Raw genomic sequence first — 40,995 nt, forward strand, 5'->3', positions numbered from 1 at the left:
CAGGCCCGATTTTGCCTCTTGACAATGTCCTGCTCATATTAAAAGGAACGTCCCCAAGTGCCGCCCCAATGACTACCATGGCAACGCCGCAGGTAGAGGACGGACAGCGAGCGGGCACCAGAGCGAACAAATTGGCATGAAAAGAGGACGGCATAGACCTTCTGGTCATGCCGTCCTCTTTGAATGACAAGTTGTCGCTCTGGTGCCCGCGCAGCGTCGAGCAGTTGCGGCGTTTGGTAAAACGCCGCAACAAACTAGCTCAGCATTGCATCCATCATCTCGGAGTTGACGGAGTCATCGGCAGACCACTCGCCGTCGTCGTTGCAGGTGTACTTGAAGATAACCGTGGTCTTCCTGGGCTCGGTGGCCTTGGTCACATCGACCATAACCTGACCTGCCATCTTGTACAGCTCGTCATCGGAAGGAACCGTATCAAGCGCGGCGACCTTCTCCTGATACTGAGTGGAGAAGTCCTCGACGATCTTGTTCATGGACTTGCAGGTGATGGAGACCTCGGCGGTCGCGACACCCTTGTCCTCGTCGACCGTCACGTCGCCGATCTTGTAGTCAAAGCCTTCGAGATAGGTCTTGGCATACTCCTTGGGATCGATACCCAGCTGTTCGAACTCGTCGCCCGAAGCCTCCTCCAGACCAGAGAGGAAGTCGTCGCCACCGTTCTTGACCTCGTCAAACTGCGTCGTAAGATCCTCGGTGATGAGTTCCTCGACCGAAGGACCTCCACAGCCGGAAAGCACAACCACGCACGCGACCAGAACAGCCATCAGGGGCGCAAGCAGCAGCTTCTTCTTCATGACATTCCTCCCAACAAGCGGCACCGCGCTTCCCGACGCGGTGCGCGTCGTAACAATAAGGCCATACTAGCCGATAACGAACACCCCCGGCAAAGCAAAGGCGCAATCGGCTCGATTTAACGTCCGAACGGTTTACCGGTCCGCCCAACGCGCAATAAAACGTTCCGCCGCATTGTAATAAAAAAGGGCGGCCGGATAACCCGACCACCCCAAAACACCCTAATGTTGCCGCAGACTACTTGCGGACGACCTTGACGATGACATCGCCGGCGGCGACAGCAGAGTCAGCCTCGACGGCGAGCTCGACGTCGGCGAACTCGGCGGTGTTGGACACAGCCACGACGACGCAGTCCTTGTAGCCGGCAGCGGCGATCTTGGCGCGGTCGATCTTGAGCATGGGCTGGCCAGCCTTGACGACGTCGTCGGCCTTGACGAAGCCCTCGAAGCCGTCGCCGTTCATGTTGACGGTATCGACGCCAACGTGCACCAGGACCTCGATGCCGCTATCGGACTGCAGGCCCACGGCGTGACCCATGGTGACGGTCACCTTGCCGTCGCAGGGAGCGTAGACCAGATCGTCCTCGGGCCACACAGCGCAGCCCTTGCCCAGAACCTCGCCACCAAAGACGGGATCGGGCACGTCGGCCATCTTGATGACCTTGCCCTTGACGGGCGAGCACAGCACGTCGGCGCCGGCAGAAGCAGAGATGGAGGCCGGAGCAGCGGCAGCCGCGGGCTCAGCCTTCTTCTTGAACATGTCAAACAGACCCATACGTTTTCTCCTCTTGATTAAGCGCAACGTTGTGCGCATGCCTATGGTGATTATAGTGCCAAATGGTTCAAATGCTAAGGTGGGGACTCGAATCGCGAGCCCATCCCAACGCTTTTCCCCGGTGGCACTCATATTGTCGATTAATCCAGGCCCTCGGCACCGTTGGACTTGATGATCTTCTGGTAGGCGTAGAAGCTGTCCTTGCGGCGGCGCTCGTAGGTACCGGTGCCGTCGTCGTACTTATCGACGTGGATGAAGCCATAGCGCTTGCGCATCTCGCCGGTGCCGGCGGAAACCAAGTCGATGGGGCCCCACCAGGTGTAGGCGATCAGGTCGACGCCGTCGGCAATGGCCTCGCCCATGGCCTTGACGTGGCTCTGCAAGTAGGCGATACGATACGGGTCGTGGATGGAGCCGTCCTCCTCGACCTCGTCGTAAGCGCCCATGCCGTTCTCGACCACCATCAGCGGAATCTCGTAGCGGGCGTAAATCTCGTTGAGGGCGATGCGCAGGCCCAGCGGATCGATCTGCCAGCCCCAATCGGTGGACTCCAGGTAGGGGTTCTTGCCGCCAAAGGTCATGTTGCCCTCGGTCATCTCGTGATCCTTGTGGGTGCTCACGGTGCCGGACATGTAGTAGCTAAAGGTGTAGAAATCGACCTTGCCGTCGGCGATATCCTGCAGGTCGCCGTCCTCCATCACAAGCTCAACGTCGTTCTCGGCCCAGAAGCGCTTGGCATAGAACGGGTACTTGCCGCGCACCTGCACGTCGGAGCAATACCAGTTCATGGAATTCATCTCCCGCTGCGTGGCGAACACGTCGGCCGGATCGCACGTGGCGGCATAGGAGAGGATGAAGCAATCCATGTTGCCCATCTTAAACTGCGGGTAGTGCTCGTGGGCGTAGCGCACGACGCGGCCGCTGGCGACAAACTGGTGATGCAGGGCCTGATAGCGCTGCTGAGCGGTGGTCTTGATGGCGCTTGCCGGGCCCTCGAAACCCTGGATCAGACCGGTCTCCATCATGGCGCCCATGTCCTGAGTGCCGCAGTTGATCTCGTTGAAGGTGAGCCAGAGCTTGACCTTGTCCTGATAGCGGTCGAAGACGGTCTGGCAGTACTTCTCAAAGAAGCCGATGAGTTCGCGGCTCGCCCAGCCGTTGTATTTCTCGACCAGGTGATAGGGCATCTCGTAGTGCGACAGGGTCACGAGCGGCTCGATATTGTGAGCGCGCAGGCAGTCGAAGACGCGGTCGTAGAAGGCGAGGCCGGCCTCGTTGGGCTCGGCGTCGTCACCGTTGGGGAAGATGCGGCTCCAAGAGATGGACATGCGGAACATGGTAAAGCCCATCTCGGCGAACAGCGCGATGTCCTCCTCGTAGTGATGGTAAAAGTCGATACCGTCATGGTTGGGGTAGAAGCGGTTAGGGTCGATGTCGATCGTAATCTGGCGCGGCTCCTTGTAGCTGCCACCCAAGAAGTGGTCGTCGACCGACGGACCGCGGCCGTCAACGTTCCAAGCGCCCTCAAACTGATTGGCGGCCGTGGCGCCGCCCCAATAGAAACCCTCGGGGAACTTGATGTTTGCCATGAGCATCTCCTTTGCATTGCGGGTCGATAGGCCGAGTATCGCCCACGCACGCGACAGGCAGGGGCAGGGGTGCCAAACCCGACACTTCTTTTCGCAGACGCGCGCTGCAACAGCGCTGCAGCTGAAACTTTTTGACACCGAAGGAGCGAAGACGATCCGCCCCGCGCTTACCGGCGGTATGCCGCGGGGGTGCAGCCATACTTGTCGTGAAACTTACGGTAGAAGAAGCTCATGTTTTCATAGCCCACCGCATGCGCAGCCGCCCCGGCCGTGGCGCCGCCGCGCAGAAGCTCGGCCGCACGTACCAGGCGTCGCTCCTGCACAAGCTGCCTAAAGGTCTTGCCCACATGGCGCTTGAGAAGCGCCGTCGCATAATTAGGGCTCAAGCCAAACTCCGCCGCCATCCCCTCGAGGGAGCATGCAGCGAATTCACAATCGATATAGCCAAGCATTCCCGTCACCAGGGCAGTGGGCCCCGCCGTGCCGTCCGCCGCGCCGCGCACCAGCTCGCGCTCGTAGCAATCCATGAGCTCGGCCAAAAACAGCTGAAACAGACGCAAGACGATCTCGGGACCGTTGGGGCTCGGGTCGTACAGCTCGCAGAGCATCTCCTGCATGTAGCGCTGAATCCGACGGCTCTCGCCGCAGTAAAAACGGACATGGCCCCGATGGTCCGTCTCGCTGTTGAGCGCGTTGAACAAAAACCGCGAGACCGCGCTCTCGCGCGAGAGGCTCGACTCGAGACTCCGGCGCAAAAAAGAGCGTGAAACGGTCATGCTCAGCATGATGTCGTCCTCGCCGAGCGCCGCCACGGCATGAGGGCAAAGGGCGTCGAGCAAAAGCACCTCGTTGCGGCGCAACTCGAGCCTCTCCCCCGCCACCGTCTGCGGGCAGCGCCCGCGATACACATAGCTCATCTCCACGTAATCATGCACGTGCTCGGGAACTGCATTAAAGCGCGAGTTTTTCCTTATCGTCAGGCCACGCGGCATGCCGGGCTGGGCATAGGCAAACCCTGGCTGCCCAATCTTGCGCACTGGGCATCCGTCGATTTCGACATGCTCGGTCATAATCGACCAATCAAATGCCATGCCGTCTTTATAAGCGATCTCACTGGCGCTCAGTTCGCTGAGCCTACGCTCGAGCTCGTCGATCTCCATGGCTTGCCAATCGTTGATTTAGTCATAGTTCGTCGTGATTCAGATATTAGCAGAACGCGCCGACGCGTCCATAATCTGTACTATGCAGCAGATCGATCGACCCAAGGAGGATCCATGACCGCGTACTATCAGCAGGTGCTCGAGGGCACATACGACAACCACGTGCTTCCGTTTTTGTGGATGAAGGGCGAGAGCCATAAGACCATTGCCGAGTATCTGGAGAAGATCGCCGGCGCCGACATCCACGAGGTCTGTCTCGAAAGCCGCCCACACCCCGATTTTTGCGGCGAGGGCTGGTGGCGCGACTTGCGCTTTGTCATTGACGAGTGCAAGCAGCTGGGCCTTAAGCTCTGGATCTTGGACGACGCGCACTTCCCCACGGGCTTTGCCAACGGCGCCGTCAAGGAGGCCGTGCCCGAGCTCCGCAAGATCGTGCTCACGCACCGCACGTTCGACATCGTGGGCCCCACGTCCGCCGCGAGCATCGCGCTCGCCAACATGCTCGACAAAACGGAGCGCTTCTACGGCGTGACATTTATGCAGGACGGCAGCCCCGTCGACGTCGCTTACCGAGTAATCGACGATGCAGACGGCAACCCCAGCCGCCTGGTCTTCGATGCACCTGCGGGCCTCACGCAGGCATGCGTGATGTTCACGAGCGGCAAGACCTCCTACAACGAGGACTACATCAATATGGTCGACCGCACCTCGGTGGCGCAGCTCATCGATGCTGTCTACGAGCCGCATTTTGAGCATCTGGGCGATGAGTTTGGCAAGACGATCCTGGGCTTTTTCTCCGATGAGCCCGGATTTGCCAACGAGAAGGGCACCACGGGCCCCGATGGCATCTCGGACACGCTCATCGGCAAGGCCACCGCGCCCCTACCCTGGTCGGCCGAGCTTGAGCGTCGCCTACGCGCGGCACTGGGCGAGCGCTACCTGGCCGAGCTCCCGCACCTGTGGGACCGCGAGCCGGCCGGCGCGCACGTACGCCACGTCTATATGGACATCGCGAGCACCCTCTATAAGGAGTGCTTCTGCGACCAGCTCGGAGACTGGTGCCGCGCGCGCGGCGTGCAGTACATCGGCCACGTTATCGAGGACAAGGACTGCCACGCGCGCCTGGGCGTGGGCGCCGGGCACTACTTCCGCGCCGTGGGCGGTCAGGACATGGCGGGCGTCGACATCGTGATCAACCAGCTGGTACCCGGCATGGACCGCGGCCTTCACAGCTACGGACGCGGCGTGTGGGACCTCGAGTTTTATAACTACGTGCTGCCCAAGCTGGGCTCCTCGGCAGCACACCTCGATCCCAAAAAGCAGGGGCGCTGCATGGCCGAGGTCTTTGGCGCATTTGGATGGCACGAAGGCCTACGCGAGATGAAGTGGATCGCCGATCATTTTTTGGTGCGCGGCGTCAATTGGTTTGTGCCGCATGCCTTTAGCATGGCCGCCTTCCCCGACTGGGACTGCCCGCCGCATTTCTATGCGCATGGCCAAAACCCCCAGTTTGCACACTTTGGGCAGCTCATGAGCTACATGAACCGTACGGCGAGCCTGCTGAGCGGCGGGCGCGCAACGACCCCGGTGGCGCTTCTCTACCATGCGGACGCCGAGTGGACAGGCGAGGCGAACTTTATGCAGCATGCCGCCTCCGAGCTTATGCGCGCGCAGGTCGACTTTGACATCGTGCCGGCAGAGGCATTTGAGGACGCAGGGCGCTATGCCGTTGAAATTGCCGCAGACGGTAGCGGCTTTGGCGTGAACGGCCAGGCATACCGCTGCCTGGTGATGCCCGGAGCCGAGTTTGTCGGCGGAGCCGTGCTCGACTTTGCCGCGCGCGCCGCAGCCGCAGGTGTTGCCGTGTACGCGCTGGATGAGTTGCCGAGCAAGCGCTACGACGGTGATATTGCAGCCCGCGAGGGCTTTGCCTCCGTGGATGCAGCCGCGGTCGCCGGCATCAAGCTCCTGGCAACCGCCGAGCTCGCAGGCACGCTTGCCGACGCCGGTATGCAGACCGTGGTTTGTGCCGAGTCCCAGCCCTGGCTGCGCGCACTGCGCTACGAGCGGGCGGGCGAGACCTATCTGATGCTCGTCAACGAGCATCCCAAGCAGGGTATCTCCACTCAGATTGCGCTTGCCGACGGCATACCCGTTGCAGGCGCGCGCCTCGACCTGCTCAACGGCACCGATCCCGCCGCCTTTGACGGCACGCTCGAGCTGGCTCCCTACGAGAGCTGCATCGTGGTCCTTGGGGCTACAGGTTCCGCCGGCGCGGCAACTGCTGGAGACGAAGCCACATGCGTCGACGGGCCCTGGGCGGTTGCCTTCTCTGCCCCTGGTACCGATGCCTTTGGCGAGTCTGTTGAGCTTGCAGACCTGCACGACCTTTCCTCGGCCGAGTTCCCCGGCAAGGCCGGCACGTTCCGCTACCAGGCCTCCTTTGTCCTGGGCGAAGCGGCCAGCCGCGCTGTCATCGACCTTGGGGAGGTCTTTGAGACCGCAACCGTCACCCTCGACGGCAAATCCCTCGGCACCCGCATCTGTCCGCCTTACCGCTTTGAGGCCGGCGCGCTTTTGGCCGGCGAGCACGCGCTTGCGATCGATATCATCAACACCCTCGACCATGCCGTCCCCGACGTGTTCGGCATGACCGAGCCCTCCGAGCCCAGCGGTCTCTTGGGGCCCGTACGCGTGCTCGGGTAACGCCCCGGGCGCAAACGGCCCAACAAGGACAGCGCCCTATGTTGAGCCCACAACAGCGAGCGGGCCCCTGGTGCGGCAAATTGGGCCGAAAGAGGAGGGATGTGTGCTTCCGCACGCGCCCGACGATTGAAGCCCAAGGTGCCGTGCCAAGGGCCCGCGCAGCGTCGAGCGGTCCGTCGTTCATAGACCGGCGGACCAAAACTCCCAGCCAAGCCGAACGTTTTATTTATCGCTATGATTGGTTTATCGCGACGCAAACGCATAGGAGCCATATGGATATCAGGCGAAAGATCACGCAGGGCAAAAGCCTCACCCCCACCGAGCAACAACTTGGGCGAACGGCCCTCGCCATGGGCGAGGATGTGCGCGGGCTTTCCATTAAGGAATTTGCCGCGTGCGCCAACGTTTCGGTCGCGAGCGTGCACCGCTTTTGCAAAAAGCTCGGCCTCGAGGGATTCAAAGACCTCAAGGTCGAGCTCATCCGCCAGGCGACCGAGGCGGGCAACCGGCGCGACGTGGACATCAACTTTCCCTTCGATGCCACCTCCACCCCTGCGCAGGTGATGGAGCGCATGGAGGGGCTCTACCAGACCACCTTGGCCGAAACGCAGGAGCTGCTCGACCCTGCACAGCTCGACCACGCCGCCAAGCTCATCATGCGCGCCGGCACCGTGGACATCTACACGGGCTCGCATAACCTGTATCCAGCGGGAATGTTCCGCGATCGCCTGCTTTCCGCCGGCAAAAGCGCGACGTGCCACGACAGCGTCGAGGCGCAGGTGCGCACGGCACTCGCCTCGGGTCCCGACCATGTGGCAATCATCATCTCCTACAGCGGCCTTGCCCCCAACCTCAAGGAGATCTTGCCGATCCTTAGCAGTCGACATGTCCCGGTCATCGTCATCGGCACGCCGTACTGTGCCCGCATTCACCCCGGCTTTGCCGCCTATCTCACGGTAAGCGACCACGAGAGCATGACGCACCGCATCACGCAGTTCGCCAGCCATATCGCCGTGCAATACGTACTCGATTCGCTCTATAGCAGCTACTTTGCCAAAGATTACGCCCGCTGCTCCGAGTTCTTAGAGCGCTCGTTCCCCTACACCCGCCTGCCCGGACTCAAGTAGCGACGAGCGTGGATTTTTGGACACTCAGATAACGAGCGTGGATAATCTCCCACTTTGAGCCCGCACACAGGCCAAAACCGGGAGATTATCCACGCTCATTTTGGGTCCCCCGGGAACGCATGAGGAGGGCGGATAGACAGCCGTTATTTGCGAGGCGTCAGCGACGTAAAGAGTCCGTGTTGGTTGCAGTAAAGATATATCCTGCCGCGCCCGGTAATATGGAAGCGCGGCTGCACCGATTGCTCTGGATAGAGCTTCTTAAAGCAGATGCCGTCCATAGTCGCATATGCCACAAAGCTAATGTAGTGATCCTTGGTCATGGGATGATCGAGCGTGACGTACCAATCGTCCTCGATGCGCTCGATGGAAAAGGCGTGGTCCGCGTCCGGCTCTTCGGCCTCCTGGGGAAACATCGTGGAGCCACAGCAGCTAAAGCTGCCTTCTCCGAGCGCGTGCACAACGTTTCCGCAGATAGGGCAAACGTAAAAGACGCCTTTGAGCATATTGCCTGCACGGTTGGCGTTGGCCCGAATGTCACCAGCCAAAAGCTCAGCCACGCTTATGCCGAGTCTCTGGGCCAAAGGCTCAACGAGGGAAATGTCGGGAAGGCCGCGGCCGGATTCCCACTTGCTGACGGCTTTATCGGTCACGCCAAGGCTTTCCGCCAGGGCGCGCTGGGTGAGGCCGCGCTCTTCGCGCAGCTGCTTGATGGCATGCGCTGCCAAAAAAGTATGGGAGGCATTGGTTTGCCGTGTCTGGTTCATGGGCTGTCCAATCAAATTGAAGAAATGGAGTGAACCGGTTCGACAGTCAGTATCCATTTGAAGGCCAGGCTCGACAACCTACGCTGCGTAGACATGCGCCAATCGAACGAGCGCGGATTTTTGGACGCTCATCCTGAGTAGTCATTTAAGAACGCCCCAATGACTACTCATTTATGTCTGTCCCCAATGACTACCACGGCAACGCCGATGTTTTGGTAGCAACAGCGAAAACCCGCCAGAGCGAGCAAGGTGCCTTGAAACGAGGCGGCATTGATCTTTTGATCATGCCGCCGAAGTTGAAAGGCAGATTGCCGCTCTGGCGGGTTTGCAGCGTCGAGCAGTTACGGCGTTTGGTAAAACGCCGTAACTAACGAGCTCCGTACTGCTCGTAGTAGGCGTCGATAGCGGCCTTGAGCTCGTCGTCGATGACGACTTTGCCGTCAATCTCGTGGTTGTAGAGGGTCTCGACGACCTCGGCCATGGAGACGATGCTCGCGACGGGGAAACCGTACTTGGCCTCGATCTCCTTCTGCGCGGTGGTCACGCCACCCTTGCCGACCTCCATGCGGTTGAGGGACACGATGAGGCCCTTGATCTCGACATCGGCAGCAGCCTTGACCTTGGGATAGGTCTCGTCGATGGACTTACCGCTGGTGGTGACGTCCTCGACCATGACCACGCGGTCGCCGTCCTGGGGCTCGTAGCCCAGCAGGTTGCCCTTGTCGGCGCCGTGGTCCTTGGCCTCCTTGCGATCGCAGCAGTACTTGACCTCCTTGCCGTACAGCTCGTGGTAGGCAATTGCGGTCACGACGGCCAGCGGAATACCCTTGTAGGCCGGTCCAAACAGCACGTCAAAGTCGTCGCCAAAGTTATCGTGGATGGCCTGGGCGTAATACTCGCCCAGCTTCTTGAGCTGATAGCCCGTCACATAGGCGCCGGCGTTCATAAAGAACGGGGACTGACGGCCGCTCTTGAGCGTAAAGCTGCCGAATTTAAGAACGTCGGACTCAACCATGAACTTGATGAACTCTTGCTTGTAAGCCTCCATGCGGGCTCCTCTCGTAATCGCGTACGTGCCTTCCAGTTTAGCGCAGGCAGGGCGCGTTGCGGGCGCGCTTTGGGGCCTCGGCATTCTGTAAAGGCTTTGTCAGGGGCAATGGTTTTCCAAACATTGGGGTTGACACGGCAAACCCCCTCATCAAGAATACGGGCGGATTGTAACGGGTACGAGATACCCAAAGCGCGCCGCGCCCGGCCTTAAGGAGGTGTGCCATGGAAGGCAGTCATAGTCGAAAAACCTGCATGTCGCCCTCGGCACGCCGCGAGGATTCCACGCACGCATAAGCGCCAACAGCCGATCGTCAAAACCACCACAAAGGTGCCTGTCCCTTCGTGGTGGTTCGAAAGCATGACGTGAGCGACATCTAGGTTTTTTGAAGCACATACGACACGTACGCTAACTCCCTTCAACAAGGAGGACCCTATGCTGATGCTCAAAACCGCCACGGTACTCGAAGCCATCTCCAAGCGCCGCCGCACGGCGCGCCCCGCCGCTCATACCGGCATGTCCAAGAACACCATATTCGCCGCCACCCATAGCGCCGAGGATGCCCTCGTGCTGCTCGACGCCACAGCCGACGGCCTCACCGCCGAGCACGCCGCCGAGCGCCTGAGCGCCGTCGGCCCCAACACCATCGAAGCGCCGACCAAGACGCTCGCCCGCCGCATCGCCGACGCGTTCGTCGATCCCTTCGCTGGCATCCTCGCCGCCCTCGCACTGGTCTCGCTCTACATCGACGTGCTCGCCGTGCCCGAGCTGCAGCGTGACCCCTCCACGGTCATCGTCATCGGCATCATGCTGCTGGTATCGGGCGGCATGAAGTTTATCCAGGAAGCCCGCAGCGGCAATGCGGCCGAGGCCCTTAAGGACCTGGTCTCCAGCACCTGCTGTGCCCTGCGCGACGGCGAGCGCGTCGAGATCCCCTTCGACGAGCTCGTCCCCGGCGATGTAATCCGCCTCTCTGCCGGCGACATGGTGCCGGCAGATGCCCGCATCATCACCGCGCGCGACCTGTTTGTGATCGAGTCCGCACTCACCGGCGAGAGCGAGGCCGTCGAGAAGACCGCTGCCATCACCGTCGTCGAGGGTGCCGACGGCTCCGCGCTACCACTCTCTGCCTGCAAGAACATCGTCTTTACCGGCACCTCCGTGCAAAACGGCACCGCCATGGCGCTTGTCGTTGCCACCGGCTCGGACACCTACCTGGGCGGCATCGCCAAGATACTCAACGGGCGCGGCGAGAAGAGCGCGTTTGACCGCGGCGTCTCGAGCGTCTCCATGTTGCTCGTACGCCTCATGCTCGTTATGGCGCCGGCCGTCTTTGCCATCAACGCCGCCACCAAGGGCAACGTCATCGACGCGCTGCTGTTCGCCACGAGCGTGGCCGTGGGCATCACGCCGCAGATGCTTCCCGTCATCGTGACCACGAGCCTGTCGCAGGGCGCCAAGGACCTCGCCCGCCGCCAGGTTATCGTCAAGGAACTGCCGGCGATCCAAAACCTCGGCGCGATGGACGTCCTGTGCTGCGACAAGACCGGCACCCTCACCGAAGACCGCATCGTGCTCGAGCGCTACCTCAACACCGACGGCAACGAGGATGCGCGCGTGCTGCGCCATGCGTTTTTGAACAGCTTCTTCCAGACCGGCCTCAAAAACCTTATCGACCTGGCCGTCATCGACCGTGCCGATGTGACGCCCTCGACCGTCGTGCCCGATTCTATGCTGGGCCAGAGCCTGCGCGACCGCTATACCAAGGTCGACGAGGTGCCCTTCGATTTCTCGCGCCGTCGCCTGAGCGTCGTTGTCGCCGACGCCCAGGGTAAAACCCAGATGGTTACCAAAGGAGCTGCCGAGGAAATGCTCGAGATCTGCTCCTTTGTCGAAGTCGATGGCGCCGCCCAGCCGCTCACCGAAGATAAGCTCGCCCAGATTCGCCAGCAGATCGCCGGGCTCAATGCCGAGGGCCTGCGCGTGATTGCCGTGGCGCAGAAAACCAATCCGCGCTGCGTGGGCGAGTTTGGCATTGCCGACGAGTGCGACATGGTGCTGATAGGCTTTTTGGCCTTCCTCGATCCGCCCAAAGCAAGTGCCGTGGGCGCCATCGCCACCCTCGAGGCCAAGGGCGTGGCAGTCAAGGTCCTGACCGGCGACAACGACCGCGTCGCGGCCACCGTCTGCGAACAGATCGGTATCGACGCGAGCAACGTCTTGCTGGGCTCCGAGATCGATGCGCTCGATGACGCCGAACTTGCCGAGCGCGCCGAGAACACCCACCTCTTCGCCAAGCTCTCGCCGCTGCAGAAGGCGCGTCTGGTGCGTGTCATGCGCGAGCTGCTCGGCCACACCGTGGGCTTTATGGGCGATGGCATCAACGACGCCGCCGCCATGCGTGCAAGCGATTGCGGCATCTCGGTCGATTCGGCCGTCGACATTGCCAAGGAATCTGCCGATATCATCTTGCTCCAGAAGGACCTGGGCGTGCTCGAGCGCGGCATCATCGAAGGCCGCCGCACCTACGGCAACCTACTCAAGTACCTCAAGACCACGGTGAGCTCCAACTTTGGCAACGTGCTATCCGTGACCGTCGCGAGCCTGTTCTTGCCGTTCTTGCCCATGAGCGCTCTGCAGTTGGTGCTGCTGTCGCTGGTCTACGAGATCGTGTGCATCGCGCTGCCGTGGGACACCGTCGACGACGCCTGGACCGCCCGTCCGCGCGCCTGGGATGCCGCGTCCATTAAGGGCTTTATGCTCGAGTTGGGTCCCGTGAGCTCACTGTTTGATATCGTGACTTTCGCCGTGCTCTTCTTTGTGGTGTGCCCCGCCGCCGTGGGCTCAAGCTGGGCAGAGCTTGCCGCTGTAGGCGACGTCGCAGGCATGGCGGCCTTTACGGCGCTCTTCCAGAGCGGTTGGTTTGTCGAGTCCATGTGGTCGCAGACGCTCGTGATCCACATGCTGCGCTCCCCGCGCCTGCCGAGCGCGCGCGACCACGCCGCGCCGGCACTGTGCGCTCTCACCGTGCTGGGTCTGGTACTCGTCACCTGGCTGCCGGCAAGCCCCATCGCCGATGCGCTAGACCTCATGCCGCTGCCGCCGAGCTTCTTCGCGCTGCTCGTCAGCATCGTCGCCGCCTACATCGCACTCACCCAGCTGGCCAAGCGCCGCTACATCGCCCGCCACGGCGAACTGCTGTAACTCCACAGGCGCTCCCGTCAAAACCACCACAAAGGTGCCTGTCCCCTTTGTGGTGGTTCGCGCTGGCAGTGGCTGCCCAAAACAGCTAAAAAAGCCCCGTCCCAAATGGGCTGGTCCTTGGGCGCCCAGGACCAGAAAAAGTTGATGAGGGCCACACGTGAGGAGGCGCCGGTCTTTTTGTTGATCGAGGCGATATGACGGTAAAGCGTGGAGCGCGAAAGGAAGAGCGTTGCGGCGATGTCTTGAACACTCTCGCGCGATGCGACCAAGGCCTCCAAAATATCGCGCTCGCGCTGCGTAAGCTCAAAGGCGACGGCGAAGGTATCGAGACGCTCGTCGAGTGTGGACTCCGGCACCTCTGCGGGGGCGGGCTCGCTCTGGGCGGATACGGGATCCGTGCCAAGGTCGCTAGCAGCAAACGCCAGGTCGCCGCGCACTTCAACGTCATAGACCTGATGCCCAGACTGTCCCAGCAGCGAGATCGCAATGCCCACAAGCAGTACAAGCCCCACGCCCACTGCCAACAGCACGTTCTGGCTCGAGACAATCGCCACCGCCGGTGCCGTCACGAGCATCGCGCAAACGTTATTGATGACGCGGCCCATGCACGGCCACAGATACGACCAATGCGCATACACCGAAATGGCGGCAAACTTCGCCGTGAAAAACACCACGAAGAAGCCCGCACCCAGATAGAAGATGACGGTGGCGGCAAGTATGTTGGCGCCGTTGGCATCGGTGATAAGCACAGCGAATGAGAGCGTGGACAACATGGCGGCGCAGGTCATGATGATGTTCATACACGAGCGCCCGCGCAGGTCAAATAGGGCGCCGGCGAGCAGAGCGCTCACGCCCATCAGCAAGCGCGACCAATCGCCCAAGTCAACGGACCCGGCGGCGTGCGAGATCGTGAGCCCCGCATTGAGGGCGGCAAACACCCCGGTAAGGCAGGCGGTTGCAATCGTCAGACGCACCACGGCGCGCCGAAAAGCCGCCGTTGACTCGGGATCGTTTTGCCATTTGGCGCCAAACTCCGATGCATCCACCGAAAGCTCGGAGATATCGGGTTCAGGCCCAAACTCAGATTCGCCGCGCAGCTTGGCACGGCGGACGCCGTGGAGGAGCGCCACCTGCGCGACCGCACAGGCAACAAAAACAAACTGCTGCGGAATCCCCGCGGGTATCACCATGTGGCTGAACACCTGAAGCAGGACGCCCAGAGCATATGAAAGCGCCGCCGCGCGCGCCAAGTACGGCGTCCGCGCAAAGCGCCGCGCAAAGTTGGCGTGAGCGGTCGATCCGCAGTAGCCCAGCGTGCAACACGCCATCAAACCGCCGGCAATTACCACCTCAAACCGAACCGCCATAATCATCAGCAGCAATGCCGACACCAGCAGCACGCCCGTGATGTCGCTCGTCGTATCGATCGCGCGGGGGCGGCGATAGTACAGAATAGGACGCACAAAAAAGCCGATTACGCTCGCACCGACGATGAGGGTCTCGTAGGTAGCAACCTCGCTCGGCGGCACAAACTCGGCCACGCGCATGTCGAAGAGGTACTCGCCAGCCAAAAACGTAAAATAGAACAGCGCCAGGCATATAATCTCCCGAATGCCCCAACGCAAATACGCTGTTGTGTCTCCCATACCTTTCATGAATACCCCCCCCCCGCAGTCGCTTAATGGCCTGCAAACTCATTCTATTAGAAAACCAGTCCTAATATCGAACCTATCCTCAAAATGTCGCTAATTTGACCCCAACAGCCCACGGCGTAAACCGATTTTGAGCCGCAAGGCCCAGAAGGGGCGCGCACGGCTTGCAGCTCGGCAAGGAGTGTCCCCAACTGCCACTCATTTAAGTACGTCCCCAATGAGTGCAAGTGCCAATCAAATGACGAGAGTGGATAATCTCCCACTTTGAGCCTGTATGAAGGCCAAAAACGGAAGATTATCCACTCTCATTCTGCGGGTAGTCATTGGGCACTCATTTAAGTCTGTCCCCAATGAGTAGTAAATGTTGGAGAAGAGCCGTTAGCGCCCGGGGGCCAGGATCACCAGCGCGTCGTGCTCAAAGGGATGCTGCGCCACGCGCACGGTGCCGTCACCGTTGTCACGGACGGGCAGCTTTGCGATGCGCTTGTCCTCCATGTCGAGGACCGTCGCCGTCCAGCCACGCGCGCCGTCGAGCTTAAACTTGAGCGCCGTGGTACGCGGCAGGTACGCGACGATGCGATCGCCAACGCGCGCCACACGGATGGACTCGCGCGCGTCGTCGAGGAGCTCCTGCGCCGGAACCACGGCAAGTGCATCGTCGGCAGCCGTAGCGCCTAGGGCGGCAAGCACGTGCTCGATCGCGCCAAAGTCCCACACACCCGCAAACTGCAGGCACTCTTGCCAGCGGAAGGGCATGTCAAAGCCCTCGCCCAGGACCGAACCCTGGCTGCGCGATGTTTGCCAGTTCCACACGCCGTGTGCGCCATAGGTCACGCCGGCACTGGCGCCGGCAAGAATCGACGACCATACGCTCGCGCGGCAATCCTGCGCGGTAAAACGCCAGTAGACGTTGCGCGACGCACCCATCTGCTCGTAGCAAGGCTCGGAGTTGACCATCGGCTTTTTGGGATAGTTGGCGATAAAGTCCTGCGGCAGACGCCATGCCTCGGGCTGGCCCTCGTAGTTGTGGCCGGGCTGGAACATATAAAAGTCCAGACGGTCCAGATACTGCGCCGGAATGGTGCGGTTACCGCGGTTGATATGCATGGTGCGCAGTGCCTCGGGCGCGCGCTTGACGACCTCGTCGAGGGCGTCCTCGTAATAGGCGATCGCCTCGTCGCCGGCAAAGTCGGTATCGCCCGCCACCACGTAGACGGGGTCGAACTCGCCCAGGTTCTCGACGACGCGGGCAACGTGGGCGCGAACCTCCTCACGCGACATAATCTCGGCACCGCAACGCTCGGCGATCTTGGCACCCCAGGTACCGGGCACGTAGTTGCACCACATGAGCACGAGCGCCGGACGAATGCCGTGCTCGACGGCCGCGCGGCACATGGCGGCGGCACGATCCCAATACGCCTGGTTGGGGCAGGACCAATCAAAGTGTACGCCATCCTCGCTGGCATAGGGCCAAATGCCCAGGTCGGGACAGCAGCGATCCCACTGCGGCAACGTGTTGATCTGCAGCACGTTCATGCCCTGCTCGGCACGGCGGGTCAGGTAGTAATCCCAGTCGTTCTCGGCGATGCTCGTAAATGCGCTCCAGCACGTATCGGCAAACCAGAAGAACGGTTTGCCCTCGCACAAAAAGCCGTCCTGGCGACCGTTGGCGGTCAGCTTTCCCAAACTCATCTGCATGTCCTTTCGTTTGATAAAGGATTTGCGAACCGCCGGGGGCTTTCGCGATAACCCCGCGCGAAAGCCCCCGGCGCTTGGCAAACCCTCGCGGGCGAATCTCACCCGCCTCCATCAGTCTACCTTGCAAGAAGGGCCCCGCCGGGCTTACGCCTGACGGGGCCCTGTCGTGTAGGTGAGGTCTTATGCGACCGAACGGTTTGGCCTTAGGCCTCCATCTCGGCGAGCTCCTCCTTGGAGAAGCCGGAGACAAAGACGACGGCAGCGGCGATGACAAAGGAGATTGCCATACCAACGATAGCCCAGACGGTGTTCATCTGGCCACCCTGCAGGTAGTTGGTGAAGACCAGGAAGTTGGAGGCACCGCCTGCGAGGTAGTAGGTAACCCCCATGAGGCCGGAGAACACAGCGCCGATGGCACCGCCGATGAACATGCCAAACATGGTGCGACGGAAGCGCATGAGGATGCCGAAGAGCGCGGGCTCGGTGACGCCGCCGGCGATGGCGGAGATGACGTAACCGATGGCGAGAGACTTCTCGTCGGGGTTCTTCATCTTGAGGAAGGCACCGAAGGCGCAGCCCCAGACAGCGGCCATAGCGCAGTTGGTGGAAACGAAGACGAAGGGATCGTAACCGGCAGCGATGATCTGAACCTGGGCGAGCAGGATGACGGGCATGTGCATGCCGCAGACCACGAAGAGCTGCCAGAAGGCGCCGAGGACGGCCATGACGATCAGGATGCCGATGCCGCCAAGGTCAGCAAGGCCGAAGAGGGCGTTGGCGATCAGCGTACCGATCTCGTTGCCGATCGGAGCGAGGACGATGAAGGCAATGGGGATCGTGACGATCATGGTGCAGAACGGCGTGAAGACCGTAGAGAGCACGTCGGGCATGACCTTCTTAAAGAACTTCTCGACGAAGTAGAGGACAGGCACCGAAAGGATGATCGGCAGGACGGACTGCTGATAGTTGGCAGCAGCGATCTGGATGCCGTAGACGGAGATGATTCCGCCGCCCTCCTGGGTGGCGACGCTCACCACGGAAGGAGCCATGAGGGCGCCACCGAGCAGCATGCCGAGCACGGGGCTGGCGCCGAGCTTTTTAGCCGCGGCATAACCCAGGTAGATGGGGATAAAGGTAAACGTTGCCTCGTACAGCGTGGTGTAGAGGAACGTATAGGTCGGGTCGTCGGCCGAGAGCACACCGAGCATGGTGGGGCCGAGGACGGCCGCAATGGTACGGAACAGACCGCCGGCCATGAGCAGCGGGATGAGCTGGGTCATGGAGCCGGACAGATAGTCGAGGATGATGTTCGGCAGGTTCTTGAGCTCGAACTTCTCCTTGGGAGCATCGAGGTTCTCGTTGACGGCCTCACCCTGCTTGACGCCGGAGATGGCGACGAACTCGGCGAGCACCTTGGGCACGTTCTGGCCGATGATGACCTGGAGCTGGCTGCCGGCGAACTGGCAACCCAGAACACCCTTGACCTTCTTGATCTTCTCCACGTCAACCATGTTGTTATCCTTGAGCGTCAGACGCAGGCGCGTCATGCAGTTGGTGGCGACGGTGACATTCTCCGCACCGCCCACGAGCTCGAGGACATCGGTGGCAATCTGCTTGTTATCTACTGCCATGGGACCCCTCCCCATATCTTCGTGTGCCTGGTCGTTCGTTCGCAGGCACGCCTTTGGCCCGGCGACTATAACCCCTTACGGTTGCCGGACCCTTGGATACGCTTTTGTAAACAAGGTGTTTACTGAACGTTTACGGGCTTTAGTTTACACGGAGCGCCGAATTTATGGCAATTTTGCCGTCTACAGTCCGGTGAACGGTAGGAAATCGGGGGTGAACGTATTTGAATGGCGGGAGATGGTCTTTTGACCGTCTATTGCTATATAGCTATTTACGTGGGATTTTATTTTGATGAACACCTCACTGATCTGTTAACTCATCAACAGAAGCCCTGCTAGAGGCTAGTAAACATATGTTTAGTAGTTCATGGCGTGTTCAATTCTGCCGTTTACCGAGTTTATCAGCTTGTTCTGCATTTCTGGATTAAACTAAACATGTTTAGATTGTATTGCCGCTTTTGTTTCCCACTAGCGGCGCAAGGGAGGCAGCTCATGGAACTCAAATTGTGTACCTACGCAACCGTCACCACCTTGGGCGACTTTGGCCCCTGGATCAGCAAGGTCGTACTCGACCTGCCCTGCACCGTGCGCGCCAACGACATCGACGCGAACACCTTCCATATATATGTAGAGCGTCACGAGCGCACGGGCGAGGTCCTGATGCGCAAGGAGCGCGGTGCCGACCATGCCGCGCCCTCCGTGGGTTACATCGACATTCTCGCCACATATCCGTGCGACGAGAACGGACGTAAGCTCGCCGTGGGTACCCATGTGGCGCTCGAAGTCGCCGAGCAGCGCCTGACTAAAAAGATCGAAGGCGGCGTCATGGGCTCGCGCATGCTCGATGACCAGCTGCGCATCACACAGCTCGCGGCCCTTCCCGGCAACGATGGTGACGACCCCACCTGCGGCCTGGTCTTTAGCACCTGCCGTGGTGACATCTGCCCCGCGCTCAAAGGCTGGAGCAACGCCACGCAAAAGACCGCCGTCGACGGCATCGCGCTCGAATACGGCTTCTTTGAGCCCAGCTTTAAAGCCGAGGACTCGGCATGCTTCAACCCCTTTGTGCCCGAGGCGACGGTCGTGCCCCAAAAGGCGCCGCTCGTGGTGTATCTGCACGGCGCCGGCGAGGGCAAGGGCGCCACGCAGGGCGAGGGCGCCACGCGCGCCTATATCGGCAACCGCGTGACGGCCATCAGCCAGGCGCAGATCCAGCGCTACTTTGGCGGCTTTGCCTGGGTGCTCGTGCCGCAGTCGCCCACGTTTTGGATGGACAACGGCGTCGAGCAGCTTGGTCACTCCAACCAGAGCATCTACTCCCCCGTGCTCAAGGCACTTATCGATGAGTTTGTCACCGAGCATGCCGACCGCATCGACACCGACCGCATCGTGGTCGCCGGTCTTTCCAACGGCGGCTTTATGACCCTGCGCCTGTGCGCCGACTACCCCGATTTCTTCGCCGCGGGCCTTCCCTGCTGCGCCCCGTGGTACAACGCCACGGACGAGGACGTAGCCGCGCTCGCCAAGACGCCGCTGTGGTTTACGCACTCCAAGGGCGACGAGCTTGTGTCACCGCAACAGACCGTGCTGCCGCTCACGGCGCGCCTGCGCGATGCCGGCGCCAACGTGCACCTCACCTACTTTAGCCATGTCGAGGACCTGACCGGCGTGTATCGCGAGGCCGACGGCTCGGCCAAGAAGACGTTCAACCACGGCGTGTGGATCCACCAATTCAACGACCTGTGTTATCAAGACTTCGACGGGGGCAACGTACTCATCGACGGCGAGCCAGTGGGCTGCTGGGAGTGGTCGGCCAGGGTCGACCGCTAAGCCCTCCCATCGCGGGGACCGGGGTTTAGTCTTGCAAACGTCCTCGGGCATGCATGGGCTGGCGCTTTGCGCTTCGCGCTGCGCCTGCCCATGCCCCCTGCGGAATGTTTGCAAGACTAAACCCCGGTCCCCGCTGCGTTGACGTTGCCGTGACCCTGGCCGGCCGCTTCTAGCGGGCCGCCGGGTCGGTGGCGATGGGGGCATGGGTCCCGTCTTGCCTTGCGCGTAACTGGCTGAATTGATTTTGATTGGAGCTGTTCCTATGTCCCAGAAGTTGACTCGGGTGATTGTTACTACCGATATGGAAGTCGATGATATGAACTCGCTTGTTCATTTGGCTCTGTATCTTAATCTGCTTGATGTGCAGGCTGTGGTGTATACGGCTTCGCAGTATCACTTTCTTGGGGATGGGGTTCATACGCTCGGCGAGGTGAATCCGCATTGGCGGACCAAAGGGCGGCGCTCTTATGAGTGGGCTGTTGTGCCTCATGAGCCCGATCCGCTGGCCGGCGAGCTTCGTGAGTATCGGCCGTTTCCCGAGCATTGGATTGAGAGTCTCTGGAGTAATGAATATGCCCAGGCTTGGCCGCAGTTGCAGGCAAATGCGGACGCCGCCGGTGAACCGCCGTTTCCCACGCCTGCCCAGATGATCGAGCGTACGTTTGTGGGAAATGCTGCCTTTGAGGGTGATGTGCGCGAGGAAACGCCCGGTTCGCGCGTCATCGCCGATGCCATCATGGACGACGACCCCCGCACGCTGTGGCTGCTCAGCTGGGGCGGTATGAATACTATCGTTCGCGCCCTCATGAGTATTGCCGAGCGCTATCACGCCACATCCGATTGGCCCGCCGTACAGCAGCGGGTCTATCAGAAGGTGCGCGTTATGGGCGTTGCCGATGGTGTGGGGCAGGACAACTCGTGGCTCGACCATGGGCGTGAGCTCTTTCCCGAGCTCATCTTTTGGCGTACGCCCTATATGTATGGCAACTATTTCGACGCCAAAACGGCTCAGCCCGATACGCTGCCACTATTTAAGGCTCCTTGGCCTGAGCGGAATCTCACGCAGGGCAACGGCCCCCTCATGGCACGCTATATGCTCTATGGCGATGGTAAGGTCTACGAAAACGAGCCCGAGCGCTTTCAGTTTGGCAAGCATGCCCGCCTGGATTGGGGCCTGGAAGGCATGCCCGCGGTGCAGTTTGAGCGCGGCGATTTTATGGCCGAAGGCGACAGCATGACCTATATTCCGCTGCTGCCGTTTGGCCTGCGCGGTATCGACGACCGCGACTTCGATACGCTGCTCGGCCGCATGTTTCTTGATGGACACCCCGATGCGAACGCGCCCACCGGTTTTGCCGCCCTCGGCACGCCCGCAGACGACAATCTCAATCCCTATCTGCGTGCCTATCAGGAAGACTTTGCCGCCCGCGCGCAATGGTGCGCCCATGATCCGGCCATCTGCTCGCATCCGGCACATGTTGTCGAGGTCACGGCCGACCGCAGCGCCGCAGCCGGCGAGCGCATCGACCTTGCGGCGACCATCGTCGACCCCGACGGCAGGGGCTTCGATGCGCATTGGGATATCGCCGTAGACCCGTCGAGCTATGCAGGCGTCCAGGATCTGTCGATGTGGCAAGAATGCACGGTAGACACCGCTTTCATCGTGCCCGCCGACGCACGACCCGGCGAGCGCCTTGTGCTCACCCTCACCGTGCAGACGCGCGCCGAGCGCCCCTGTACCCGCTACGCCCAGGTCGCCCTGACCGTGGCATAGCAAGGACGGCGCCCACATTCGGCAGCCGCCGCATTCGACAAAGAGTGTCCCCAGGCGCCAAACGAGCGAGGATTTTTGGACGCCCAAATGACGAGAGTGGATAATCTCCCACTTTGAGCCTGCACACAGGCCAAAAACGGGAGATTATCCACCCTCATTCTGCAGGCACTCATTGGGGACAGACTTAAATGAGTAGTTTCACTCATTTAAGTACGTCCCCAATGAGTAGGAAAAATGGGCCATGTGTCCCAGTTGTGGAGACTCGTTGAGCCGTCTGGGTATCGTGAAAGGCTGCGCACTCCCCCATCATCAAAAGTGACACACGCTACCAGTTGATGGGAGGCAGCCATGGGCTTCTTTGACAAGATGTTCGAGAAGAAAGAGTGCGCGATTTGCGGTACCGAGCTGGGACTTCTAGGTAAGACAAAAATCAATGAAGGCTACCTGTGCAAAGAGTGCGCCGGCAAGCTCTCCCCCTGCTTTCACGGCTATCGCTCCAGCACCGCGGACGATATCCGCGAGCAGATCGCCTACCGCGAGGCCAATGCCGAGCGCTTGGCGTCGTTCAACCCCACGCGCACGCTTTCTGCCGGGCGCACCAACATCATGCTCGATGAGGACGCGGGCCTGCTGATCATCACCTCGCAGAGCCGCTGGCGCGACGCCAATCCCGACATCATCGAGTTCTCGCAGGTACTCGGCTGCGATATGGATATCGACGAGCATCGCACCGAAATCTATCGCGAGACCAAGGACGGCGAGCGCGAGAGCTACAATCCGCCGCGCTACGACCTGGATTACGACTTTAATCTGACCATTCACGTCAACACGCCGTACTTTACCGAGATCAACCTGCGCGTGAACGACTCCACCATCGATCAGCGCGGCTCCATCGAATACCGCGAGGCCAAGCGCCAGGCAACCGAGGTCCGCGACGCGCTGGTGCAGCTGCGCCAGGAGACGCGCGACAGCGTCGTGGCCGCCAAGGCCCCCAAGACCGCGGTGACCTGCCCCTTCTGCGGAGCCACCACCATTCCCGATGCCAGTGGGCGCTGCGAATACTGCGGCGGCGCCATCGGCGCATAGCCTCCGGCACGGAAAGGACCGATCATGGCCTTCGAGAGCGTCAACTATCAGTGCCCTGCCTGCGGTGGTCCCCTGCATTTTGCCAGCGCCGAGCAAAAGCTTGTCTGCGACTACTGTGACTCACGCTTTGAAGTCGAAGAAGTCGAGGCCCTCTATCGCGAGCGCCAGGACAAGGCAGATGCCAAAGCCGATGCCGCAGCCGCAGCTCCCAAACCTGCTGCCGACGATGCCGTGCAGGAGCTCGCCCAAAACGCCGGCTACATCTGCTCGTCGTGCGGCGCCGAGCTCGTGTCCGACGGCACCGTCGCCGTCACCACCTGCCCGTACTGCGGCAACTCCGCCGTGGCGCCCGGCCAGCTCTCTGGCGACTTCTCGCCCGACCTGGTGATTCCGTTTAAGCTCGGGCGCGACGACGTCACGGCCGCACTCAAGGAACACTACAAGGGCAAGATCTTGCTGCCCAAGAGCTTTGTCACCGGCAACCACATCGACGAGGTCCAAGGTGTCTACGTGCCGTTTTGGCTCTACGGCGCCCGCGTGGACGGCGAAGTGTACTTTGACGCGACCAACGAGACCGTGACCGAGGAATCCGACCGCACCGTCACGACCACCGACCACTACGATGCCTATCGCAAGGGCAATATCTCGTTTAAGCGCGTGCCCGTCGACGGATCGTCCAAGATGCCCGACGGCCACATGGACGCCATCGAGCCGTTTGACTACGACGCGCTGCGTCCGTTCTCGGTCGCATATATGCCCGGCTACATCGCCAACCGTTACGACGAGGACTGCGAGACCTGCAAGGCGCGCGCCGAGCGCCGTATGGAAGAAAGCACGATCTCGGCCCTGCGCGAGACTGTCGTCGACGAATACGACGATGCCACGGTCGAAAGCAAGCAGCTCGACTACACCTGGGAAGACAGCGACTACGCCCTGTTCCCCGTCTGGATGCTCTCCACCTCGTGGAACGGCAAGAGCTACCTGTTTGCCATGAACGGCCAGACCGGCCGCTTGGTCGGCGAGCTCCCCTGCTCCAAGCCCAAGCTCGCCATCGCCTCGGTGCTGTTCTTTGTGATCGGATTTATCCTCTCCCAGATTCTCTTTATGGGTGAGAACGCCTTCGATCCGGATTACCTCGCCTTTGATATCGAGGGCATCCTCATCAACATCGTCGCGCCGCTGATCATCGTGATTATCGGAGACGTGCTACTGGTAGGCCAGCTCAAGACGGCCAACGAGGCCACCCACGCCGACGAGTACTGCGGCGAGCTCGACCTGACCGAGAAGCACGACACCTTCAGCCACACCGAGACCACCGTTGTCATGAAGGACAACAAGGACGACTAACCATCCTGACCAATACCACCCGGCCTTTGACGAGAAAGGAAGATCACCATGGGACTCTTGAAAGCTGGATTGGGTGCTGCCGGCGGCGTCATGGCCGACCAGTGGAAGGAATTTATCTATTGCGAATCGATGCCTGCTGACGTCTTGGCCTGCAAGGGCAGCAAGCGCACCGGTGGCCGCAGCTCCAACACGCGCGGCGAGGACAACGTCATCTCCAACGGCTCCGTCATCGCCGTCAACGACGGCCAGGGCATGCTCGTGGTGCAAAACGGCAAGATCATCGAAGTCGCGCTGGAGCCTGGTGAGTTCGTCTTCGATACCGGCAGCGAGCCGAGCGTCTTTAGCGGCAACCTGGGCGATTCCATCAAGGAGACCTTCGCCAATATCGGCAGCCGCTTTACCTTTGGCGGCGACGCGGGCAAGGACCAGCGCGTCTACTTCATCAACACCAAGGAGATCATCGGCAACAAGTACGGCACCGCCTCGCCCGTGCCCTTCCGCGTGGTCGATAACAACATTGGCCTGGACGTTGACATCTCCGTGCGCTGCAACGGCGAGTACTCGTACCGCATCACCAACCCGCTGCTGTTCTACACCAACGTGTGCGGCAACGTGACCGATAGCTACACGCGCGACAAGATCGACAGCCAGCTTAAGTCCGAGCTGCTCACCGCCCTGCAGCCCGCCTTTGCCAAGATCTCGGAGATGGGCATTCGCTACAGCGCCATCCCCGGTCACACCACCGAGCTCGCCCGCGCGCTCAACGAGGTCCTCTCTGCCGACTGGCGCGACCTGCGTGGTGTCGAGATCGTGAGCTTTGGCGTCAACTCCATCGCAGCCTCGCAAGAAGACGAGCAGATGATCAAGGACCTGCAGAAAGCCGCCGTCATGCGCGATCCCACTATGGCGGCAGCCAACATTGCCAGCGCCCAGAGCGACGCAATGCGCGCGGCAGCCGCCAATCCCAACGGCGCGATGGCAGGCTTTATGGGCATGGGCATGGCAGGTGGCATGGGCGGCATGAACGCCAGCCAGCTGTTCGCCGCCGGCCAGGCACAGCAGCAGGCCGCCCCGCAGCCGGCTCCGGCACCCGCTCCCGCACCGGCTCCTGCCGCTGCCCCCGCGGCCGGCACATGGACCTGCAGCTGCGGCGCCACCAACACCGGCAAGTTCTGCTCCGAGTGCGGCAGTCCCGCACCCGCCCCGGCACCGGCCAAGTGGTTCTGCCCCAACTGCGGCAGCGAAAACGGCGGCAAGTTCTGCAGCAACTGCGGAACGCCCAGGCCCTAGCCCCTCTATCTGGTAATTGGCGGGGGATCCGCCACCCCCGCATTTGCTTCTATGGGTTTCGTTCGATAAAGGAGGACACCATGAAGACAACGTTCAAAAAGTCCGTACTCGCATTTCTGACATGCGTCCTTGCGCTCGCCTTTGCCCTGACGGGCTGCAGCGGCGGCGGCAAAGACCCCAAGGCCAACTTCGTCGGCAGCTGGGAACTCTCGGGTGGAACCCTGGAGGGCGAAGAACTGACCGATGAGTACATGAAGATGCTCGAGGATTGGGGTGTGCACTGCGTCCTGATTCTCGATGAGGATGGTACGGGTGCCCTCGACCTGTTCCTTGAAGTCGTCGACCTTAAATGGGAGGCAAAGGACGCCACCACCGTAACCATCACCGCCGAAGACGAGTCGCATGACATGAAGCTCAAGGACGGCAAGCTCATCCTCGAAGAGGATGACGGCAATCTTGTCTTTAGCAAGTCCGACAAGGACCTGTCCGGCACGGTAAAGAAGGATCGCGAGGCGGCCGAGAAGGAAGAAGAGATCGACGAGGCCGTCGAAGACGACGACGTCCAGAAGATTGAAATCTCCCCCGCCGTCACCGTTGCCGATGACGACCTGTGCACCATTACCATCACCGAGAAGTTCAAGGACGAGTGGGGCGACATCGGTTTTGTCGTCAACATCACCAACAAGAGCGACAAGGACCTGACCTTCTACGCCCCCAGCGGCAAGACCAACGTCAACGGCACCATGAAGGAACCCTGGTTCTCGGCTCACCTGATGCCCGGCACCAACGCCACTGAGGAATTCACGTTCTCGAACGGCACGCTCGATAGCCTTGACGACCTGGTCAATACGACCATCGGCATCGACGCCTACCTGACCGATTCCTACGAGGACGTTGCCTCCTACAGCGCAACCATCGCGTAACGGCACGTAACATCAGCCGCGGATTGGCGGACACATCCGCGCACACCAGACGGGGCCGCAGGAGATGATCCTGCGGCCCCGTCGCTTTTATGCCGATGCGCAACGAGCGCTAGCGCTCTATGTTGGGAACGATGCTGCCCTCGGTCACCGCATGTACGGCCAGACGCATGATGTTGTCGTAGCCGGTCTTGCTCAGGATCTCCGAGATGCGGCGCTTGATGGTGCCCTCGCTCATAAACAGCTCGGCCGCAATCTCGCGGCGGCTTTTACCCTCGCAGGCAAGGCGCAAGATCGACAGCTCGACATCGTCGAGGGCCGCCGTGCCCGAGAAGATGCTCTCGGGCGGCTTGGGAAACGTGCAGTAACCCGCCAGCGTGGAGCGCATCACGGCGAACAGCTCGTCGATACCGACGTTCTTGTACACAAAGCTATCGACGCCCGCCTCGCGGGCCTGATCGACAAAGGTGATCTCGGGCATGCCTGTCATGATAATGATGCGACACTCGGGCAGCTGCTCCTTGATGCGTGCCGCCGCCACGATGCCGTTTGAATCGTGCTCGGTGCACACGTCCATCAGTATCATGTCCGGGCGCTCCTTGAGCGCGACACCCAAGGCCTCGGAGGCATCGGCGATCGCGGCAACGACGGTCATATCGGGCTGGTTGCCAACGGAGCGCGCCAGGCTCTCGCGCAGGATGGCCTGATCTTCGACAATTAACACGCGGATCATGAGTTTCTCCTTTGGGACGTGTCGCTAGCGTTAAGCGGAATGGATACCGTAAGCGTAAAGGGCGGGGTGGCGTGGACCTCTAGGCTGCCACCCAGATCTTGCGCGACATGCCTCATACCTGGGATACCCGTTCCCTCGCGATACGATACGGGGGCCGGGGACCCGTCGTTAGAAATCGTCATGTGCGCGACGGCGTCAGCATCCGTCCTCTCCTGCCACAAGCGCACATGGACCCGATGCGCCTGCGCATGCTTGGTGGCGTTGGTCGATGCCTCACGGATAATCTGCAAAAATGCCGCGGCGACACGCGCATCCTGGGGCAGTGCGCCCTCGACATCGATCTGCACGCTCACCAGGCCAAAGGCGTGAACGATATCGTTCAACTGCTCCGAAGGCTCGCTGGCACCGCTACTGCGCAGATCGGCAGCGATTGAGCGCAGCAGCGGGTCGATCTGCTCGAGTGACTCGTCATCCAGGCGCCCCTCCTCCAGATAACGATGGAGGATGGACAGGCGCTGCCCGATCACGTCGTGTACGCGAGCGCGCATACGCAGGTAGGCCGCATTGTCGGCAACTTTTTTGACCTCTTCGATCTGGGCTTGGAGCTCTTGTCCCGCAAGCTCAAGCAGGTGGTTGGCTTGCGCCAGGCGATCATGAGCATGCGCATACTCTGTCACATCCAGACCGATAATGCGCTCGAAGAGGCGGCCCGAAACCACAACGTCATCGTGCACGAACAAGCGAATCTCGGCGGAAGAAACCTCGACCACAACGCGCGCCTCACCAAAGCGGTCCAGATTAATCCGCACGCGCATCTTGCTGCTTTCGGGCATTTGCATGCTAAGTTTGCGCAGGTCGTTCCATGTACCGCTCATATCGCCTAGGTCGGTGGGCATATGAAGCTCCGCCAGGTTTTTTCGCATGCAGCGGTTCATGAGCAGCGGACGGCCCCTCGGGTCCAGATGCAGGATGCCCACGGGAATCACATTGATGGTCTCGATCGTCGAGAACGCGGTGATGTCCTCCTGGCGGTTACGGACGTCCATCAAGAGCGCCGCGATGGAGCGGAACAGGAAGAACGCTCCCTCTGCGATAAGGACAACGGCCCACGCCGAGCCCATGGAAAAAACCACCGGCGGTGTCACGGCGACAACAAGCAGTAGCTCGGCCAGCATGACGGGACGACGATAGTGCACCATAAGCACCACGCCGTAGGCAAAGATTGCGGCATTGAGCCACAGCGCTCCGCCCATTGCCCTGGCACAAACGTCAAGCGGCGCCACCAGATACGAGCCAGACGACGCGAACAAGATGAGCGCCGAAATAACTAGGTGAAGCACAAGGCTCGCCTCGTAGGCGCAGATCACCTTACGGTTATAGGACGAGCGGCGCGATGCGATGAGCGGGACGTGGATCATCTGCAGACACGCAGCCAGGGCAAAGACAACATCGAGCGCAACGATTTGGGGAAGGATGAGCGAAATCCGCATCGTCACTCACCCGCCCTCGGCATCAAGACGATCATGCGTAGCTGGCCGGACTCGCCCTCAAGGCGGTATGCCACGTTGCGCCCTTGCAGAGCGCTTTCGAGCTTTTGCGCAGCGGGCGTCTGCGAAAGATCTTCATCATCGTTGGAAAAAAGCGTGGCGCGCAGCTCGACACTGCACCGGTCATGGTCGCCCAAGTGATACATAAGCGCCGGATGGTCGGTGGTGTAGGCAAAAAACGCAAAGTCATACACGCAGTCGTACAGGGCGCTTACCGTACTGGCGTGCATCGGGCGCCGTATGGCGATAATCGAGGCGCAATCGACATCGATGGTGCGTAGGTCACTTGCAAGCTCGTTGGCGATGAGCTGAATGCGGTCGCGGTCAAAACCGCTCTCCCCGTGCTGTGCCAACGTGAGCGACCCCTTGCGTTTGCAATAGGCGACGAGCATCTTGGCGCGCTGCAGCATGCGGTAACGCTCGTGCGAAGATGCCTCATCGGTCAACGGCGGCAGCGAGCTCAGCAGGTCGTACATCCCTTCGAGCGCACGGGCAAGCGCTTGGTCCACGTCTTGGACCAGTAAGGTCTCGGCCTCTTGGTCTGCCAAATGTGTCTTAAGGTCGTAGTCGGCGGCAAGCAGCTCATTTTGGCGTTGCAGCTCCATGCGACGATGCGCCAGTTCGCGATTGAGTTCGTTGAGCTCCGAGACGTCCTGGGCAAGGAGAGCCGATCCACCCAGCAGCGGAAAGGCGCGATACATTACATCGGGATCGGACGCCACGGCAAAGGCGTGAGCGTGCCCGTGCTCTTGGACCCGCAACTCCTCACGCACGCCTACCGGCATTGGCTTTGACACCGGCGTGACATAGACTTCCTGCAGGTCACGCGTTAGAACTTTGAGGTCAAGCGGCAAGGTGCCGAAAATACCGGCGATATCGTGGTACGACGGGATGACACCGCAATCGAGACAGATTTCCATCGCCACCACGCACAGGACGCAGTAGACAAGTGAAAAATTAAGCCTCCATGCCCAGGGCACACGCAGCGCATATGAAATGGCAAAGAACGCGCCGCCCAATAGGACAAGCGCGGCCGTGCCCGAGAAACGCTGAATACGAAAAGACGAGGACCGTCCTACCAAGATAAAAAAGGCAACGAAGTTAAAGGCTGTCCATACCAGAACGGTACCGTAGCCCCAACCATATGTGTAATCGTTGCTCCAGGTTCCACTCGATCGATCGAAATGGAAGACCTGCTGATGAACATCGTTAGTAAGCACAAAGCCGATAAGCAGGACAGCCATGACCCACAAAACGGTGCGGTACCGACGCCCCATACGATGCTGTTCCAAACCCGCGAGGCGCAGACCGCACAGCTGGTAGATCAGCGGAATGAGCGTCATGGGCACGTAGTACAGGTACCACAGCACGGTGGCATAGAACGGCGTGAACGACTTATATTTGAGGATGACCTCGATCATCCACAGGGCACAAATGGCGGCGATGGCAACAAGGCGGCGGCGCAAGACGTAGTCCAAGCAGCGTAGGTACGCCAACACACCCCAGATTGAAAATGCAATTGCGGCGACAAGCAGCGGGAGAGAGCTCGAGTGGACGAGCGCATCCACGACCTCTTCGGACACCTCGCTATAGGCGGGCACGGCGTTAGAAAGTTTGGGGTCGAAGGCGAACAGCGCCGGCAAGACTGCCAAAACCATGAGGAACAGCGCGGTGATGGCGCCGGCGATAGCAAAGACGCGGTGGCGATACACGCCATGCGATATGCCAACAAGGAATCGCGGCATGGCGAAGAGCCTGCCGCCCCTAAGATCCGCCACGGGCGCGGATCGGGCGGTCGCGTGGCCGATATGTCGCTCGCGGGTACCCATAGTGCTTTTAGTGTACCGACAGGCGGGCCCAAAAAGCGGGCCACATGTCCCAAAATCCGCCGACGGCGAGGGACGTCGCCAGCGACTAGTCGTTTAAGAACGTCCCCAATGACTAAGACAAAACGAGCGAGGATTTTTGGACGCCCAAATGACGAGAGTGGATAATCTCCCACTTTGAGCCCACAAACAAGCCAAAAACGGGAGATTATCCACTCTCATTCTGCGGGCACTCATTTAAGTACGTCCCCAATGAGTGCTTTCGCTTCTTTTAACAAAACGCCCGGCGGGCATTAACTGCTCGCCGGGCGTTTTGGTTAGGAGGCTGTGGTTGTTGGGAAAGCCTTAGGCCAGGTCCTCGCCGTTCGTCTCGATGACGTGTTTGTACCAGTCGAAGCTCTTCTTCTTGGAACGCTTGAGGGTGCCGTTGCCTGCATCGTCGCGGTCCACGTAGATAAAGCCGTAGCGCTTGGACATCTCGCCCGTGCCGGCCGAGACCAGGTCGATCGGACCCCAGGTGGTGTAGCCCAGCAGGTCAACGCCGTCCTCGGTCACCGCATCGCGCATCGCGGCGATATGCTGGCGCAGGTAGTCGATACGGTAGTCGTCGTTGATGGAGCCATCCTCCTCGACAACATCCTTGGCGCCCAGACCGTTCTCGACCACAAACAGCGGCTTCTGATAACGGTCGTACAGGTCGTTGAGGGTGATGCGGAAGCCCAGCGGATCGATGGCCCAGCCCCACTGGCTCTCCTGCAGGTAGGGGTTCTTGGCGCCGGCGAAGGCGTTGCCCTGGGTGCGCTCGACATCGGGGTTATCGGCACCGGCGGAGCAACGGGTGCTGTAGTAGCTAAAGCTGATGAAGTCGACGGTGTTGGCGGCCAGGATCTCGCGGTCCTCATCCGTCATGCCCACATCGATGCCCAAACGCTCGAGCTTCTTGACGGCATAGGCCGGGTAGTAGCCGCGGCTCTGAACGTCGACGAAGAAATAGTTGCTCTGGTTGTCAATCTGCGCTTGGCGCACATCGCCCGGACGGCAGCTGTAGGGGTAGTAGCTACCTGCGGCAAGCATGCAACCGATCTTGACCTCAGGGTCGATCTCGTGAGCGATCTTGGTTGCCCAAGCGCTGGCGACGAGCTCGTTGTGGGCGGCCAGGTACTCGACGGCCTCCTTGTTCTCGCCCTCTTCAAAGACCAGACCGGCACCCATAAACGGCAGGTGCAAGATCATATTGATCTCGTTGAAGGTAAGCCAGTACTTTACCAGGCCCTTGTAGCGGGTGAAGATCGTGGTCGCGAGGTTCTTGTAGAAGTCGATGAGCTTGCGGTTGCGCCAGCCGCCATACTCCTTGATGAGATGGATCGGGCAGTCGAAGTGCGTGATGGTCACGAGCGGCTCAATGCCGTGCGCCTGACACTCGCGGAACACGTCCTCGTAGAAGGCCAGGCCGGCCTCGTTGGGCTCGGTCTCGTCGCCGTTGGGGAAGATGCGGGTCCAAGCCAGGCTCATACGGAAGGTCTTAAAGCCCATCTCGGCAAAGAGGGCAATGTCCTCCTTGTAGTGGTGGTAGAAATCGATGCCGGTCTGCGCGGGATAGTAATAGCCGTCCTCGAAGTCGAGCATCTTGCGCTGGCCGGAGACCACCGCGTAGCGCTCGGGGCCGTGCGGCGCCACGTCCACGTTGGCCAAGCCGCGGCCGTCCACGTTGTAGGCACCCTCGCACTGGTTGGCAGCCGTCGCGCCACCCCACAGGAAGTCTTTACGGAAAGCCATGCATCGATCCTTTCATACGCTGCTTGTCGTGTTTTTAGTATCCCCGCAAATAGGGCCTCGCTCAACGACAGCGGCGCAGGCCGACACTTCTTTTCGCGCACAGACGCCCGGCAGCCGCCCCCGTCTGACACTTTTTGATACCTGCCCGCCCAAACCGCCAACCACCACAAAGGGGACAGGCACCTTTGTGGTGGTTTGGGCCCGGTTTGTCTCGATCTGTAACAGGTAGGCCGCCAAAACCGGGCCTGGTGTTACAGATCGAGATCTTTCGGGCGCCCTCTACGATTTATCTCAATCTGTAACAGGTAGAGGCGATTTAACCCGCTAGATGTTACAGATCGAGACAAACAGGAAGCCCCTAGTCGCAGGTGATGTCGAGGTTCTTGCCGACGAGGCCCACGTAGCCGCCTTCGGCTGCCTTGGGGCTGTCGGCGTGGCAGAGGACCCACTTGTCGGCCTTCCAGTAGCAGTAGCTGTCACCGGCGGCAGGCATGTCGGCTGCAGCCTCGGGGCGCGGGCCATTGGTGCCCGCCGGCAGCGCCACCATCACCTGGAAGCCGCCGTCGTCGACCATGCAGGGCGTGTAGTGGAGCGTGGTGTTGAAGACCTCAACGACCTTGCCCGCCGGTACGCGGAACGCCTTGACGCACGCGGTGTCGAGCTTGCCGTCCTCGATCTCCCAGCGATGCGCCACGAGCAGGATAAAGTCGCGGGCGCCCAGGTTAAACTCGCTGGCGCGGTGATACTCCAGGCAGTTGAGGCGTGTGTTGTGCCCGTTGCACCAGCCGAGCTGGAAGGAGCGGCCGCCGTACATGAGAAAGCCCAGCTTATCGGCATCCTTGACGCCCTCGAGCTCCGGCGCGCTTGCTACGTACTTGCTGCCCTCGGGGATGGGCGTAGCAGAGAGCGCCTCGAGCACGGGCGACGTGAGCTCGGACGGAACGTCATCCCAAACGTTGCCATAGGATTTGAACTCGGGATCGTTGACAGAATAGATATGCATGTTCACTCCTGTTCGTAAATGTGACTATACGAACATTCTAGAACAATCTCGTTCTGTTTCGAGTGCTCGATATGAAAAAGCGCCCCCACAAGAGTGGGAGCGCTTCTGGCGCAAACGCTATTCCTGCCAGCATCCTTATGCCTGCTGATAGTGCAGGTGCTTCTCGTCGATATCGGCCAGATCGCGGTCGAGATAACGGCGCGCAAGCCAGTTTGCCATGGGGAGGTTCTGGTCCAGGTAGTTACCGCACTCCTCGGGAGCGGCACCGGGAACATCGCCCTCAAAGCCCGCGACAAACGCGAACAGCTCACGCACGAGCGGCAAGATCTCCTCGCTCGTCACCTCGCCAAATACGACGAGGTAAAAGCCCGTGCGGCAGCCCATGGGGCCAAAGTAGACAATGCGGCTCGACCACTCGGCATGATTGCGAAGGAACGTCGCACCCAGATGCTCGATGGTGTGGCACTCGGCCGTGTTCATGACCGGCTCCTTGTTGGGCGTGGTCAGGCGCAGGTCAAACGTGGTGACGGCGGCGCCGGTCGCCGGATCGCGGTCGATGCGGCTCACGTACACGCCGGGCTCGAGCAGCAGATGGTCAACGGAAAAACTCGCGATACGCTCCATGGCAGATCCTCTCGATAGTCAATTTAGGACGGGGCTCTTTTAGCTGGTTGGAATGGTCGCACCAATCATACCAGTCAAAAAAGCCCCGTCCCAAATGAGCTGCCAAGGACGGGGATCAATGAGTTTTTAATCCCCGTCCCATAAAAATCCTTGGGCGCCGCGCAGCCGCCTAGGCAGTGTAGGCGATAGTCGCGTCGACAGCATGGCGCCAGCCGGCGATCTTTTTGACTCGCTCGTCGGCGGGCATCGACGGCTCCACGATGCCGCGGGGGCCGTAGACGTCGACGACATCGCGCGTGTACATGTCCAGCGCAATGCCGCAGGCCCAGGCCGCACCCAGGCCGCTCATCTCGTCGTTGCTCGCGATGCGGATGGGCGAGCCAACCAGGTCGCTCTCAAACTGCATCAGGTACGCATCGCGCGTGGGACCGCCGTCAACACGAAGTTCGGCCAGCGCCGCGCCCGAATCCTCGACCATCGCATCAATCACGTCAAAGATCTGATAGGCGATCGACTCGTCGGCGGCCTTCACGAACTCCGCGCGACCCGTGGTGCGCGTCATGCCAAAGACGCAGCCCTCGGCATCGCTCGCCCAGTGCGGCGCGCCCAGACCGGTAAACGCCGGCACAAAGTAGACGCGGCTCGCCGGATTGGCGGCGTAGCACAGGTCGGTAACTTCCTCGGGGTTATTGATGAGCTCCAGATCGTCGCGCAGCCACGTCTTGACGGCGCCGGCGTAGCTCACGTTGCCCTCGAGCACGTACTCGGTCACGCCGTCCATGCGCCATGCGAGCGAGCTCGAAAGCCCGTGCGAGCTGGCGACGAACTCGTCGCCGACGTTCATCATGACCGAGCTGCCGGTGCCATAGGTCGCCTTGGCCATGCCGCGGCTATGGCAGCCCTGCGCAAACAAGGCGGCATGGCTGTCGCCGAGCACGCCGTGAATGGGCACGGGTGCCGGCAAAAAGCCGCCCAGGTCCGTCATGCCAAACAGGCCATCGGAATCGGTCACCTGTGGCAGGCAGGCCACGTCAACGCCAAAGGCCTCGCACACCGGCTCGCTCCAGCAGCCACGGCGCAGGTCAAAGAGTTGCGTGCGGCTGGCGTTGGACCAGTCGCAGCGGAACTCCGCGCCGCCCGTGAGCGTCCAGACCACCCAGGCATCGATGGTGCCCAGGCACAGCTCGCCCGCTGCAGCGGCCTCGGCAGCCGCGGGAACGTTCGCGAGGATCCAGGCCATCTTGCCCGCCGGGTAGTAGGGCGAGAGCACTAGACCCGTCGTGTCGCGCACCAGCTCGGCCACGCCCTCGCGCGCGGCCAGCTCGTCGCACAGCTCGCGGGCGCGGGCGCACTGCCACACCACGGCGTCGCACAGCGGCTCGCCCGTCGTGCGCCTCCAGGCAACGGTAGTCTCGCGCTGGTTGGAGATGCCGATGCCGGCGACGTCGGCCGGATCGACCCCGGTCTCCTCCACCACGGCGCGCGCCACGGCCAGCACGTTGGCGGCGATCTCGGCTGGATCATGGCTCACCCAGCCGGCCTCGTTGACAATCTGGCGATGCGAGCGATCGGCACGATGAATCAAATGGCCGCCCTCGTCCACCAGCAGCGCCTTGGTGCCCTGCGTGGATTGATCGATTCCGATGATATAGCGGCCCATGGCCACCCCTTTCAAAACGAATGTGACAAAGGGGCGGTCCCTTTGTCACATTCCAGTTACTCTGCGGGCAAGAACTCGGCGACGGTCTGCGCGATTCCGGCACCCGTCAGGCCGTAGTGCGCAAAGACCTCGGGGCTCGTACCGGTGATGACCGGCGCGTCGGGCAGGGAGAGGCACTTGACCGGACGCGGGCAATGCTCGCCCACGACCTGCGCGACCATGGAACCCAGGCCGCCGAAGGGGCTGTGCTCCTCGACGGTCACGACGGCGCGCGTGGCGCCGGCGGCCTCGATCACGGCCTCGGCGTCGAGCGGCTTGACGCAGTACATGTCGAGCACCGTTGCCGAGATTCCCTGCTCGGCCAGCAGATCGGCGGCGTCCACGGCGTGGCGGACCATCTCGCCGGTGGCGACGATCGTCACATCGGTGCCGCGACGCACCCAGGTGGCGCGATCCATCTGGAACGGACACTCGTCCTCGGTGTACACGTCCTCGACCGGGTTGCGCCCCACGCGGATGTAGGCCGGCTTGCTGTCGGCTACCAGGGCGCGCACAAGCTCGGCGGTCTGGAAGCGGTCACTCGGCAGATACACGCGCATGTTGGGAATCGCGCTCATAGCGGCGATATCCTGCGCAGAATGGTGGCTCATGCCTAAGGCGCCATAGGACACGCCGCCCGAGATGCCGATGAGCTTGACGTTGGTGTTGGAGTACGAAACGTCGACCTTGCACTGCTCATACGAACGCGTGGTCACAAAGGACGCCGGCGAGGCGGCCCAGGCCTTCTTACCGCACGAGGCCATGCCGGCGGCGATGCTCACCAGGTCCTGCTCGGCAATGCCGACCTCAATGGACTGCTGGGGATACTGATCGAAGAACGGCGTGAGCGACGCGGAGCCGCGGGAGTCGGAGCACAGGACGACGATGTCTTTATCGGTTGCGGCGGCCTCGAGCAGCGTGTCGCAGATAACCTTGCGGTTGGCGATCTTGTTAGCCATTGATAGCCTCCTTATGGGCAGCGAAATCGGCGATGATCTGGGCATATTCCTCATCGTTGGGCAGGTGATGATGCCAGCCGGCCTTGTCCTCCATAACGGGCGAGCCATAGCCCTTCACCGTGTTGAGGATGATGACCGTAGGCTTTCCCTTAGTCTCGGCCGCAAGCGTCAGCGCGGCGTCGATGGCCTGGACGTCGTTGCCCGGAATGGAGAGCACGTTCCAACCGAAGGCGGCCCAGCGCTCCTCCTGCGAGTCCTGCTTCATGACGTCCTCGGTGCTGCCGCTAATCTGCAGGCGGTTGCGATCCACGAGCGCGCACAGGTTATCGAGCTGGTAGTTGCCGCCGCTCATGGCGCCCTCCCAGACCGAGCCCTCGGCAAGCTCGCCGTCGCCCATGATGGTGTAGACGCGGTAGTCGCGGCCGTCCATCTTGCCGGCAAGCGCCATGCCGACGGCCACGGGCAGGCCATGGCCCAGCGAGCCCGAGTTCATCTCGATGCCCTTGAGCTTGTTGTTGGGGTGGCCAATGTAGGGGCTGCCGAACTTAGAGAAGCGGGCCTTGACGTCATCGAGGTCCAGATAGCCCTCGTGGCAGAGCACCGCGTAGTAGGCCTCCATGGCATGGCCCTTGGAGAGCACGAAGCGATCGCGATTGGGATCGTCGACGGTCTCGGGCGAAATGTTGAGGTGGTTGGCGTAGAGGGTCATCAGCGCATCGATGACCGACATGTCGCCGCCGATGTGGCCGCCGGCGCCAGCCATGATGATATCGACGCAATCGCGGCGAAGGTCCCAACGCAGGGACTCAAGCTCTTCGATAGTTGCCATTTCTACTCTCCTCGCAGGTAAGCTTTGACGTCTTCTTTGATGGGGTCGTACAGGTCGGGGGCAATGCCAATGTACTTGCACGCCTCGTAGAGCACCGGCACCACGTTGGCGTGAATGGCGACGCAGTGGTGGATGTAGGGACCCTCGACGATCTTGGCCTCGAGGCGCTTGAGGTTTTCGACCTCGACCCACAGGTAGGTGCCCATGCCGGCCGGGCCGTCGATGCCGCGGGCGTTGCCCAACAGCAGCGAATACTCGCCGTTGTCGCCGTCAAAGCGGGCAAGGGTGAGGTCGCCGTGCTTGGCCTCGGCCGTCAGTGCGCCGGGGTGATCGAAGGCCAGCGGGTAGGTGAGCTTGGGCTTGACGGCCGCGCAGCTGCAGGGCCAGGGGCCGCAGTGCTGCAGCAGCTCGCCGTTCTCGTTATCGGGATGACGCACGGTCCAGTCGGCGAACATGCCGCGGTGACGGCCCAGGTCGGCGGCCTCGACCATCAGCGCGGTGATGGCGCCGTGGATGTCGGTCTCGCAGACGATGGGGATGCCCATCTCGTTGAGGATTGCGTTGGCGGCGCAGGGCATAATGCCCAGCTCGTCCTGCAGGGCGTTCCAGCACTGGATGGCACCGGCGTTGCAGCCGTACTTCTCGACCAGGCGCTTCATGGCAATGGCAAGTCCTGCGACCGCGGGGACCTTGTCCTCGGGAATGCAAATCTCAAAGCTGTCGTTGATGTGGGCAAGCATGGCGGCCATGGCCTGCTCGTCGGCCTGGGCGTCGCGCACAGCCTGGACAAGCTCGGTCATGGGGATGGGCGAAAGCTGGATGTTGAACTTCTCGAGCAGCTCGCCCTCGTTGCACATGGTCGACCAGAAGTCGAACGGGCGGGTGGCCATCTGCAGGATGCGGGTGTGCTTGAAGGTCTTGACCACGTTGCACACGGCCAAGAAGTCCCAAACGCCGCGCTCGAACTCGGGGTCGGTCAGGCGGCAGTTGGTCATATAGGTGAAGGGAACCTGGAAGCGGCGAAGTACCTTGCCGGTGGCGAACAGGCCGCACTGGCTATCGCGCAGGCGGGTGCCGTCGGGCTCGGGGCGCTCGTCGCGCGGACCCCACAGCAGCACGGGCAGGCCGAGCTCGCGGGCAAGGCGGGCGCAAACGTACTCGGTGCCAAAGTTGGCGTGGCACAGCATGATGCCGTCGACGCCCTCGGCGCGGAACTTTTTGACGATAGGCTCGATATGGCTGTCGTCGAACAGCAGACCCTCATCGTTGATGTCGTCGATATCCACGATGTCGACGCCGATCTCGCGCAGGCGATCAGCCGTCAGCCCGCGATACTTGATCGCGTCCGGCGCGCTAAAGATGCTGCGGCGCGTGGGCACAAAACCGAGCTTGATCTTATCCATGTACGTCCTCCCCTAATTACATGTTCAGTAAACAGATGCGTGTTTCGTTTTGTTCTGTTTACTAAATGTTTTACTCTTCTGTTTAGAAGTTTAACGCGAAATACCCGTAGACGGTAGAGAAATCAGCCTAAACGGTATGTAAACAATCTGAACATACAAGGGCAACAAAAAGAGGGCCCCGAAGGACCCTCTTTTGAATAGCGCTATGTTTACTGCCCTAGCGAGCTTTGGCACGCTGCAGGCGATGCCGTCTCCGCCTAGATTTCGCGCACGCTCTGGCGCTCGACAAAATAGGTCGACACAGCCGTTTTGCAGGTGTAGCTCTTGGGATTGCGGATGTTGCCCACCAGGCGGCGCACCGCGATCTCACCCACCTCGTGCTTGGGAACATGCACCGTGGTGAGCGGCGGGTTGGAAAATGCGCCCAGAGATAGGTCGTCAAAGCCGATGATCGAGACATCCTCGGGCACGCGAATGCCGTGCTCGTTGAACGCGCGCATGGCACCCACGGCGAGCACGTCGTTCTCGGCAAAGAAAGCCGTCGGCAGGTCGTCGTGCGAGGCATTGTCGAGCCACGCGCCCATGTCGCGATAAGCGCCCTCGAGCGTGGTGCCCAGCGTGACGCGCCATGCCGGATTGGCCTCGAGGTCCGCATCCTCAAGCGCTTGGCGATAGCCGCGCTCGCGGTCCTTAAAGTTGCGGATACGAAGGTCGCCCGCCAGATAGCCGATTTGCTTGTGACCTTTCTCGATAAGGTAGTCCACGGCACGCAGCACCGAATCGGTATTGGCAATGACCACGGCATCAAAGTACTGGCGGTCGCTCCAGCCATCGAGCACAATCAGGTGGGCGGCGGCGTTAGCGAACAGGGCGTAGTCCTCCTCGCCCAACTCCGTACCCATTAGTACAATAGCGGCGGCCGGATCGGCAATCAGGCCCTCGACCTGCGGACGCACGGCGTCTAGGTCGCTAAAGTCGAGCGAGACAAAGCTCGTGCTCATGCCGTGGCGACGCGCCTGGCGCTCCACGCCCTCGATGACCGCGGGGTGGAAGGTGCTCTCGTCCAGGATGGCGCCCGTCTTGCGCGCGAGCACAAACTGGATGCTCTCGAGCTGCGTCGACTGCTGATAGCCGAGCGACTGCGCGCACTCCAGGATGACTTTGGCGGTCTCCTCGCTCACGCTGCGCTTGCGGTTGAGCGCGTTGGACACGGTTGCGGGCGAAAAACCGGTGATGCGGCTGATCTCGCGAACACTTGCTTTGGCCATTGTTCCCCCTAGCAACGGTCGTGGCGGAGCATCGTGGCCTGACCGCCCCGTGACTCGACAACTAAACGACCGCAAATTCAATCTAAACAGAATAGTAAATGTTTAATAGCTAGTTTAGCCTGTTGTCAAGCGAAGCGACGCGACTATTCCCCCAACGGGCGTATTTACTCGGTAGCTAAAAAAGCCCGTCCCAAATTGACTACATGGGGCGTGTCTCTATGGTTTTGTCAACCGCGTGCTTCGCGCCATTTCGGCATGACGCATCCGGGCGCCAGGCGCCCCCGCTCGGTTTCCTCTTTGGTTGATCCCGCCGCCCGCTAGGCCGCGTACGGGACGGCGTCGCGCATGATCGCGTAAATGACCTTGAGCCTCTTCCTCGCGACCGCCTTCAGCGCCTTGCTGTGCCTCATCCCCCTCGCCCTGCACTCCCCGTAGTACCTCCCGAACCTGTTGTCCGTGCCGATGAGGGAGTTGCAGCTGAATATGAGCAGGTTCTTGAGCTGCCTGTTCCCGCCGTGCTGCGGCGACGTCGACCTGATGCTGCTCCCGGAGCGCCTGTCCCGCGGCGCCACGCCGCAGTAGCTCGCGAGCTCGTCGTGCCCCCTGAACGCGGATATGTCGATCGACGTCACCAGCGCCGCGGCGGTCTTGGGGCCGATCCCGGGCACCGTGAGGAGGCACTCGTAGACCTCGTCTCCCGCCAGCGAGTCGGCCACGAGCGAGTCGAGTTCCTCGATGTCGGCGTCGAGGGAGGCTATCTCCCGGGCGAGTATCCGGACCGCGACGTCCTCGCCGGCCGGCAGCCGCCTTCCCGAGCGCGACGAGGCCAGCAGCGCCTCCCAGAGCCTCCTGGCCCCCGCCGCGGGGGCGCCCGCGCGCCTGGCGGCGCCCGAGAACCTGCGCCAGCCGGCGGCGGAGCAC

Annotated in this window: 31 protein-coding genes; 10 read left to right on the plus strand and 21 right to left on the minus strand. The window is 61.2% G+C overall.

Annotated features, from left to right (window positions below):
• Positions 1–254 precede the first annotated feature (254 nt).
• The 4 genes from CHY22_RS08715 to CHY22_RS08730 form a co-directional block, all read right to left on the minus strand.
• On the minus strand, positions 255–812 hold the full coding sequence (locus CHY22_RS08715; RefSeq protein WP_035136614.1) for a hypothetical protein: 558 nt from the start codon (positions 810–812) through the stop codon (positions 255–257).
• Positions 813–1,047: 235 nt separating this feature from the next.
• A complete protein-coding gene (locus CHY22_RS08720; RefSeq protein ID WP_089573519.1) occupies positions 1,048–1,584 on the minus strand; it encodes a PTS glucose transporter subunit IIA in 537 nt (178 codons plus the stop codon).
• Positions 1,585–1,724: 140 nt separating this feature from the next.
• Positions 1,725–3,173 carry a glycoside hydrolase family 1 protein gene (locus tag CHY22_RS08725; protein WP_089573520.1) on the minus strand — a complete coding sequence of 483 codons (1,449 nt, stop codon included), beginning with the start codon at positions 3,171–3,173 and terminating at the stop codon, positions 1,725–1,727.
• Between the two features lie 167 nt (positions 3,174–3,340).
• On the minus strand, positions 3,341–4,333 hold the full coding sequence (locus tag CHY22_RS08730; RefSeq protein WP_089573521.1) for a helix-turn-helix domain-containing protein: 993 nt from the start codon (positions 4,331–4,333) through the stop codon (positions 3,341–3,343).
• A gap of 114 nt (positions 4,334–4,447) precedes the next feature.
• Between CHY22_RS08730 and CHY22_RS08735 the strand changes: the two genes are divergently transcribed.
• Both CHY22_RS08735 and CHY22_RS08740 read left to right on the plus strand, forming a co-directional pair.
• Positions 4,448–7,039, plus strand: coding sequence for a glycosyl hydrolase (locus tag CHY22_RS08735; RefSeq protein WP_089573522.1), 2,592 nt, complete (start codon positions 4,448–4,450; stop codon positions 7,037–7,039).
• Positions 7,040–7,311: 272 nt separating this feature from the next.
• The gene (locus tag CHY22_RS08740; RefSeq protein WP_089573523.1) at positions 7,312–8,166 is read left to right on the plus strand and encodes a MurR/RpiR family transcriptional regulator; all 855 of its coding nucleotides are present in this window, start codon (positions 7,312–7,314) and stop codon (positions 8,164–8,166) included.
• A gap of 143 nt (positions 8,167–8,309) precedes the next feature.
• Here CHY22_RS08740 and CHY22_RS08745 read toward each other — a convergent pair whose 3' ends face one another.
• Positions 8,310–8,930: a helix-turn-helix domain-containing protein gene (locus CHY22_RS08745; protein WP_055250846.1), complete on the minus strand. Its 621-nt coding sequence runs from the start codon at positions 8,928–8,930 to the stop codon at positions 8,310–8,312.
• Between the two features lie 173 nt (positions 8,931–9,103).
• Here CHY22_RS08745 and CHY22_RS10000 point away from each other — a divergent pair, with 173 nt between their 5' ends.
• A complete protein-coding gene (locus tag CHY22_RS10000; RefSeq protein WP_143759227.1) occupies positions 9,104–9,301 on the plus strand; it encodes a hypothetical protein in 198 nt (65 codons plus the stop codon).
• Here the strand turns inward: CHY22_RS10000 and pyrE are convergent.
• The gene (pyrE, locus tag CHY22_RS08750; protein WP_089573524.1) at positions 9,298–9,978 is read right to left on the minus strand and encodes an orotate phosphoribosyltransferase; all 681 of its coding nucleotides are present in this window, start codon (positions 9,976–9,978) and stop codon (positions 9,298–9,300) included. The two genes, CHY22_RS10000 and pyrE, sit on opposite strands and share 4 nt — an antisense overlap.
• 435 nt (positions 9,979–10,413) lie before the next feature.
• Here pyrE and mgtA point away from each other — a divergent pair, with 435 nt between their 5' ends.
• Positions 10,414–13,182 (plus strand): magnesium-translocating P-type ATPase, encoded by a 2,769-nt coding sequence (mgtA, locus tag CHY22_RS08755; protein ID WP_089573525.1) that lies wholly within the window; start codon positions 10,414–10,416, stop codon positions 13,180–13,182.
• Between the two features lie 17 nt (positions 13,183–13,199).
• Here the strand turns inward: mgtA and CHY22_RS08760 are convergent, their stop codons facing one another.
• The 3 genes from CHY22_RS08760 to CHY22_RS08770 all read right to left on the minus strand — a co-directional run bounded on the left by CHY22_RS08760 (position 13,200) and on the right by CHY22_RS08770 (position 18,163).
• Positions 13,200–14,837: a helix-turn-helix transcriptional regulator gene (locus CHY22_RS08760; RefSeq protein WP_089573526.1), complete on the minus strand. Its 1,638-nt coding sequence runs from the start codon at positions 14,835–14,837 to the stop codon at positions 13,200–13,202.
• A 375-nt stretch (positions 14,838–15,212) separates the two neighbouring features.
• Entirely contained in the window at positions 15,213–16,526 is a 1,314-nt protein-coding gene (locus CHY22_RS08765; protein ID WP_089573544.1) for a DUF4038 domain-containing protein, read from the minus strand.
• A gap of 209 nt (positions 16,527–16,735) precedes the next feature.
• Positions 16,736–18,163, minus strand: coding sequence for a PTS transporter subunit EIIC (locus CHY22_RS08770; protein ID WP_089573527.1), 1,428 nt, complete (start codon positions 18,161–18,163; stop codon positions 16,736–16,738).
• Positions 18,164–18,652: 489 nt separating this feature from the next.
• Between CHY22_RS08770 and CHY22_RS08775 the strand changes: the two genes are divergently transcribed.
• The 6 genes from CHY22_RS08775 (at position 18,653) to CHY22_RS08800 (ending at position 26,410) form a co-directional block, all read left to right on the plus strand.
• On the plus strand, positions 18,653–19,990 hold the full coding sequence (locus CHY22_RS08775; RefSeq protein ID WP_089573528.1) for a prolyl oligopeptidase family serine peptidase: 1,338 nt from the start codon (positions 18,653–18,655) through the stop codon (positions 19,988–19,990).
• Between the two features lie 262 nt (positions 19,991–20,252).
• The gene (locus CHY22_RS08780) at positions 20,253–21,764 is read left to right on the plus strand and encodes a nucleoside hydrolase-like domain-containing protein (RefSeq protein WP_089573529.1); all 1,512 of its coding nucleotides are present in this window, start codon (positions 20,253–20,255) and stop codon (positions 21,762–21,764) included.
• A gap of 348 nt (positions 21,765–22,112) precedes the next feature.
• Positions 22,113–22,850, plus strand: coding sequence for a DUF4428 domain-containing protein (locus CHY22_RS08785; protein WP_089573530.1), 738 nt, complete (start codon positions 22,113–22,115; stop codon positions 22,848–22,850).
• Positions 22,851–22,874: 24 nt separating this feature from the next.
• Entirely contained in the window at positions 22,875–24,197 is a 1,323-nt protein-coding gene (locus CHY22_RS08790; protein ID WP_089573531.1) for a hypothetical protein, read from the plus strand.
• Between the two features lie 48 nt (positions 24,198–24,245).
• Positions 24,246–25,487: an SPFH domain-containing protein gene (locus tag CHY22_RS08795; protein WP_089573532.1), complete on the plus strand. Its 1,242-nt coding sequence runs from the start codon at positions 24,246–24,248 to the stop codon at positions 25,485–25,487.
• A gap of 80 nt (positions 25,488–25,567) precedes the next feature.
• Positions 25,568–26,410, plus strand: coding sequence for a hypothetical protein (locus CHY22_RS08800; protein WP_089573533.1), 843 nt, complete (start codon positions 25,568–25,570; stop codon positions 26,408–26,410).
• A 109-nt stretch (positions 26,411–26,519) separates the two neighbouring features.
• Here the strand turns inward: CHY22_RS08800 and CHY22_RS08805 are convergent, their stop codons facing one another.
• The 12 genes from CHY22_RS08805 to CHY22_RS08860 all read right to left on the minus strand — a co-directional run.
• Complete coding sequence (locus CHY22_RS08805) at positions 26,520–27,140, minus strand: response regulator transcription factor (protein WP_089573534.1); 621 nt, start codon at positions 27,138–27,140, stop codon at positions 26,520–26,522.
• The gene (locus CHY22_RS08810; RefSeq protein WP_089573535.1) at positions 27,137–28,630 is read right to left on the minus strand and encodes a sensor histidine kinase; all 1,494 of its coding nucleotides are present in this window, start codon (positions 28,628–28,630) and stop codon (positions 27,137–27,139) included. The genes CHY22_RS08805 and CHY22_RS08810 overlap by 4 nt, the downstream gene beginning before the upstream one ends.
• Before the next feature lie 2 nt (positions 28,631–28,632).
• Entirely contained in the window at positions 28,633–30,432 is a 1,800-nt protein-coding gene (locus tag CHY22_RS08815) for a histidine kinase N-terminal 7TM domain-containing protein (protein WP_158551208.1), read from the minus strand.
• 426 nt (positions 30,433–30,858) lie between these two features.
• Positions 30,859–32,289, minus strand: coding sequence for a 6-phospho-beta-glucosidase (locus CHY22_RS08820; RefSeq protein ID WP_089573537.1), 1,431 nt, complete (start codon positions 32,287–32,289; stop codon positions 30,859–30,861).
• Positions 32,290–32,647: 358 nt separating this feature from the next.
• Positions 32,648–33,292, minus strand: a complete 645-nt coding sequence (locus tag CHY22_RS08825) for a DUF4867 family protein (RefSeq protein WP_089573538.1) — start codon at positions 33,290–33,292, stop codon at positions 32,648–32,650.
• 135 nt (positions 33,293–33,427) lie between these two features.
• Positions 33,428–33,916, minus strand: a complete 489-nt coding sequence (locus CHY22_RS08830; protein ID WP_089573539.1) for an S-ribosylhomocysteine lyase — start codon at positions 33,914–33,916, stop codon at positions 33,428–33,430.
• A gap of 169 nt (positions 33,917–34,085) precedes the next feature.
• The gene (locus tag CHY22_RS08835) at positions 34,086–35,576 is read right to left on the minus strand and encodes a glycerol kinase (protein ID WP_089573540.1); all 1,491 of its coding nucleotides are present in this window, start codon (positions 35,574–35,576) and stop codon (positions 34,086–34,088) included.
• Between the two features lie 56 nt (positions 35,577–35,632).
• On the minus strand, positions 35,633–36,574 hold the full coding sequence (locus CHY22_RS08840; RefSeq protein WP_089573541.1) for a transketolase C-terminal domain-containing protein: 942 nt from the start codon (positions 36,572–36,574) through the stop codon (positions 35,633–35,635).
• Positions 36,567–37,403 carry a transketolase gene (locus CHY22_RS08845; RefSeq protein WP_199408789.1) on the minus strand — a complete coding sequence of 279 codons (837 nt, stop codon included), beginning with the start codon at positions 37,401–37,403 and terminating at the stop codon, positions 36,567–36,569. Before CHY22_RS08845 ends, CHY22_RS08840 begins: the two co-directional genes overlap by 8 nt.
• Before the next feature lie 2 nt (positions 37,404–37,405).
• Positions 37,406–38,806, minus strand: a complete 1,401-nt coding sequence (locus tag CHY22_RS08850; RefSeq protein WP_089573542.1) for an L-fucose/L-arabinose isomerase family protein — start codon at positions 38,804–38,806, stop codon at positions 37,406–37,408.
• Between the two features lie 257 nt (positions 38,807–39,063).
• Entirely contained in the window at positions 39,064–40,074 is a 1,011-nt protein-coding gene (locus CHY22_RS08855; protein ID WP_089573543.1) for a LacI family DNA-binding transcriptional regulator, read from the minus strand.
• 317 nt (positions 40,075–40,391) lie between these two features.
• Positions 40,392–40,995, minus strand: a 604-nt coding sequence (locus tag CHY22_RS08860; protein ID WP_143759228.1) for a transposase, incomplete at its 5' end; no start/stop codon positions are given.

The sequence above is a fragment of the Collinsella sp. TF06-26 genome (assembly GCF_002232035.1).
Taxonomy (GTDB): domain Bacteria; phylum Actinomycetota; class Coriobacteriia; order Coriobacteriales; family Coriobacteriaceae; genus Collinsella.

Bases quoted from the DNA above. Each gene is read 5' to 3' on its own strand.
- CHY22_RS08765 (WP_089573544.1), bottom strand. From the start codon at position 16,526: ATGAGTTTGGGAAAGCTGACCGCCAACGGTCGCCAGGACGGCTTTTTG.
- CHY22_RS08715 (WP_035136614.1), bottom strand. From the start codon at position 812: ATGAAGAAGAAGCTGCTGCTTGCGCCCCTGATGGCTGTTCTGGTCGCG.
- CHY22_RS08855 (WP_089573543.1), bottom strand. From the start codon at position 40,074: ATGGCCAAAGCAAGTGTTCGCGAGATCAGCCGCATCACCGGTTTTTCG.
- CHY22_RS08780 (WP_089573529.1), top strand. From the start codon at position 20,253: ATGTCCCAGAAGTTGACTCGGGTGATTGTTACTACCGATATGGAAGTC.
- CHY22_RS08785 (WP_089573530.1), top strand. From the start codon at position 22,113: ATGGGCTTCTTTGACAAGATGTTCGAGAAGAAAGAGTGCGCGATTTGC.
- pyrE (WP_089573524.1), bottom strand. From the start codon at position 9,978: ATGGAGGCTTACAAGCAAGAGTTCATCAAGTTCATGGTTGAGTCCGAC.
- CHY22_RS08840 (WP_089573541.1), bottom strand. From the start codon at position 36,574: ATGGCTAACAAGATCGCCAACCGCAAGGTTATCTGCGACACGCTGCTC.
- CHY22_RS08830 (WP_089573539.1), bottom strand. From the start codon at position 33,916: ATGGAGCGTATCGCGAGTTTTTCCGTTGACCATCTGCTGCTCGAGCCC.
- CHY22_RS08745 (WP_055250846.1), bottom strand. From the start codon at position 8,930: ATGAACCAGACACGGCAAACCAATGCCTCCCATACTTTTTTGGCAGCG.
- CHY22_RS08845 (WP_199408789.1), bottom strand. From the start codon at position 37,403: ATGGCAACTATCGAAGAGCTTGAGTCCCTGCGTTGGGACCTTCGCCGC.
- CHY22_RS08740 (WP_089573523.1), top strand. From the start codon at position 7,312: ATGGATATCAGGCGAAAGATCACGCAGGGCAAAAGCCTCACCCCCACC.
- CHY22_RS08835 (WP_089573540.1), bottom strand. From the start codon at position 35,576: ATGGGCCGCTATATCATCGGAATCGATCAATCCACGCAGGGCACCAAG.
- CHY22_RS08720 (WP_089573519.1), bottom strand. From the start codon at position 1,584: ATGGGTCTGTTTGACATGTTCAAGAAGAAGGCTGAGCCCGCGGCTGCC.
- CHY22_RS08770 (WP_089573527.1), bottom strand. From the start codon at position 18,163: ATGGCAGTAGATAACAAGCAGATTGCCACCGATGTCCTCGAGCTCGTG.
- CHY22_RS08815 (WP_158551208.1), bottom strand. From the start codon at position 30,432: ATGCCGCGATTCCTTGTTGGCATATCGCATGGCGTGTATCGCCACCGC.
- CHY22_RS08790 (WP_089573531.1), top strand. From the start codon at position 22,875: ATGGCCTTCGAGAGCGTCAACTATCAGTGCCCTGCCTGCGGTGGTCCC.
- CHY22_RS08735 (WP_089573522.1), top strand. From the start codon at position 4,448: ATGACCGCGTACTATCAGCAGGTGCTCGAGGGCACATACGACAACCAC.
- CHY22_RS08795 (WP_089573532.1), top strand. From the start codon at position 24,246: ATGGGACTCTTGAAAGCTGGATTGGGTGCTGCCGGCGGCGTCATGGCC.
- CHY22_RS10000 (WP_143759227.1), top strand. From the start codon at position 9,104: ATGTCTGTCCCCAATGACTACCACGGCAACGCCGATGTTTTGGTAGCA.
- CHY22_RS08800 (WP_089573533.1), top strand. From the start codon at position 25,568: ATGAAGACAACGTTCAAAAAGTCCGTACTCGCATTTCTGACATGCGTC.
- CHY22_RS08810 (WP_089573535.1), bottom strand. From the start codon at position 28,630: ATGCGGATTTCGCTCATCCTTCCCCAAATCGTTGCGCTCGATGTTGTC.
- CHY22_RS08805 (WP_089573534.1), bottom strand. From the start codon at position 27,140: ATGATCCGCGTGTTAATTGTCGAAGATCAGGCCATCCTGCGCGAGAGC.
- mgtA (WP_089573525.1), top strand. From the start codon at position 10,414: ATGCTGATGCTCAAAACCGCCACGGTACTCGAAGCCATCTCCAAGCGC.
- CHY22_RS08725 (WP_089573520.1), bottom strand. From the start codon at position 3,173: ATGGCAAACATCAAGTTCCCCGAGGGTTTCTATTGGGGCGGCGCCACG.
- CHY22_RS08825 (WP_089573538.1), bottom strand. From the start codon at position 33,292: ATGCATATCTATTCTGTCAACGATCCCGAGTTCAAATCCTATGGCAAC.
- CHY22_RS08730 (WP_089573521.1), bottom strand. From the start codon at position 4,333: ATGGAGATCGACGAGCTCGAGCGTAGGCTCAGCGAACTGAGCGCCAGT.
- CHY22_RS08760 (WP_089573526.1), bottom strand. From the start codon at position 14,837: ATGAAAGGTATGGGAGACACAACAGCGTATTTGCGTTGGGGCATTCGG.
- CHY22_RS08820 (WP_089573537.1), bottom strand. From the start codon at position 32,289: ATGGCTTTCCGTAAAGACTTCCTGTGGGGTGGCGCGACGGCTGCCAAC.
- CHY22_RS08775 (WP_089573528.1), top strand. From the start codon at position 18,653: ATGGAACTCAAATTGTGTACCTACGCAACCGTCACCACCTTGGGCGAC.
- CHY22_RS08850 (WP_089573542.1), bottom strand. From the start codon at position 38,806: ATGGATAAGATCAAGCTCGGTTTTGTGCCCACGCGCCGCAGCATCTTT.